Annotated in this window: 50 protein-coding genes, 2 pseudogenes and 1 riboswitch (1 of these 53 cut by a window edge); of the genes and pseudogenes, 22 read left to right on the top strand and 30 right to left on the bottom strand. The window is 63.4% G+C overall.

Annotated elements, in window-relative coordinates; genetic code table 11:
• Positions 1-1,010, top strand: a 1,010-nt coding sequence (locus ACROSR_RS10405; protein WP_432684720.1) for an efflux RND transporter permease subunit, incomplete at its 5' end; no start/stop codon positions are given.
• A 258-nt stretch (positions 1,011-1,268) separates the two neighbouring features.
• Here the strand turns inward: ACROSR_RS10405 and ACROSR_RS10400 are convergent.
• From ACROSR_RS10400 to ACROSR_RS10345, 12 genes and pseudogenes are all read right to left on the bottom strand, one after another.
• Positions 1,269-1,568: pseudogene (locus tag ACROSR_RS10400) on the bottom strand (LbetaH domain-containing protein); the annotation flags it as partial.
• Positions 1,569-1,673: 105 nt separating this feature from the next.
• The gene (phnE, locus tag ACROSR_RS10395; protein ID WP_432684718.1) at positions 1,674-3,020 is read right to left on the bottom strand and encodes a phosphonate ABC transporter, permease protein PhnE; all 1,347 of its coding nucleotides are present in this window, start codon (positions 3,018-3,020) and stop codon (positions 1,674-1,676) included.
• A gap of 4 nt (positions 3,021-3,024) precedes the next feature.
• The gene (gene phnE, locus ACROSR_RS10390; protein WP_432684716.1) at positions 3,025-3,897 is read right to left on the bottom strand and encodes a phosphonate ABC transporter, permease protein PhnE; all 873 of its coding nucleotides are present in this window, start codon (positions 3,895-3,897) and stop codon (positions 3,025-3,027) included.
• 69 nt (positions 3,898-3,966) lie between these two features.
• A complete protein-coding gene (gene phnD / locus ACROSR_RS10385; protein WP_432684714.1) occupies positions 3,967-4,869 on the bottom strand; it encodes a phosphonate ABC transporter substrate-binding protein in 903 nt (300 codons plus the stop codon).
• Positions 4,870-4,937: 68 nt separating this feature from the next.
• Positions 4,938-5,762, bottom strand: coding sequence for a phosphonate ABC transporter ATP-binding protein (phnC, locus tag ACROSR_RS10380; RefSeq protein WP_432684712.1), 825 nt, complete (start codon positions 5,760-5,762; stop codon positions 4,938-4,940).
• 280 nt (positions 5,763-6,042) lie between these two features.
• Positions 6,043-6,297, bottom strand: coding sequence for a metallophosphoesterase family protein (locus ACROSR_RS10375; protein WP_432684710.1), 255 nt, complete (start codon positions 6,295-6,297; stop codon positions 6,043-6,045).
• Positions 6,298-6,304: 7 nt separating this feature from the next.
• Positions 6,305-7,105 (bottom strand): carbohydrate ABC transporter permease, encoded by an 801-nt coding sequence (locus ACROSR_RS10370; protein ID WP_432684708.1) that lies wholly within the window; start codon positions 7,103-7,105, stop codon positions 6,305-6,307.
• Entirely contained in the window at positions 7,102-7,995 is an 894-nt protein-coding gene (locus ACROSR_RS10365; RefSeq protein ID WP_432684706.1) for a carbohydrate ABC transporter permease, read from the bottom strand. Before ACROSR_RS10365 ends, ACROSR_RS10370 begins: the two co-directional genes overlap by 4 nt.
• 60 nt (positions 7,996-8,055) lie before the next feature.
• Positions 8,056-9,309: an ABC transporter substrate-binding protein gene (locus ACROSR_RS10360; protein WP_432684724.1), complete on the bottom strand. Its 1,254-nt coding sequence runs from the start codon at positions 9,307-9,309 to the stop codon at positions 8,056-8,058.
• A 5-nt stretch (positions 9,310-9,314) separates the two neighbouring features.
• Positions 9,315-10,427, bottom strand: a complete 1,113-nt coding sequence (locus ACROSR_RS10355) for an ABC transporter ATP-binding protein (RefSeq protein WP_432684704.1) — start codon at positions 10,425-10,427, stop codon at positions 9,315-9,317.
• Positions 10,424-11,185, bottom strand: coding sequence for a DeoR/GlpR family DNA-binding transcription regulator (locus ACROSR_RS10350; protein ID WP_432684702.1), 762 nt, complete (start codon positions 11,183-11,185; stop codon positions 10,424-10,426). Before ACROSR_RS10350 ends, ACROSR_RS10355 begins: the two co-directional genes overlap by 4 nt.
• Positions 11,186-11,741: 556 nt before the next feature.
• Positions 11,742-12,815, bottom strand: coding sequence for an NAD(P)-dependent alcohol dehydrogenase (locus tag ACROSR_RS10345; protein WP_432684700.1), 1,074 nt, complete (start codon positions 12,813-12,815; stop codon positions 11,742-11,744).
• Positions 12,816-13,498: 683 nt separating this feature from the next.
• On the opposite strand from ACROSR_RS10345, the gene ACROSR_RS10340 reads away from it, so the two are divergent.
• Genes ACROSR_RS10340 through ACROSR_RS10330 form a run of 3 tightly spaced genes read left to right on the top strand, consistent with a single transcriptional unit; the run spans position 13,499 to position 16,321 of the window.
• On the top strand, positions 13,499-14,668 hold the full coding sequence (locus ACROSR_RS10340; RefSeq protein ID WP_432684698.1) for an ABC transporter substrate-binding protein: 1,170 nt from the start codon (positions 13,499-13,501) through the stop codon (positions 14,666-14,668).
• A gap of 4 nt (positions 14,669-14,672) precedes the next feature.
• Positions 14,673-15,551 carry an ABC transporter permease gene (locus ACROSR_RS10335; RefSeq protein WP_432684696.1) on the top strand — a complete coding sequence of 293 codons (879 nt, stop codon included), beginning with the start codon at positions 14,673-14,675 and terminating at the stop codon, positions 15,549-15,551.
• Positions 15,552-15,553: 2 nt separating this feature from the next.
• Positions 15,554-16,321, top strand: a complete 768-nt coding sequence (locus ACROSR_RS10330; protein WP_432684694.1) for an ABC transporter permease — start codon at positions 15,554-15,556, stop codon at positions 16,319-16,321.
• Positions 16,322-16,342: 21 nt separating this feature from the next.
• On the opposite strand, the gene ACROSR_RS10325 is transcribed toward ACROSR_RS10330, so the two are convergent.
• Both ACROSR_RS10325 and ACROSR_RS10320 read right to left on the bottom strand, forming a co-directional pair.
• Positions 16,343-17,410 carry an ABC transporter ATP-binding protein gene (locus ACROSR_RS10325; RefSeq protein WP_432684693.1) on the bottom strand — a complete coding sequence of 356 codons (1,068 nt, stop codon included), beginning with the start codon at positions 17,408-17,410 and terminating at the stop codon, positions 16,343-16,345.
• Positions 17,407-18,057 carry a pyroglutamyl-peptidase I gene (locus ACROSR_RS10320; protein WP_432684691.1) on the bottom strand — a complete coding sequence of 217 codons (651 nt, stop codon included), beginning with the start codon at positions 18,055-18,057 and terminating at the stop codon, positions 17,407-17,409. The genes ACROSR_RS10325 and ACROSR_RS10320 overlap by 4 nt, the downstream gene beginning before the upstream one ends.
• A 334-nt stretch (positions 18,058-18,391) precedes the next feature.
• On the opposite strand from ACROSR_RS10320, the pseudogene ACROSR_RS10315 reads away from it, so the two are divergent.
• Positions 18,392-18,505: pseudogene (locus tag ACROSR_RS10315) on the top strand (ATP-binding protein); the annotation flags it as partial.
• A 302-nt stretch (positions 18,506-18,807) separates the two neighbouring features.
• Entirely contained in the window at positions 18,808-19,815 is a 1,008-nt protein-coding gene (gene dusA, locus ACROSR_RS10310) for a tRNA dihydrouridine(20/20a) synthase DusA (RefSeq protein WP_432684689.1), read from the top strand.
• 11 nt (positions 19,816-19,826) lie between these two features.
• On the opposite strand, the gene ACROSR_RS10305 is transcribed toward dusA, so the two are convergent.
• From ACROSR_RS10305 to pyrC, 3 genes are all read right to left on the bottom strand, one after another.
• Complete coding sequence (locus ACROSR_RS10305; protein WP_432684687.1) at positions 19,827-21,314, bottom strand: replicative DNA helicase; 1,488 nt, start codon at positions 21,312-21,314, stop codon at positions 19,827-19,829.
• 228 nt (positions 21,315-21,542) lie between these two features.
• The gene (locus ACROSR_RS10300) at positions 21,543-22,220 is read right to left on the bottom strand and encodes an orotate phosphoribosyltransferase (RefSeq protein WP_432684685.1); all 678 of its coding nucleotides are present in this window, start codon (positions 22,218-22,220) and stop codon (positions 21,543-21,545) included.
• Between the two features lie 75 nt (positions 22,221-22,295).
• Positions 22,296-23,333 (bottom strand): dihydroorotase, encoded by a 1,038-nt coding sequence (pyrC, locus tag ACROSR_RS10295; RefSeq protein ID WP_432684683.1) that lies wholly within the window; start codon positions 23,331-23,333, stop codon positions 22,296-22,298.
• Between the two features lie 122 nt (positions 23,334-23,455).
• Here pyrC and ACROSR_RS10290 point away from each other — a divergent pair, with 122 nt between their 5' ends.
• The 4 genes from ACROSR_RS10290 to ACROSR_RS10275 all read left to right on the top strand — a co-directional run bounded on the left by ACROSR_RS10290 (position 23,456) and on the right by ACROSR_RS10275 (position 29,466).
• Entirely contained in the window at positions 23,456-24,361 is a 906-nt protein-coding gene (locus ACROSR_RS10290) for an AAA family ATPase (protein WP_432684681.1), read from the top strand.
• A 163-nt stretch (positions 24,362-24,524) separates the two neighbouring features.
• The gene (locus ACROSR_RS10285; protein ID WP_432684680.1) at positions 24,525-26,804 is read left to right on the top strand and encodes an NADP-dependent malic enzyme; all 2,280 of its coding nucleotides are present in this window, start codon (positions 24,525-24,527) and stop codon (positions 26,802-26,804) included.
• A gap of 214 nt (positions 26,805-27,018) precedes the next feature.
• Positions 27,019-28,908 (top strand): propionyl-CoA synthetase, encoded by a 1,890-nt coding sequence (locus ACROSR_RS10280; protein WP_432684678.1) that lies wholly within the window; start codon positions 27,019-27,021, stop codon positions 28,906-28,908.
• Positions 28,909-29,466 carry a CIA30 family protein gene (locus tag ACROSR_RS10275; RefSeq protein WP_432684676.1) on the top strand — a complete coding sequence of 186 codons (558 nt, stop codon included), beginning with the start codon at positions 28,909-28,911 and terminating at the stop codon, positions 29,464-29,466.
• A gap of 48 nt (positions 29,467-29,514) precedes the next feature.
• On the opposite strand, the gene ACROSR_RS10270 is transcribed toward ACROSR_RS10275, so the two are convergent.
• Positions 29,515-30,276: an NAD kinase gene (locus ACROSR_RS10270; RefSeq protein WP_432684674.1), complete on the bottom strand. Its 762-nt coding sequence runs from the start codon at positions 30,274-30,276 to the stop codon at positions 29,515-29,517.
• 170 nt (positions 30,277-30,446) lie between these two features.
• Between ACROSR_RS10270 and glyA the strand changes: the two genes are divergently transcribed.
• Positions 30,447-31,754: a serine hydroxymethyltransferase gene (gene glyA / locus ACROSR_RS10265; protein WP_432684672.1), complete on the top strand. Its 1,308-nt coding sequence runs from the start codon at positions 30,447-30,449 to the stop codon at positions 31,752-31,754.
• Between the two features lie 454 nt (positions 31,755-32,208).
• A complete protein-coding gene (locus ACROSR_RS10260; protein WP_432684670.1) occupies positions 32,209-32,841 on the top strand; it encodes a Crp/Fnr family transcriptional regulator in 633 nt (210 codons plus the stop codon).
• Here the strand turns inward: ACROSR_RS10260 and ACROSR_RS10255 are convergent, their stop codons facing one another.
• Complete coding sequence (locus tag ACROSR_RS10255; protein WP_432684668.1) at positions 32,842-33,264, bottom strand: CBS domain-containing protein; 423 nt, start codon at positions 33,262-33,264, stop codon at positions 32,842-32,844.
• A gap of 460 nt (positions 33,265-33,724) precedes the next feature.
• Here ACROSR_RS10255 and ACROSR_RS10250 point away from each other — a divergent pair, with 460 nt between their 5' ends.
• From ACROSR_RS10250 to ACROSR_RS10240, 3 genes are all read left to right on the top strand, one after another.
• Entirely contained in the window at positions 33,725-34,396 is a 672-nt protein-coding gene (locus ACROSR_RS10250; RefSeq protein ID WP_432684666.1) for a hypothetical protein, read from the top strand.
• A 188-nt stretch (positions 34,397-34,584) separates the two neighbouring features.
• Entirely contained in the window at positions 34,585-35,853 is a 1,269-nt protein-coding gene (locus ACROSR_RS10245) for an MgtC/SapB family protein (RefSeq protein WP_432684664.1), read from the top strand.
• 245 nt (positions 35,854-36,098) lie between these two features.
• Positions 36,099-36,656: a sll1863 family stress response protein gene (locus ACROSR_RS10240; RefSeq protein ID WP_432684662.1), complete on the top strand. Its 558-nt coding sequence runs from the start codon at positions 36,099-36,101 to the stop codon at positions 36,654-36,656.
• Positions 36,657-36,885: 229 nt separating this feature from the next.
• On the opposite strand, the gene ACROSR_RS10235 is transcribed toward ACROSR_RS10240, so the two are convergent.
• A complete protein-coding gene (locus tag ACROSR_RS10235) occupies positions 36,886-37,260 on the bottom strand; it encodes a hypothetical protein (protein WP_432684661.1) in 375 nt (124 codons plus the stop codon).
• 80 nt (positions 37,261-37,340) lie between these two features.
• On the opposite strand from ACROSR_RS10235, the gene ACROSR_RS10230 reads away from it, so the two are divergent.
• A complete protein-coding gene (locus tag ACROSR_RS10230) occupies positions 37,341-38,099 on the top strand; it encodes an alpha/beta fold hydrolase (RefSeq protein ID WP_432684659.1) in 759 nt (252 codons plus the stop codon).
• A 9-nt stretch (positions 38,100-38,108) separates the two neighbouring features.
• Here ACROSR_RS10230 and ACROSR_RS10225 read toward each other — a convergent pair whose 3' ends face one another.
• The gene (locus ACROSR_RS10225) at positions 38,109-38,294 is read right to left on the bottom strand and encodes a CTP synthetase (protein WP_432684657.1); all 186 of its coding nucleotides are present in this window, start codon (positions 38,292-38,294) and stop codon (positions 38,109-38,111) included.
• Between the two features lie 185 nt (positions 38,295-38,479).
• Here ACROSR_RS10225 and ACROSR_RS10220 point away from each other — a divergent pair, with 185 nt between their 5' ends.
• Positions 38,480-39,715, top strand: coding sequence for an acyl-CoA dehydrogenase family protein (locus ACROSR_RS10220; RefSeq protein WP_432684655.1), 1,236 nt, complete (start codon positions 38,480-38,482; stop codon positions 39,713-39,715).
• 75 nt (positions 39,716-39,790) lie between these two features.
• Here the strand turns inward: ACROSR_RS10220 and ACROSR_RS10215 are convergent, their stop codons facing one another.
• The 6 genes from ACROSR_RS10215 to metZ form a co-directional block, all read right to left on the bottom strand.
• Positions 39,791-41,239 carry a TrkH family potassium uptake protein gene (locus ACROSR_RS10215; RefSeq protein WP_432684654.1) on the bottom strand — a complete coding sequence of 483 codons (1,449 nt, stop codon included), beginning with the start codon at positions 41,237-41,239 and terminating at the stop codon, positions 39,791-39,793.
• 65 nt (positions 41,240-41,304) lie between these two features.
• Positions 41,305-41,532, bottom strand: a complete 228-nt coding sequence (locus ACROSR_RS10210; protein ID WP_432684653.1) for a DUF1127 domain-containing protein — start codon at positions 41,530-41,532, stop codon at positions 41,305-41,307.
• A gap of 176 nt (positions 41,533-41,708) precedes the next feature.
• Positions 41,709-41,930 carry a hypothetical protein gene (locus ACROSR_RS10205; RefSeq protein ID WP_432684652.1) on the bottom strand — a complete coding sequence of 74 codons (222 nt, stop codon included), beginning with the start codon at positions 41,928-41,930 and terminating at the stop codon, positions 41,709-41,711.
• A 125-nt stretch (positions 41,931-42,055) separates the two neighbouring features.
• Entirely contained in the window at positions 42,056-42,937 is an 882-nt protein-coding gene (locus tag ACROSR_RS10200) for a hypothetical protein (RefSeq protein WP_432684651.1), read from the bottom strand.
• Positions 42,938-43,102: 165 nt separating this feature from the next.
• Complete coding sequence (folE2, locus tag ACROSR_RS10195) at positions 43,103-44,197, bottom strand: GTP cyclohydrolase FolE2 (protein WP_432684650.1); 1,095 nt, start codon at positions 44,195-44,197, stop codon at positions 43,103-43,105.
• 95 nt (positions 44,198-44,292) lie between these two features.
• Positions 44,293-45,492: an O-succinylhomoserine sulfhydrylase gene (gene metZ / locus ACROSR_RS10190; RefSeq protein WP_432684648.1), complete on the bottom strand. Its 1,200-nt coding sequence runs from the start codon at positions 45,490-45,492 to the stop codon at positions 44,293-44,295.
• 56 nt (positions 45,493-45,548) lie between these two features.
• A riboswitch (SAM riboswitch) is annotated at positions 45,549-45,627 on the bottom strand.
• Positions 45,628-45,740: 113 nt separating this feature from the next.
• Between metZ and ACROSR_RS10185 the strand changes: the two genes are divergently transcribed.
• From ACROSR_RS10185 to ACROSR_RS10165, 5 genes are all read left to right on the top strand, one after another.
• Positions 45,741-46,682, top strand: a complete 942-nt coding sequence (locus ACROSR_RS10185; protein WP_432684646.1) for a hypothetical protein — start codon at positions 45,741-45,743, stop codon at positions 46,680-46,682.
• Between the two features lie 155 nt (positions 46,683-46,837).
• Positions 46,838-47,881 carry a patatin-like phospholipase family protein gene (locus tag ACROSR_RS10180; protein ID WP_432684644.1) on the top strand — a complete coding sequence of 348 codons (1,044 nt, stop codon included), beginning with the start codon at positions 46,838-46,840 and terminating at the stop codon, positions 47,879-47,881.
• A gap of 130 nt (positions 47,882-48,011) precedes the next feature.
• On the top strand, positions 48,012-48,719 hold the full coding sequence (locus ACROSR_RS10175; RefSeq protein ID WP_432684642.1) for a DUF484 family protein: 708 nt from the start codon (positions 48,012-48,014) through the stop codon (positions 48,717-48,719).
• Complete coding sequence (locus tag ACROSR_RS10170) at positions 48,716-49,636, top strand: tyrosine recombinase XerC (protein WP_432684641.1); 921 nt, start codon at positions 48,716-48,718, stop codon at positions 49,634-49,636. The genes ACROSR_RS10175 and ACROSR_RS10170 overlap by 4 nt, the downstream gene beginning before the upstream one ends.
• A 155-nt stretch (positions 49,637-49,791) precedes the next feature.
• Positions 49,792-50,292 (top strand): Lrp/AsnC family transcriptional regulator, encoded by a 501-nt coding sequence (locus ACROSR_RS10165; RefSeq protein WP_432684639.1) that lies wholly within the window; start codon positions 49,792-49,794, stop codon positions 50,290-50,292.
• 394 nt (positions 50,293-50,686) lie between these two features.
• On the opposite strand, the gene ACROSR_RS10160 is transcribed toward ACROSR_RS10165, so the two are convergent.
• The 3 genes from ACROSR_RS10160 to ACROSR_RS10150 form a co-directional block, all read right to left on the bottom strand.
• Positions 50,687-51,616, bottom strand: a complete 930-nt coding sequence (locus tag ACROSR_RS10160; protein WP_432684637.1) for a hypothetical protein — start codon at positions 51,614-51,616, stop codon at positions 50,687-50,689.
• A gap of 524 nt (positions 51,617-52,140) precedes the next feature.
• On the bottom strand, positions 52,141-53,205 hold the full coding sequence (locus ACROSR_RS10155) for a dihydropteroate synthase (protein ID WP_432684635.1): 1,065 nt from the start codon (positions 53,203-53,205) through the stop codon (positions 52,141-52,143).
• On the bottom strand, positions 53,202-53,704 hold the 3' portion of the coding sequence (locus tag ACROSR_RS10150) for a methylenetetrahydrofolate reductase (protein ID WP_432684633.1). It continues 442 nt past the right edge of the window; only the last 503 of its 945 coding nucleotides appear in the window; its start codon lies beyond the right edge, outside the window — the gene reads right to left on this strand; its stop codon occupies positions 53,202-53,204. Before ACROSR_RS10150 ends, ACROSR_RS10155 begins: the two co-directional genes overlap by 4 nt.

Here is a 53,704-nt window from a genome sequence, read left to right as displayed (position 1 = left end):
TCGAGACCTATGACGGTGTCTACAATGCCATGCACGATCTGCGCCCGGGGCGCCCCGAATTGCGCCTGACACTGGCCCGTGGCGCCACCGGTCTGGGGCTGACGGGGCGCGATCTTGCCGATCAGATCAGCGCGGCCTTTCTGGGCCGGATCGTCATGACGGTGCAGGACGGCGACATCGCCCATGAGATCGAGATCGAACAGGCCCTGACGGATCGCAGCACGCTGGAAGATCTGACCGCCTTCGAGATACGTCTGCCCGACGGCACGCGCACACCGCTCGCCACGATCGCGCGGATCGACGAGGGCCGGGGCTGGGGCAGCATCACCCATGTCGATGGCAGGCGCACCGTCACGATCGCCGCCGATGTGGACGGGCGCATCGGCAATGCCGATGCCATCGTCGGCGACGTGACCACCGGGTTTCTGCCGGATCTTGCCCGCGAATTTCCGGATGTCTCCGTCACCATCGAGGGGCAGAACGCGAATTCCGCCGAAACCATGGGCTCGATCTTCCGCGGGTTCCTGATCGGGCTGGTGGGGATCTATGTCGTCCTGTCTTTCCAGTTCCGCAGCTATGTCGAGCCGGTCATCGTCATGTTGACGATTCCGCTGGCTCTGGTGGGTGTGGTTCTCGGGCATATGCTGATGGGCTACAACATCTCGATGCCGTCGATCATGGGGGCGGCCTCGCTGGCCGGGATCGTGGTCAACAACGCCATTCTTCTGGTGCAGGTGATCAAGCGCCGCACCGGCGAGGGAACCCTTGCGGCCGAGGCCGCCGGACTGGCCAGCCGCGACCGCTTTCGGCCCATCCTCGTCTCGGTCTCGACCACGCTGATGGGCCTCGCGCCCTTGCTGCTGGAAACCAGCACGCAGGCGCAGACGGTAAAACCGTTGGTGATCTCGGTGGTCTTCGGTCTGTTCAGCGCGACCGTGCTGGTCCTGCTGGTCCTGCCCGCCTTCTACGCAATCCTCGATGATCTGCGGGGCGACCTCTCTTCATCTTGAGACTTTACGGATCCCGAAGTCGGGCCCCGGACAGAACCGGGACCCGATTGCCGTGCTAAGTCCGGAAACCGGCGCAGTGTTGCGAGAATGTCCTGCAGCCGCGCCCCGGCCCACCGGCCGCGGGCGTCGAAATCCGGAATGCCGGGGGCACAGATATTCGCGTCGCCCGGGCGCGTCCGGACATCCGCGAGTACGTCGCGCACCACGTCCCGGCTACCCTGCAGCAGGTCGCGAATATCGCGCTCGCAGCTGTCAGGTCCAATGCGCGTCATCCTCCGCATCGTCCCGATACGACGCTGACCGGTAGACGAAGTGATGCAGGCTTGCGCGATCCAGGGGATGATCCGTGGCGCCCACCCGCACGAAGACTGCGATATTGGCGAATTTGCCGATCCGGGCGTTGGCCAGGTCGCAGGTCCGGTCGCAACAAGAACAATCCCCCAGCGTCACTTGCGCAAGACGGTTACCGCGGCCCACCTCGGTAAAGGCCTCGAAGGTACAATCGGTGATCTCGCATTCGGGATGGATCATCGCGCGGTCGGGGTGCAATCTTGGCATGGCGCGCTCCTCAAGAGATGACTGCCTGCGGCGCGGGCATTCCCGCCAAAAAGACAGGCAAGACCCCTCGTTTCTTCTTGGATGAAATACCCCAAATCCGACGCTTCAATGCCCGCTGTCATCCGGTGCGATGAGCCGCCGCCGCAACCACCCTGAAACGGTGTCCATGACCATGACCATGAGCAGGATCAGGAGGATGTAGTAGCTGACCTCTTCCCAGTCCTTCTGCGTGATCATCGCCTGGGTCAGCAAAAGCCCGATGCCGCCACCGGTGATCGCGCCGATGATGGTGGCGCTGCGGGTGTTGGATTCGAGGTAATAGAGCAGCTGGCTCAGCAGGATCGGCGTGATCTGCGGAATGACCCCGAAACGGTAGCGTTGCAGCGGTTTGGCCCCGGTGGACTGCACGCCCTCGATCTCGCGCTTGTCCACGTTTTCCAGCGCTTCGGAGAACAGCTTGCCGAAGGTGCCGGTGTCGGTCAGCAGGATGGCCAGCGTTCCGGTCAACGGCCCGGGCCCGAAGGCGCGCGCCAGGATGATCGTCCAGATCAGCGCATCCACCCCGCGGACGAAATCGAAGATGCGCCGCACAACCGCGCGTACCGCCATAACCGGCGAGAAGTTTCGCGCGGCGGCGAAGGCCAGCGGCAGCGCCACGAGCCCCGCCCCCATGGTGCCCAGAAAGGCCATGAGGATGGTCTCGAAGATCGCCCACATGACATCCTTGTGCTGCCACATCTTGTTGTTCCAGATGTCATGCGTGATGGCGGCGATGTTGCTCTTGTCCTCGACCACGCGATCGCCCGACAGCGCGAGACCGGCGAGCTCGAAAAAGCTCTTGCCGTAGAACGGGCTGTCGAGCGTGAACCAGAACAACTCCCAGCCGAAGTGATAGCGCATGACCTCGGTGCGCGCCTTGGTCAGCGTCACGCGCCCGGCCTCGGTGGTGATGTCGACACGCGTGTTCGTGGCGCTGATCCAGTCGGGCACATCGGCCGTCGGCAGATCGAGCTGAACGCCCTCGCGGCGCGACACCTCTGCGGTGATGCGGCCGTAACCGGGCACGTCGTAGCGCATCGTGTTGCCGTCGATCAGCACCTGCTGCCCGCCCTTGAGGGTCACGAGGGCGCGATCGTCGCCCTCGACCGAGACCCAATCGGGACTGCGCCCCTCGGGCCAGGTTCCCTTGCGCTCGCCCTCGACCGCGATGGTTAGATCTGCGGTCCTGTTATCGCGCGTGACATGCGTCTTGTAGCTGTAGCTGTCGGCGACGAGGATGCGTGCATTGTCCAGCCGCGCGCGCTCGGCCAGACCGGGGATGTCGAAGGCGAAGAAGATATAGACGAAATAGGCAAGGATCACGGCCGGCACGGCCAGCGCGATGCGCCTCTTGCGCTTGAGATGCCCCGGGGCGTCGAAGCTGTCGGGAGTCGTTGCGTTGATCATGGTCATCGTCTCAGCCCTCGCCGATAAGCTTGTTGCGGTAGCGGCCCGATAGCTGATCGAAGAAGACGATCGTGCCGAACAGTAGCAGAAAGATCGCGGCAACCTCGTCATACCGGCCCTGACCCCAGCTGAACGCGTTCTTGAGGTTGTAGCCGATCCCGCCGGACCCCACGAAGCCGAGGATTGCCGAGGCGCGGATGTTGATCTCGAATCGCAGGAGCGCATAGCTGAGGTAATTGGGTGCCACCTGCGGGATCACGCCCAGCCACATGCGCTGTGCCCAGCTCGCCCCGACCGAGTGCAGCCCCTCGATAGGCTTGAGGCTGGCATTCTCGTTGACCTCCGAGAACAGCTTGCCGAGCGCGCCGACGGTATGCAGGGCGATGGCGATCATCGCCGGCACCGGACCACCGCCGAGGATAAAGATCAGGATGAGCGCGATCACGATTTCCGGCACGGCGCGCAGGATATCCATCAGCCGCCGGAACACCCCGATGAGACGCGGCCACCTTGCCAGTCCGCGCGTGGCCAGAAGCGAAATCAGAACGCCGAAGATGGCCCCCAGAAGCGTCGCGGCCGCCGCGATATTCACGGTTTCGATCAAAGAGGGCAGGAATTTCCACATCAAGCCGGGCAGATTGGTAATCTTTTCGCCCGCCTCTGACAGAACCTCGCCGGGAAACTGGAAGATATTGCCGATCCCGTCCCAGAAACCGCCCGCGTTGCGACTGTCGGCCACGCGAAAGCCCGACACCATCAGCGCGATGAACACGATGAGCATCACCGATCCGTAAAGCCGCTTGCGCCGCGTCATTTCCATGTAGGCCGATTGCACGTCCCGCACTCGCCCCGTACCAGTGTGTCCTGCGGTGAAATCGCTCATCTTAGTCTCCGGTGAAATGCGATCGGGCCCGCGCGCATGGCGGGCCCGGCCGGTGTCAGCCCTCGGGGCTCACATCTTGGATTTGCGCGCCTCGATGATCGAGGTGTAGGCGCCATGATCGATCGGCTGGAAGCCGAGCGCCTCGCCGGCCATGAAGTTGTAGGCACAATCCGCGTCCATGTAGGGCAGCGACGCGGTCAGCGTGGCGATATCGACCTTGACACGCTCCGGCAGGGCGGTGCGCAGCACGATCGGACCTTCGGGGATGGGCTTCGACTTCCAGATCTCGACCATCTGGTTCATGTCCACGAGGCCCGCATCAGAGGCTTTGCGCAGCGCGCCTGAATTGTAGCCGTCTTCCCACGCGCCCATACCGTCGGCCCAGGTCACGCCGGCATCGACGTCGCCATTGGCGACCGCGACGATGGTCTGCTCATGGCCGCCGACGAATTTCACCTCTTCGAAGTAGTCGCCCGATTCCACGCTGGCGCCGATTTCCGCGGGGATCTCGATCGACGGGATCAGGTAGCCGGAGGTCGAGTTGGGATCGCCGAAGGCGAAGACCTTGCCCTGCATGTCCTCCAGCGAGGTGATGCCGCTATCCTTGCGCGCAAAGCCGATGGAGTAATAGCCATAGGACTTGTCCACGTTGGTCTTGACCATGATCGGCTCGACCGCCTCGGGATCGGTCAGGTAGGTCTTGGCATAGGCCGAGGCGCCCAGCCATGCCATGTCGATGGTGCCGCCCAGCAGGCCCTGGATCACACCGTCGTAATCGGCGGGCGTGAACAGCTTGACCGGCACGCCGAGCAGCTCTTCGGCCTTGGCGCGGTAGCACTCGTTCGAGGCCATTCGGTCCTGCGCGTTTTCGCCGCCAAGGATTCCGATGCGGAATTCTTCGATCTGATCCTGCGCCAGCGCGGGGCTGACGAGGGCGGTGGTGGCCACAATGGCCGCAAACAGTTTGGTCATGTGTCTCTCTCCGATTGGATTGGACTTGGGTTGACGGCCCGCCATCCCCCGGCAGGCCAGGGGGGTCGTCAGAGCGCGGCCTCGGCCTCGCGCAGCGCGCGCGCCGTCCCGCGATCCAGCGTTTCGATGGCGGTCGATGTGCTATCTTCGGAAAAGCTTGCATCGGCGCCGTAGATGTCGCGCGCGACACCCGTGGTCAGTTGTTCTGGCGTGCCGTCGAACACGACGCGCCCGTGCAGCATCCCGATCACCCGGTCGCAATAGCGCCGGGCGGTATCGAGCGTATGGAGGTTGGCGATCACCGTGCGTCCGTCCTCGTCATGGATGCGGCGCAGGTCGTCCATGACCATCTGCGCGTTCATCGGGTCGAGGCTGGCGATGGGTTCGTCGGCCAGCACGATTTTCGGGTCCTGCATAAGAGCCCGGGCAATCGCAACCCGCTGCTGCTGCCCGCCAGACAGGGATTCGGCCCGCTTGGCCGCGTGATCGGCGATGCCGAGGCGATCGAGAATCTCGATGGCGCGGATGATGTCCGCCGCCGGGTAGAAGTTGAACATCGTGGTCAGCGTCGAGCGTGCATTGAGCGTGCCATGCAACACGTTGCTGACGACATCCATGCGGGGCACGAGGTTGAACTGCTGAAAGATCATCGCGCATTGCGACTGCCATGCGCGTTTGGAGACCCCGGACAAGGCCGTGACATCCCGACCGTCGAACAGGACGCGCCCCGATGAGGCGTCGGTCAGCCGGTTGATCATGCGCAGGAACGTCGACTTGCCGGCCCCCGACCGCCCGATGATCCCGACGAATGCGGCCTCCGGGACAGTGAAAGACACGTTATCGACGGCCGTGTTCTGACCAAAACGTTTTACGAGATTTTCGATCTGCAGCATCAAGACGCCCCCCTTTGAACAAGAGCGTGGTAGCAATCCTGCACGTAAGTTTTGTGACGGTCCCGAAATGGCGGCAGGTCGATCTGGATGGGGCGCGGCTTTGCAACAAGCCGCCAGGGCGCTCGTGGGGGTGGCTTGGCTGTGTCGTTTCAGGCCAGCGATGACGCGCGCTCATGTCCCTGCGGATCGGGACACAGTGCTCCGCCAGATCCGGAAAACGGCCTGCGGTTCGGGGCGCGCAAACGGTCGTTTCAATGCGAATCGAACACCATTCCCGAAATTATCGGGCCAGATCCTCGCGCCAGGGCAGCGGGGCCTCGGCCATGAGCGCGCGCAGCCGTTCGCAGGCTCCTGCGCGTCCCGTTTCGGTCAGGTCGCCCGAAATCACCAGCCGCTCCACCGGTCCGAAGAGGGGGGACAGGCCTGTCAGCCCGGACAGCATGTCTTGCAGCGCCGCGGCGGTGTCGATGGTGTCCTGGAATAGTCGGCCCTCGGGCATGATATGCAGATCGGAGATGTGCAGGATGCGGGTCATGGCTGTCTCACTTCACACCGGCGGTCAGGAAGGCCTGGACGAATTGACGCTGGAAGATCAGAAAGCCGATCAGCAGCGGCGCGATCACCATGACGGTGGCCGCCGAGATCACCGAGATGTCCACGCCGCTCTCGGGGGCCGCAAAGAGCGACAGGCCCACGGTCAGCGGTCGGGTCGAGGGCGAATTGGTCACGATCAGCGGCCAGAGAAAGTTGTTCCAGTGCGTCGCCACCGAGACGAGCGCATAGGCAAGGTAGGTGGGCCGCGCCGCTGGCACGTAGACCCGCCAGAGCACGCCCAGCGTGCCGCACCCCTCGACGCGCGCGGCCTCGTCCAGCTCCTTGGGCACGGATTTGAACGCCTGCCGCATCAGGAAAATGCCGAAGGCCGAGGCCATGTAGGGCGCCCCGATGCCCGGCAGGCTGTCGAGAAGACCCAGTGAGGCGGCAACGCGGTAATTCTCCACGATCAGCACCTCGGGCAGGATGAAAAGCTGCAACAGCACCACCATGAAGAGCGCGTCGCGCCCCCGGAACTCGGTCTGGGCAAAGGCGAAGCCGGCCAGAGTGCACAGCAGGAATTGCCCCGCGAGGATCAGGGTGACCAGCAGGAAGGTGTTGAGGAAATAGCCCAGCCAGGGGGCACCGGCCCAGGCGGTGCGGAAATTGTCGAGGGTCAACGGCGCCCCAACGCGGAAGTTCACGGCGTCGCTCACGTCGTGGAACGCCGCCCAGAAGGCGAAAACCAGCGGCGAGATCCACAGGATCGCCAGAAGGATGGCGGCGGCGGGCTCCAGATAGCGGATCATCGGTAATGGGTCCTTCGATCCAGGAGCAGGAACTGCAACGCGGCGACCGCACCCAGCAGGGCCAGCACCAGCACCGTCATCGCCGCCGCGGTGGGTCGGTCGAAATAGGCGAATGCGTTTTCCCAGATGTAGTAGAGGATCAGCTTGGAGCTGTCCGACGGCCCGCCCTTGGTCAGGATGAAGAGATGGTCGATCAGCTTGACCGAATTGATCATCGCGTTGACGAGAATGAACAGCGTCGTCGGCATCAGCAGCGGCAGCACGATGCGACGGGTGTAGGTCCAGCGGCTCGCCCCCTCGATCTCGGCGGCCTCCTTGAGGTCGGGCGGGATGGTCTGCAAGGCGGCGAGATAGAAGATCATGAAGAACCCCGCCTCCTTCCAGATCGTCACGACGCAGATCGCCCAGAGCGCGGTCTCTGGCCGGCCCAGCCAATTGACCGGGGGTGCGCCGAAGAGGGCCCCGATCTGGTTGAGGATGCCGAAACTGGGCGTGTAGAAGAAAAGCCACAAATTGGCGGCCGCAATCATCGGCAGGACCGTCGGGGTGAAATAGGCGGTGCGGATGAAACTGCGCGCCGGGATCTTCGCATTGGCCCAGAGCGCCATGATCAGCGCCAGCACCATGGAGGCGGGGATCGTGACGAGGGCATACAAGAGGTTGTTGCCAGCCACCTGCCAGAAGGTCGGATCGTCGAACAGGTAGCGGTAGTTCTCGAGCCCGACGAATTCCGCCGGGTTGCGCCGCGTGCCGCGCGACCAGAGCGAGGTCACCAGCGTCGCGATCGACGGGTAGAAGGCAAACGCCGTCAACATGACAAGCGCGGGGGACAGCAACAGCCAGCCGTGGATGGCACGGCGGTGGCGCTCGATGTTGGCGGCGTCGGTCATGGGAGGCTCCGATGCGGAGCCGGTCACACGAACCGGCCCCGAAGATGATGGTCTGCGCGCTTACCTGTAGGCGCGCAGTTGACGCTCGGCGGCGGCCTGTGCCTCGGCCAGCGCCGCCTCGGGCGTCTTGTCGCCGGTCAGCGCCGACTGGATCGCGGCGTTGAGTCCGTCACGCACCCGCGCGGTCTCGAAGGTCGAGAATTCGGCCACCGCGTGTTCGAGCTGATCGCGCGCGACCAGCGCCGGCGGGAAGTCTGCGGTGTAGTCTTGCAGCGCCTCGGTCTCGTAGGCGGCGGGGGAGACGCCCATGTAGCCCGTCTCGATCGACCATTCGGCGGCCTGCTCGGGCGCGGTCATGAACTTGATCAACTCGAGCGCGGCCTGTTTCTCCGCGTCGGTCGAGTCCTTGAAGAGGTAGAAATTGCCGCCCCCCGTCGGCGACCCGAGCCGCTCGTTCGCGGGCAGCATGGCGACGCCGAAATCGAACCCGGCGTTATTCTTGACCGCCGTCAGGTTGCCGGTCGAATGCCACATCATCGCGGTCTCGCCTTCGAGGAAGGCCTGGCGCAGCGTGCCCCACTCCACGGTGCCCTCGGGCATGATCCCATGCTCGGTCGAGAGCGATTTCCAGAATTCGAGCGCGGCGACGGTGTCCGGGTCGTCGAAGTAGGTGGTCAGCCCGTCATTCGACATGAGCTCTTGTCCGTTCTGGATGGCCAGAGCCTGGAACATCCAGTAGGGATACCCCGTCGAGGGGATCATCAGGCCGTGATGGTCCTCGGTGGTGAGGTCCTTGCCCATCGACACGAGCTCGTCCCAGGTCGCCGGAGGATTCTGCGGGTCGAGGCCCGCCTCGCGGAACATGTCCTTGTTGTAGTAGGCAACGATGGTCGACCGCTGAAACGGCACACCCCAGGTCTGGCCCTCGATCCGGCCATTGGCCATCAGCGCCGGGTAGAAGCTGTCGAGCCAGGCCCGTTCCTCTTCGGTCTCGATCACCGACTCGAAGGGCACGATCAGGTCCTGTTCGATCAGGTCGTAGGCGTCGATCGAGAACATCACGGCAAGCTGCGCGGGCTCGCCCGAGTCGAGCGCCGCCAGCGCCTTGATGCGGGTGTCGTCGTAGTTGCCGGCATAGATCGCGTTGACGGTGACGTCGGGGTTCTGCTCCTCGAACCGGGCGACGATCCCGTCGACCACCTCGGTGAGCGCTCCGCCGACGGCGATGGGGTAATACATGGTCAGCTCGGTTTCGGCCGCGGCCGAATTGACGAGGGAGGTGGACGCCGCCAATATGGCGGATACAGCAGTCATACGGGTCATCTCGAGAGGTCCTCTTTGACAGATTGCGTTGACGTGGGGGCCTTTCGGCCATCCTCGGGCGCGGGATTTTGGCGAATGCGCGCCTCGGGATTCTGCTGCGGCTCCTTTTCCAGACCCCCGGTGACGGGGTCGAAAAGGAGCCGGTTATTCTCGGGAACGATCACACCGACCGTCTGGCCGGGTTCGAGATGCGCCGGACCGGGAAGAATCGTGGCGAGTCCTCTCGCCGCCGGATGGCGCAGTGCCAGCCGTGTTTCGCCGCCCAGAAACTCGATGTCGTCGATCACCGCGTCGAGATCGCAACGCCCCGCATCACCGACTGTCATGTTCTCGGGCCGAACGCCGATGGTGACGGCCCGATCATGCCCGAGCGCCGGCCCGTCGATCAGCGCCATTGGCGGCTCGCCGATGAACTGCGCGGCAAAGGTCGTGGCCGGGCGCGCGTAGAGATCCGAGGGCGTGCCTATCTGTTCGACGTGCCCGTCCCGCATCAGAACGATGGTGTCCGAAAGGCTCATCGCCTCGCCCTGATCATGGGTGACATAGACGACAGTCAGCGCCAGCTTGCGCGCCAGCATGCGGATATCGCGGCGCACGGAATGACGCAGCTTGGCATCAAGATTCGACAGCGGCTCGTCCATCAGGCAAAGCGGCCGTTCGGCGACCGCCGCGCGGGCGAGCGCCACGCGCTGCCGCTGCCCGCCCGACAGCTCCGACGGTTTGCGCCGCTCCAGCCCCTCGAGGCCCGTCATCGCAAGCACCTCTGCGAGCCGCCGGTCGCGATCCGCGCGGGGGATGCGCTGCACCTTGAGGCCGAATATGACGTTTTCCGCGACGCTGAGATGCGGGAATAGCGCGTAGGACTGGAACACCATCGACAGGTTGCGCTTTGATGCCGGCAGCGCCGTCACATCGTGCCCGTTGATCTCGACACGGCCGGCCTGCGGTTTCTCCAGACCCGCGATCAGGCGCAACAGGGTGGACTTGCCACAGCCCGACGGGCCGAGGATCGACAGAAAGGCGCCTTGAGGAAGGGCGAGGCTTATGTCGCGGACACCGCCCTGTCCGTCCCATTGACGGGTGAGTCCCGTCAGCCGCAGAAAGCTCATGGCTCTTCTCCCTCGATGATCAGCCTGTCACCAAGCGACTCGAGCAGGTCGGTGAACGGCGCGGCGGGACGGGCTTCGGTCACGACATGATCAGCCTCGCCGAGCTGGCCGCCGACCGCCGGTGCACGCCGCCCGAACTTGGAACTGTCCGCAACGAAGATGGCGTGCCGGGCGTTTTCCTGCGCCGTACGCCGGATGCGAACCTCGGACGCGTGGAAGTCCAGCAACGACCCGTCACGGTCGATCCCGGCGGCGCCATAGATGGCGAAGTCGGCGCGATAGGCCCCGAAGAGGTCTTGCGCCAGGGTGCCCAGAACATCCCGATCGGGCAGGCGCAGCTCTCCGCCGGGGATGACGATCCGCGCGCCCGGTGCGTCCGACAGCGCCATCGCCGCATTCAGATTGTTGGTGATGACCGTCAGCCCCTCACGCTCGGACAACGCGGCGGCCACCACCGCCGGGGTCGTGCCGATGGAAAAGAACAGCGTCGCCCCGTCCGGGATCAAACCTGCGACATGTGCAGCGATTCTCTGCTTGGCCGCGACATTGAGAGATGTGCGTGCCGCGTAGGGCAGGTTCGAGCTGCCCTCGATGAATTCGGCGCCACCGTGCAGGCGCCGCAATTTTCCCTGCGCGCACAGCGCATTGATATCGCGGCGCACGGTGTGGGCCGAAACGTGCAGGACCTTGGCCAACTCGTCGACCATGACGCGTCCGCGGAACTGTGCCGTTTCGAGAATTGCCGACTGTCTGTTCACTTGGGGCCTCCTGCTTGCTCTAATGAGCAAACAGTGTGACAGCCGCATGAAACCAGTGCTCATGAAAGCACAATTCGGCCAATTTATCGGTGTCTCCGGGCCCTCAGTCAAGGCAGCTCGGGTGACGAAACTTTTCGAGAGACAGGTCCCGGCCCTGCCGATATCGACAAGGCCACGGTGAACATGAACGCCCGATCCGGGCAGGGTCACCGGGACGGATCATCATTGCGATCGATGGCAACGATCCGCGCCGGGCTGCCGGTCGTGATCTGGACGAGCGCACCCATGCGATCGGTTGGGCCGTGTCTCTACTGCCCGCGCCGCATGGCCGGGACCCGTGCGACGTGCTTGACGGAAAGGCGGTGGCGGCATGACCGAGATCCGCGAAATTCCCTTTGCGCCCGACTGGCCTGCGCCTGGTGCGAAATTCCTGCTCCCGGAAACCAGGTCCGTGCCGAACCTGCCGATTGACGATCTCGTGCGTCCTCGTTGCTTTGCTGCCAATCCGCTTGAGCTTGCCCCGGCCGCCACGGGCGACCGGGGCAGGTGCCATGGTTCAGGCGTCGCCCTTCAGGCTCGCCATGTCGATCACGAAGCGGTACTTCACGTCGGCGGCCTGAACACGTTTCCAGGCCTCGTTGATGTCTTGCATGCCGATCATCTCGACATCGCAGACGATGTCGTGCTTGGCGCAGAAATCGAGCATCTCCTGGGTCTCGGCGATGCCGCCGATCAGCGAGCCGCCGACCGTGCGGCGTCCGAAGATCAGGTTGAAGCCCTGAACCGGCTCGATCGCGTCTATGGCGCCGACGATGGCCATGGCGGCATCTGTCTTCAGCAGTTGCAGATAGGGGTTGATGTCGTGGCCCACGGGAATGGTATCGAGCAGGAAGTCGAAGCTACCCGCCTCGGCGGCCATCGCGTCAGCGTCGCTTGACAGAAGCACCCTGTGCGCGCCGAGGGCCCTGGCATCCTCGCCCTTGGCTGCCGAGCGTGTGATCATGGTGACCTCCGCGCCCATGGCGGCGGCGAGTTTGACGCCCATGTGCCCCAGCCCGCCAAGGCCGATGACGCCGACCTTCTGACCTGGCTGCACGTTCCAGTGGCGCAGCGGCGAATACGTCGTGATCCCGGCGCAGAGGAGCGGCGCGACGGCCTTGGTGTCGAGGGTTTCGGGCACGCGCAGGACAAAGTGTTCATCCACGACGATGGCGGCCGAATACCCGCCATGCGTGGTGCCGCCAAGATGCGGGTCGGGCGACCCGTAGGTCTGTGTCGCACCAGCCTGACAATACTGCTCGTCGCCCTTCGCACAGGAGGGACAGGTGCGGCAGCTATCCACGAGGCACCCCACGCCAACCAGGTCGCCGACGTTGTGCGCGGTGACCTCGGCCCCGACAGAGGTGACGCGGCCGACGATCTCGTGGCCCGGCACCAATGGGTATGTTGTCATGCCCCAATCGTCGTGCCCGAAATGGATGTCGGTATGGCAGACCCCGCAATAGGCGATGTCGATGGCGACATCCTTGGGCCCGATGTCGCGGCGCTGGATGGTGAGCGGTTCGAGATTTCGGTCCGGACCTTGCGTTCCAAAGGCCGCCGTATCGTGACCGGGTGTATCGAAAGCCATGCGATCTCCTTGTGTTTTCTGCAGTGCGGAAAGTCACCGCCATTCTGGCCGAGCTATTCAGATGATCCCCGATTTCAAGCGGGGCCATCCTGCACGCGCAACGACGGGGCCGGTAATGAGTGGAAAAGATATCAAGAGTTGCGGGAAGATTGCCGAGGGTGCCAGCAGGATATCGCCCGCGGAACGTCAAGCAATCCGAATATTACAACCTGATGCTGCTCCGGATAGCCGGGCAGTGATTTGACCTCGAAACCAATCCCGTCGAGGGACGGACGCCGGAGCAGCACATCTCGTTGTTCGAAAAGGTCCGGAACCGAGGATAAGAGCGGCCACGCTTGGCAGATAAAATCGATCCAGAGACCGCCGCGCGCGGCAGGTGAGAGATCGGATAGGCCGCCGGCGCGAGATCATCACCGCCCGTGGTGGCAGGCAAGGCCATCATCTATGCTGCAGTCCACGGGTCGCCTGCTGCGAGTGCCGCAAAACTTGGCAGGTGATGGTGCCTTCGGCGGGCAGCGGCTCGGGCTTCTGCGGTCGCGTGAAGTCTCCTGTTGCAATGCGATCGGATTACTGGGTAGCTTGGTATGAAACCGACATTTCCGGGGGCAGCTGGCACCGGCAACTTGATCCATTTGCATCTGCGGCCGGACGTAAAAAATTGTCCATGACAGGGGGATAATCGCGTGATCAAATTGGCAAACCTCAATCGTCGTGAGGCGTTGAAACTGGCGGCAGCAAGTTCCGGCCTCGCCGCACTCTCCTCGACATACGCGACACGGGCCTGGGCCTCCAGCGCGCTGACATTGGCTGATATCGGCGTTGGCGACACCGGCGACTGGTCACGCTTCACCGAGGCGACCGGGCATAGCGTGAACGTCGTCTCCATGGGCAACGCGCCAGCGGCGGTGGTCAACCAGCTTCTTGCTGGTGGCGGTCGTACGAGCTTCAACATCGTCAACATCGTCGGCGGCATGCAGGAGCCTCTCGTGGAGAACGCGTTGATCCGCGAACTCGACACCGCGCGAATGCCCAACTGGAAAACCAACGACTACATCTCGGACTATCTCTCCGAAGGCACGCCCGGCTTCGACTTCGTCGGCCTCGATGGCCGGTTCTATGGCGTGCCGACCGTCTTGCAGGGCGACTCATTCGCGTATCTTCCCGAAGAGACGGGCGAACTGGACAGCTATGGCGCGCTTTTCGATCCCAAGTTTCGCGGTTTCGTCTCGCTCGAGGACAATTACACCACCGCCGGACAGAAGACCGCGCTGTTTCTCAACGCAAGCGGCCAGGCGCAGATCGTCGATCCGGCCGACATGACACCCGAGGAGATGCGCACCGTTGTCGATTTCCTGATCGAGCAAAAGCGCGCCGGGCAGTTCCGGGTGATCTGGTCGAGCTTCGAGCAGGCAGTCAACCTGCTGACCTCGCGCGAGGTCCACGTGATCGACTGCTGGGAGCCGATGGTCTTCGCCGCGCGCGACCAGGGCACCGAGGCCGTCTACGCACGGCCCCGCGAAGGTTACCTGCTCTGGGCGATGGCGGCCTACATCGTCAACAATCCCGACATGAGCGAGGAAGATCTGGAGGCCAGCTACCAGCTCCTCGATTTCATGCTCGGCGGCTGGTACGGGGCGAAGATCACGCTCATGCGCGGGTACCTGACCAATCCGCTGGCCGCGCAATACGCCGCCGAAAATCCCGACCAGTTCAGCGCCGAAGAGGCCGCGCGCGTGCGCGAGATCTCCGAAGGTGTCCAGGCCAAGTTCGAGAAGGGCGGGACCTGGCAAAACCGCTGGCCCACGCATGTCGATGCGTATGAAGAGGAATGGCAGCGCTTCAAGTCGGCCTGACCGCATGCGGTCGACGCTGAATTCGCCGCGGCTGGCACGGGCGGTCGTCCTGGGGGCGCCGCTCGCACTCATATTTATCCTGAACCTCGGGCCCCTGGCGATCACGCTGGTGGTCAGCTTCTGGCAGAAGGTCGGCTTCAGCATGCGGCCGGCGACGAGCCTGGAGAATTACGCCGTGTTCTTTTCAGGCACGCGGCTGGACGTTTTCCTCCGCAGCCTCTGGGTCGGCGTCAGTTCCGCCACCGTGATGTTGCTGCTGGCCTATCCGATCGCCTACATGATCGCCACACGGCTGCGGGCGGCGCTGGTGCGACCGGTCTTGTTCCTGTTCGCCGTTCCGTTCCTGGTGAACTACGTGGTGCGCACATTCTCCTGGTCGGAGCTGCTGTCGCGAACCGGACCGATCAATACGAGCCTCGTGGCGCTTGGCATCACCGAGCGGCCGCTCGACTGGCTTCTGTATTCCGATTTCGCGGTCTACCTGGGGCTGATCACGGCCTACATGCCGTTCATGGTGTTTCCGATCTGGCTGTCGCTGTCGGGCATCGACCGCCGGCTTGTGGAGGCGAGCTGGATGCTGGGGGAGGGGCCGTTGACCACCTTCCGCCGCGTGGTGCTGCCGCTCTCGATGCCGGGTGTCATGGCGGCGGCGATCTTCGGCTTCGTCGGCGCCTTCGGCGAGGTCGCGGTGTCGCTGATCCTTGGCGGGACCGGGTACCAGTTGCTTGGCAACACGATCCAGAGCGCCCTCAACACGCTGGACTATCCGCTCGCCGCGGCGATCTCGTCGGTCGCCACCCTGCTCATGTTGGCACTCATCATGCTCTGGGCCCGGGTCTTTGACCTGCGGCTTCTGCTGGGCAAGATCATGGGTGGGACATGACCATGAGGCATCGCAAATTTGCCAAGGTACTAAGCTGGAGCCTGGTGGCGCTGGTGTTGGTCTTTCTCTACGCGCCGCTGGTTCCGCCGGCCGTCAATTCCTTCCGCGACATCGGCGACGGCGGGATCTTTGCCAATTATGCGGCGATCCTTGGTGATGGTCGCTTGCTGGCGGCGGGCCGGACATCGCTGATCGTGGGCCTTCTGGTCGCGCTGATCTCGCCGTTACTGGCATTGCTGGCCGCAGAAGCGGTCCGGGTCTGGCGCATTCCCCGACTGGTGCTCGGGGTGATCCTGATCCCGCTCTTCGTGCCGGGTATTTCCATGGGTGTTGCGACGGCGTTGTTTTTCCAGACGCTCGGGATCAGCCCGTCGCTTCTGACGATCACGGCGGTGCAGGTCATCTGGGCGCTGCCCTTCGCGTTTCTCATCATCCTGACGGTGATGGCCAATTTCGACCCGATCTACCGCGAGGCCGCCTACATGTCAGGCGCCAACAGGATGCAGGCCTTCTTCGAGGTCGAGCTGCCGCAGATCCATCCCGGTATCCTCGGCGCGGCGATCTTCTCGCTGATCCTGTCGTTCAACGAGACGATCCGCACCTCGCTGGTGCAGGGCGGTCAGAACACCGTGCAGACCTATCTGTGGTCGCAATATCAGCAGGTCGGCTTGTCGCCCAATCTCCACGCACTCATGACGATCCTGATCGTCGTGACGCTGCTGCTTCTTGGTCTTCTTGCGCTGCTCGACGCGCGTCAGACCCGTCGATAGGGCGGGCTGTCTGCGCGCAAGTCAGTCGTCCGCCAGCGGCGTCAAGGTGTCGGCGGCGCACCCGACACGAATTGTGTTTCCGGGCGACACGTCCTGCCGCCGACCGATCATCGCCGACAACCCTTGTCCGTCCGGCAGCTCCAGCCGGTAATCGGTATAAAGGCCACGATACACCTGCTCGCGCAAGCGGCCCTCGAGCACCAGGTCGCACCCGTCCGCATCCGTGCCCAAAAGAATGTCCTCGCCGCGGATGGCGATGCCCACCTTGCCCTCGGGCGCAGTGGACCGCCCCGGCAGCGCCACGTCGGTCCCGGCGATGCGCAGCCGCGACTGGCCATTCTCTACCATGTGCTCGCCGTCCACGACGTTGCAGCCGCGGAAGAACCGCGCGACGAACCGGGTGCGCGGACGGCGGAAGATCGCCTCGGGCGCGTCGCATTGCACGCAATGGCCAAGGTTGAGCACCGCGATCCGGTCGCTCATCGTCAGCGCCTCCTCCTGGTCGTGGGTGACATAGATGAAGGTGGTGCCGGTGGTCTGCTGGATGCGCCGCAGTTCGTCCTGCATTTCGCGACGGATCTTCTCGTCGAGCGCCGACAGCGGCTCATCCAACAGGAGGATCTTGGGGCGTGGGGCCAGTGCGCGCGCGATGGCGATGCGTTGCTGCTCACCGCCGGAAAGGTTGGTCACCCGGCGGTCCCCGAACCCCGATAGTCCGACGAGAGCCAGCAACTCCTCCACACGGTCGGCGCGCTCAGCCCGGGTGACGCGCTGACGGCGCAATCCATAACCGACGTTCTCTGCCACCGACATGTGCGGGAAGTTGGCGTATTGCTGGAACACCATCCCAAGTCCGCGCTGCCAGGGCTGCTTTTGGGTGATGTCAGCCCCCTCCAGCAGGACGCGACCCGCGTCGGGCGTTTCGAGCCCGGCGATCATGCGCAGGATTGTGGACTTTCCCGAACCGGATGGACCCAGAAGGGTGAAAAACTCTCCGTGCTGCAAGGTTAGCGAAATTCCGTCGGCGGTGACTGTTTCACCGAACCGCTTGGTCACGCCTTCAAGGGCAAGAATCGCGATGTCGGTCATGCGCCATGGTCCAGCGTGGTCTCGATCGCCATGCGGACAGCCCGGGCCGACAGATCCAGCGGCATCGAGGCCAGATCCGCGCGCTGATGTAATTCGAGGCTTTGTCCGTCGCGCAATTCCGTGAGCAGGCCGGCTACCTGCTCTGGCATATAGGGCAGGTGGATGAAACCGCAGGGCAGGGCGGCACCACGCCGCTCGAGTAGGCCGAGCGCACTGTAGAGGATCGCGTTGCACAGGAAGTTCCCCGCGCTGCTGGACAGGCGCGCCGGGATGCCTGCCGCGAGGAGCGTCTCGCGGATCTGTTCCAGCGGTAGAGTGGCGCAGCGCGCCGTGGGCCCCTCGGGTTCGATCGGGCCGCGTTCGATGGCTCCGTCGTTGTCCGGGATCTCGAAATCATTGAGGTTCACACCGAACCGTTCCAATCGGATCATCGCTTCGCCCGGCCATAGCCCGACGCAGATCAGGGCCGACGGGGAATGCTGGTCGATCAAGGTGTCGAGTCTTGCGATCATGCCGTCAAAGCGCACCGGAAGCACGACACTTCGTATCTTTGTGCCTGCAACCGTTTTGCCATCCAGCGACCGGCAGATTTCCGCGGCCGGATTGATACCCCGCCCTCCATAGGCGTCGAACCCCACGAGCAGCATGATATGTCTCCAGTCACAGAGTAGCTTGAAATTTAGCCTATCCAATGCCCAAACGAACAACAAGGCCCCGGCCAGCGACGTGACTCGGGCACGTGGTACGCGTGGCGACCGCGACGTCAGGCGTGCCGAACCGGGGATCGTGGAGGGGGCTTGCCAGATGGCACAGGGTACGGCGCGATCCCTTTCGCGTTGCGAAGCCGGGCAAAAGTCGCGCAATAAAAGTATTTATAATCAGCTTTTTGAGCTAAAGGCTCCGGCCCCGATCGCCAGAGGAACATTGTCATAAAATCACGCATCGCAGCCCGCAACAGCTGCCCCCGCGGACAAGGCGGGATTCCACCTCGTCAGCAAGCTCTACGAGAGGACCTCGATCATCGTGATAACCAACCTCGCATTTGGCGGACGGCCCACCGTCCTCGGCGACGCCAAGATGAAAGCGGCGAGCCTCTGCGATGGGCAGGTTTTCGAGGGCGCGGGGCTTGGCGACGTCCTTCTCGCGCTTCTCGATCGAGGCCGCGGCGGTCTAGCGCAGCTAAAAGGTCCGGTTCTCGCGCCGGACGGTTTTTCCAGCCCGCCGAACGGTGGTCTGGTCGAGTCAGGGTGCAGTGCTGTCTTCGGGCTTTCGCTTGATGATGGTATCCATGGGGCCTCAATATTTGGCCCAGTTTACAATATTTGCTGTAAATCTTACTGAAGGGCATGCGATTTACAACAAATGAGACAGAAACGGTTTAGGCGTTTGAACGATAAATGACTGATAAAAATAAAAAATCTAACAGTTTCAATATGCCCCGTTTGGCGGTCGCACCCATGATGGACTGGACGGATCGGCATTGCCGGTATCTGCATCGGCTTCTGTCTCGTCATGCGTTGCTTTATACCGAGATGGTGACGGCGCCGGCGCTTGTGCGGGGCGGGGCGCTGCATTTGCTGGATCACAGCCCCGAGGAGCATCCCGTCGCGTTGCAGCTTGGCGGGTCGGAGCCTGCGGAACTGGCGCAGGCGGCTTGGATGGGGGCGCAGGCGGGATATGACGAGATCAACCTCAATTGCGGCTGCCCGTCGGACCGGGTGCAGTCTGGCACCTTCGGCGCGATCCTGATGACGCAACCGGGTCTGGTCGCTGACTGTGTGGCGGCCATGCGTGAGGCGGTCGATGTCGATGTCACCGTGAAATGCCGAATCGGGGTCGACGACCAGGACCCCGAGGTCGTGCTGCCGGAGTTTCTGACCGGGATCTACCATGCGGGGTGCACACGCGTCATCATCCATGCGCGCAAGGCATGGCTGCAAGGCCTGAGCCCGAAGGAAAACCGGGACGTGCCGCCGCTCGATCCCGATCTCGTTCTGCGGATGAAGCGGATGTTTCCGGAAATGCACGTGTCGATCAATGGCGGGATCGCGTCGCTGGACGCGGCACGCTCGTTCCTAGACGCGGGGCTGGACGGTGTCATGGTCGGGCGCGCCGCCTATCACCAGCCGGCGGATATCCTGTGCGCCGCCGATCGGCTGATCTTTGGCGGGTCCGGACCCGATACCACCCCGGAAGGCGCGGTGCGTGCCATGCTGCCCTATATCGAGGATCACATGGGACGCGGTGGAAAGCTGCACCAGGTCACGCGTCACATGTTGGGATTGTTCGCCGGGCGACCCGGCGCGCGCGGCTGGCGGCGCACCCTGTCGGAAGGCGCGACGCGACCCGGTGCGGGGTCGGATCTTGTCGAGGCGGCGCTGGACGAGCTTGCCGTCTTCGCCTGAGTGTCGCGAGATCAGAAGTCCTTTATTCCGCCCTGTTGCCACGGTTTCACGAGGTTGCCGAAGCGGGTGAACTGATCCTCGAAGCTCAACTCGACCGTGCCGATGGGGCCGTGGCGCTGCTTGCCGATGATCACCTCGGCCTTGCCGTGCAGGCGGGCCATCGCCTCTTGCCATTCGGCCATCTTGTCCATCTCGTGATCGCCCGGTTTCTCGCGTTCCTTGTAGTATTCTTCGCGGAAGACGAACATCACCGCGTCCGCGTCCTGCTCGATCGAGCCGGATTCGCGCAGGTCCGACAGTTGCGGGCGCTTGTCCTCGCGATTCTCGACCTGGCGGCTGAGCTGCGACAGCGCGATGACGGGGATGTTGAGTTCCTTGGCGATTGCCTTGAGGCCCATCGAGATCTCGCCGATCTCCTGCACGCGATTCTCGGCCGAGCCGCGCACAAGTTGCAGGTAATCGACGATCAGCACGTCGAGCCCGTGGGTGCGCTTGAGACGCCGCGCCCGCGCCGCGATCTGCGCGATCGGGATCGCGGCGGTGTCGTCGATATAGAGCGGGCAGGATTCGAGGGTCTTGGCGGCCTCGACGAAGCGGCGGAATTCCTCTTCGTCCATGTCGCCCTGGCGGATCTTGTGCGACGAGATTTCCGCGGCCTCCGACAGCACCCGACTGGCCAGCTGCTCGGCGCTCATTTCCAGCGAGAAGAAGCCGACGACACCGCCATCCACGGCCCCCTCGGTGCCGTCCGGACGCTGGCCGCGGCGGTAGGACTTGGCGATGTTGAAGGCGATGTTCGTGGCCAGCGAGGTCTTGCCCATCGACGGGCGCCCGGCAAGGATCAGAAGGTCGGAATTGTGAAGACCGCCCAGCTTGTGGTCGAGATCCGCCAGCCCGGTCGAGATGCCGGCCATGCCGCCTTCGCGCTGATAGGCGGCGTTGGCGACGTTGACCGCGTCCGTGACCGCCTTGAGAAAGCTTTGGAACCCCGAATCGGATTTGCCCTGTTCGGCGAGGGTGTAGAGCTTCTGCTCGGCCTCGACGATCTGGTCGCTTGGTTCGCTGTCGACATTGACGCGCGCGGCCTTGCCGGCGATATCGTGGCCGAGGACGATCAGCTCGCGCCGGATCGCGAGGTCATAGATCATCTGCGCGTAATCGCGCGCGGCATAGGTAGAGATCGCCGCGCCGGCGAGGGTGACGAGATAATTGGCGCCGCCCAGTTCCTTGAGCCCTTCGTCATCCTCGAGAAAGGCGCGCAGCGTGACCGGCGAGGCCAGCGTGTTGCGGCTGATCCGGGCCGCGGCGGTCTCGAAGATGCGGGCATGCACGGGGTCGTAGAAATGCTGCGGCCCGATGATCTGCGCAATGCGGTCGTAGATCTCGTTATTGGTCAGGATCGCGCCAAGGATCTGTTGTTCGGCCTCGATCGAATGCGGCACCGTCTCGGCCGACTGGATCTCGGTTCCGGTGGCGTTGAAGACGCTGACCTCGTTCATCCCTGCTGTCCCTGTTCTGATGTCTTGCCTGTGGTGTCGTGTCTTAGGTCAGATCGTGCCGCGGCGCCACGTGGATGGACCTGTGCGCGAGGCTGGGGATAACTGACGTACAAGTCGCGTATCGATCAGGTCGAGTCTGCATCCTGTGCAGGTCTTTCTCGAAAATACCATATCTTGGGTCGATTATCGATTCGTATCTGACGATATCCACAGCCCAGGAACCGGAGTTTATTTTCCGTTTGTTTCCTGCCACTTGCGCGGATCGTTCAGGAATACCTCGACCGTGTCGAGCGTCTTGGGGTCGAAGGCGCCTTGCGTGCGGGCCTCGGCCAGCACGTCCCACCAGGTGCACAGGTGATGCAGCCGCACGCCGTGGTCGCCGAGCCGCGCCTCGGTCTCGGGAAAGATGCCGTAATAGAAGATCACCGCCGTGTGGCCGCAATGCGCGCCGGTTTCCCGGATGGCGTCGACGAAGCTGAGCTTCGAGCCGCCATCGGTCGTCAGATCCTCGATCAGAAGCACGCGGTCGCCCTCGGTCATGACCCCCTCGATGCGGGCGTTGCGCCCGTAGCCCTTGGCCTTCTTGCGCACGTAGGTCATCGGCAGGGCCATACGTTCGGCCACAAGGGCCGCGAAGGGAATGCCCGCCGTCTCGCCGCCCGCGACGGTGTCGAAGGCCTCGAACCCGGCCTCGCGCATCACGGTGATGGTCAGGAAATTCATCAGGGTCGCGCGAATGCGGGGAAACGAGATCAGCTTGCGACAATCGATATAGGTCGGCGAGGGCAGGCCGGAGGCCAGCGTGAACGGCGTATCCGCGTTGAAATGCACCGCCTCTATTTCCAGCAGCATGCGGGCGGAGAGGCGGGCGATCTCGGCGCGATCAGGGTAGGTGGCAGGGATCATGGGACGTCCTTGTCATGGGCGCTGCGCCGAAGAGTGTTCATGCCTCCGGCGGGAGTATTTGTGGAAAGATGAAGTTCAGGTGACGTGCCAGTGCAGCGGAAAGCCGGGGTCGAAGACGGTGACGGGGCCGTCGCCCGTCTCGATCTTGTCTGGATAGCTTACCGGGGCGCCGCGCGTGAGGGTCACGGTCGCGTTATTGGGCGCAAGCCCGTAGAAGGCGGGGCCGTGAAGCGAGATGAACCCCTCCAGTCGGTCGAGCGCGCCCACCTCCTCGAAGACATGCGCGAGGATCGACAATGTATTCGTCGCGGTGAAACAGCCCGCGCAACCGCAGCCGCTTTCCTTGGCGGGATCGGCATGCGGCGCGCTGTCGGTGCCGAGGAAGAACCGCAGGTCGCCGGAGGTGGCCGCGGCGCGCAAGGCAAGGCGGTGTTCCTCGCGCTTGGCCACGGGCAGGCAGTAGTAATGCGGCTTGATCCCGCCCACGAGGATGTGGTTGCGATTGATCACGAGGTGATGCGTGGTGATCGTGGCCGCCAGATCGCTGGGCTGGGACGTGACATATGCCACGGCGTCGCTTGTGGTCACATGTTCCATCACCACGCGCAGGCCCGGGGTGGCGCGGCGCATGGGATCGAGCACGCGGTCAATGAACATCGCCTCGCGATCGAAAATGTCGATATCCGGATCGGTGACCTCGCCATGCACACAGAGCGGCAAGCCCGTTTCGGCCATCTTTTCCAGTACGCCGCGCACGCGGTCGAAATCGCGCACGCCGGAGGCAGAGTTGGTGGTGGCGCCGGCCGGATAGAGCTTGACCGCCGATATCAGGCCTTGGGCATGGGCCTCGGCCACATCCCGCGGATCGGTTTCTTCGGTCAGGTAGAGTGTCATCAGCGGGGCGAAATCCGCCCCATCGGGCAGCGCGGCGATGATCCGGTCACGATAGGCGCGGGCGTCTTTGGCGGTGACGACCGGCGGCACGAGGTTGGGCATGATGATGGCGCGGGCGAAATGCCGCGCGGTCTCGGGCAGGACGGCGCGCAGCATCGCGCCATCGCGCAGGTGCAAGTGCCAGTCGTCGGGGCGGCGCAGGGTCAGGGACGTGGTCATGCGTGCGCTGATACACAATCGCGCGTGCCAAGGCCAGAGGGATGCGCCGCCGCCGCGACCTTGACCGCAGCCCTCGTCACATGCACTTCTGGGTGCCTTGGACACATCGCGGAGGTCTCGGCGTGCAACATCCCTCATCCATCGGCGCCGCGCAGGATATGTTGGCCGGGCAGGACTATATCTGCGGGCGCGCACTTGGAACGGTGACGTTTCTTGCGCTGACGCTTGGTCGGCCCTTGTTTCTGGAGGGCGAGGCGGGCACCGGCAAGACCGAGATCGCCAAGGCTCTTGCCAAGGGGTTGGGCCGCCGGCTGATCCGGTTGCAATGCTATGAGGGGCTGGATACCGCGAGTGCCGTCTACGAGTGGAACTTCGCCGAACAGATGATCGCCATCCGTACCGCCGAAGCCGCGGGCGGCGTGGATCGCGGGCATCTCAAGGATGAGCTGTTCACCGAGGAGTACCTGGTCGAGCGGCCTTTGCTGCAAGCGATGCGGCCGCAATCGGGTGGGGCGCCGGTGGTGTTGATCGACGAGATCGACCGCACGGATGCCCCGTTCGAGGCGTTCCTGCTGGAAGCGCTGTCGGATTACCAGGTGACAATCCCCGAGCTTGGCACGATCCACGCCCCCGAACCGCCGATCGTGATCCTGACGTCCAACCGCACGCGCGAGGTGCATGACGCGTTGAAACGGCGGTGTCTTTATCATTGGGTCGACTACCCGGATTTCGACCGCGAGATCGAGATCCTGCACGCCCGCGTGCCGGAGGCTGCCGAGACATTGAGCCGCGAGGTGGTGGCTTTCGTGCAGGCGCTGCGCACCGAGGATCTGTTCAAGAAACCCGGCGTCGCCGAGACCATCGACTGGGCCAAGTGCCTGCTTGCGCTTGACGTGATCAGCCTCAGCCCGGAGGTGATCGCGGACACATTGGGGGCCATCCTGAAATACCAGGACGATATCGCGCGCATGCAGGGGTCCGAGGCCAAGCGGCTTCTTGACGAGGTGCGCGCGGGGCTCGATCGGTGACGGCACCCGGCAGACCGTTTTCGATGTCCGCTATCATCGCGGGGGCCGCGGCCGGATCGGGAGAGATCGCCATTGCAGGCAGTCGCGCCGGCGTGCAAGCTGATGGCAGAAAAAAGACGCGCAGCGTGCGGATCTGCATCAGGCGCCAGCGGGGAGGGTGACGATGACCGACGAACCAACCGAAACACAACGTCAGGCGGCGCTTGATTATCACGAGTTTCCAAAGCCCGGCAAACTGGAGATCCGCGCGACCAAGCCGATGGCCAATGGCCGCGATCTGGCGCGCGCCTACAGTCCCGGCGTTGCCGAAGCCTGCATGGAGATCAAGACCGATCCCAAGGTCGCCAGCCGCTACACCGCGCGCGGCAACCTCGTGGCGGTGGTCACCAATGGCAGTGCGGTGCTCGGGCTTGGCAATATCGGGCCGCTCGCCTCCAAGCCGGTCATGGAAGGCAAGGCGGTCCTCTTCAAGAAATTCGCGGGGATCGATTGCTTCGATATCGAACTGGACGAGACCGACCCCGAGAAGCTGGCCGGCATCGTCTGTGCGCTCGGGCCGACTTTCGGGGCGATCAACCTCGAAGATATCAAGGCCCCCGATTGCTTTACCGTCGAGCGGATCTGCCGCGAGCGCATGGACATCCCCGTCTTTCATGATGATCAGCACGGCACGGCGATCGTCGTGGGGGCCGCGGCGACCAATGCGCTGCATGTCGCGGGCAAGCGCTTCGAGGACATCAAGATCGCCTCGGCGGGTGGTGGCGCGGCGGGGATCGCCTGTCTCAACATGCTGGTCAAGCTGGGGGTGAAGCGCGAGAATATCTGGCTGTGCGACATTCACGGGCTGGTTTATGAGGGCCGCACCACGGACATGAACCCCGAAAAGGCGGCCTTCGCGCAGGACAGCGAACTGCGCGGGCTTGACGAGGTGATCGCGGGCGCGGACCTGTTCCTGGGCCTGTCGGGGCCGAACGTGGTGACGCCGGACATGGTGCGCAGCATGGCGGCGTCGCCGATCATCTTCGCCCTCGCCAATCCAAGCCCCGAGATCATGCCCGATGTCGCGCGGGCCGCCGTTCCGGATGCGATCATCGCCACGGGGCGGTCGGATTTTCCCAACCAGGTCAACAACGTGCTGTGCTTTCCGTTCATATTCCGCGGCGCACTGGATGTGGGCGCGACAGAGATCAACGACGCCATGCAGATCGCCTGCGTGCAGGGCATCGCCGATCTGGCGCGTGCGTCGACCAGTGCCGAGGCCGCGGCCGCCTACCGAGGCGAGCAAATGACGTTTGGCCGGGATTACCTGATCCCCAAACCGTTCGATCCGCGCCTGTCGGGCATCGTGTCCTCGGCCGTGGCGCGCGCCGCGATGGAGACCGGGGTCGCCGCGCGCCCGCTGGCCGATCTGGAGCAGTACAAGGCCGACCTCGACGCGAGCGTGTTCAAGTCGGCCCTTCTCATGCGTCCGGTGTTCGAGGCCGCGCGCTCGGCAGAGCGGCGCATCGTGTTTGCCGAAGGCGAGGACGAGCGCGTGTTGCGCGCCGCGCAGGCCATCATCGAGGACACCACCGAACAGCCCATCCTGATCGGTCGTCCCGATGTGATCGAGCGGCGCTGCGAGCGGGCCGGGCTTCTGATCCGGCCCGAGCGGGATTTCAACGTCGTGAACCCCGAAAACGATCCGCGCTATCGCGATTACTGGGAGACCTATCACCGCATCATGGCGCGGCGCGGGGTGACGCCCGATCTGGCCCGGGCCATCATGCGCACCAACACCACCGCCATCGGCGCGGTCATGGTGCATCGCGACGAGGCCGATTGCCTGATCTGCGGCACGTTCGGCGAATTCCGCTGGCATCTGAACTATGTCGATCAGGTCCTTGCAAACGACCATTATCACCCGCACGGGGCGTTGAGCATGATGATCCTCGAGGATGGCCCGCTGTTCATCGCCGACACGCATGTGCGCACGCGGCCCTCGGCCGAGGATCTGGCGGAAACGGCGATCGGCGCGGCGCGGCATGTACGGCGCTTCGGGATCGAGCCCAAGGTGGCCTTCTGTTCGCAGTCGCAGTTCGGAAACCGGACCGATGACGGGGCGCTGCGCCTGCGCGACGCGCTCGAACTGCTTGATGCGGGACGCCACGACTTCAGTTACGAGGGGGAGATGACGATCGACGCCGCCCTCGATTCCGATCTGCGCGCGCGGCTATTGCCCGACAACCGGATGGAGGGGGCGGCCAACGTGCTGATCTTCGCGCATGCGGATGCGGCCTCGGGCGTGCGCAACATCCTCAAGATGAAGGCCGGCGGGCTCGAGGTCGGGCCGATCCTGATGGGCATGGGCAACCGCGCGCATATCGTGACGCCCTCGATCACCGCGCGGGGTCTCTTGAACATGTCCGCCATCGCGGGCACGCCGGTGGCGCATTACGGCTAGAATCAGGTCTTTGCAGGGTGAGGTTTGCGAATTTGCGGATGTCGCGCGAGTTTTCAGGAAACCGCCACGCGAACGCGCCTTTGCAAAAATTTGCAACACGGGATTCGGTATTTCTGCAAAATTCCGGTCGATCTGTCGCGCATCAGCGGCCGTGACGCTTGCCTGCTGGCGGGGCCATGCCGTAACACTCTGTGTAACATCGGAGGAGGATCCCATGGGATACAAGGATATTTACGAGCGTTCGCTTGCAGACCCCGAAGCATTCTGGATGGAGCAGGCCGAAAAGATCGACTGGGTGCAAAAGCCGTCGAAGGCGTTGTTCGACGAAAAGGCGCCGATCTATGAATGGTTCAGCGACGGGCTGGTGAATACGTGCTGGAACGCGGTGGACCGCCATGTCGAGGCCGGGCGCGGCGCGCAGGCCGCGATCATCCATGACAGCCCCGTCACCGGCACCAAGCACAGGATCAGCTACGCGCAACTGCGCTCGCGCGTGGCACGTCTTGCGGGGGCGTTGCGCGCGCGGGGTGTCGAAAAGGGCGACCGGGTGATCATCTACATGCCGATGGTGCCCGAGGCGGTCGAGGCGATGCTGGCCTGCGCGCGGATCGGTGCCGTGCATTCGGTGGTGTTCGGCGGCTTTGCCGCGCATGAGCTGGCGGTGCGCATCGACGACTGTGCGCCCAAGGCAATCATTGCCGCCTCTTGCGGGATCGAGCCGGGGCGCGTCGTGCATTACAAGCCGCTGATCGATGGCGCGATCGAGCAGGCCGCCCACAAGCCGGATTTCTGCGTGATCTTTCAGCGCGAGGACGAGGTGGCCCATCTGATCGAGGGCCGCGATGTCGACTGGCATGCCTGCCAGTATGGCGTGGAGCCCGCCGAATGTGTCCCGGTCGAGGGCAATCACCCGGTCTATATCCTCTATACGTCAGGAACCACCGGATCGCCCAAGGGCGTAGTGCGTCACACCGCCGGGCATCTGGTGGCGCTCAACTGGTCGATGAAGAACATCTACGACGTCGATCCCGGCGACGTGTTCTGGGCCGCCTCAGACGTGGGCTGGGTCGTCGGCCACAGCTATATCTGCTACGGCCCGCTTATCCACGGCAACACAACCGTGGTGTTCGAGGGCAAGCCCGTCGGCACGCCCGACGCGGGTACCTTCTGGCGCGTGATCGCGGAACACAACGTGCGCAGCTTCTTCACCGCGCCGACGGCGATGCGCGCCATCAAGCGCGAGGATCCCGAGGCAAAGGAGCTGGCGAAATACGACATCTCGAACCTGCGCGCGCTTTACCTCGCGGGCGAGCGCGCCGACCCGGATACGATCAACTGGTGCGCCGAGAAGATGGGCGTGCCGGTCTACGACCATTGGTGGCAGACCGAAACGGGCTGGACCATTGCGGGCAATCCTGCGGGCATCGAGCCGATGCCGGTCAAGGTCGGCTCTCCCACCGTTGCGATGCCCGGCTACGATGTGCAAATTCTCGATGATGGCGGACAAGAGGTGCCGGCCGGCACGCTCGGGGCGATCGCGGTCAAGCTGCCCTTGCCGCCCGGTACCCTGCCGACGCTCTGGAATGCCGAAGACAGGTTCCGCAAATCCTACCTCGATACCTTTCCCGGCTACTACCAGACCGGTGATGCCGGCATGAAAGACGAGGACGGGTACCTGTGGATCATGGCGCGCACGGACGACGTGATCAACGTCGCCGGCCACCGCCTGTCGACCGGCGCGATGGAAGAGGTGCTGGCCTCGCATCCTGATGTGGCCGAATGCGCCGTGATCGGGGTCAGCGACGCGCTCAAGGGGCAGGCGCCCGTGGGCTTCGTGTGCCTGACCAAGGGCGTCAATCGCCCGAACGAAGAGATCACCAGCGAATGCGTGCGCCTTGTCCGGGACCAGATCGGACCGGTTGCGGCGTTCAAGCTGGCAGTCGTGGTCGACCGGCTGCCCAAGACCCGCTCCGGCAAGATCCTGCGCGCGATCATGGTCAAGGTGGCGGATGGCGAGGACGTCACGACACCGGCGACCATCGACGATCCCGCGATCCTCGACGAGATCAGAACCGCGTTGCAAACCGTTGGATGGGCAAGATAAATGTGGGCTGCAACCTGGTTCCGCCGGCTGCTTGCCGCGCTCTGGCTTGTGCCGGGCGCGGCCTTTGCCCAGGGGGATGGCATGCTTGACTACGACCTTCCACCCTTGTCCGACTGGACATATTTCAGCGATCAGGTGATGGGCGGCGTATCACAGGGCAGGGCCCGTATCGAAGGGCCCGACGGGGCGCGGTACCTGCGACTGACAGGCGATGTCAGCACCGAGAATCGCGGTGGTTTCATCCAGGTCCGGGCCGAGCTGGACCAACCTTTCCCGAAAGAGGCCCAAGGCGTTATCGTGGTACTGCGCGGCAATGGCGAGGGCTACTTCATTCATCTGCGCACACGCGGCACGATCTTGCCGTGGCAGTACTACCAGGCACCGATCCCCAGCGGGGCCGAGTGGCAGGAAGTGCGCGTGCCGTTCTCGGCCTTCGAGCGGTCAGGCGCGTTGCTGCGCGCGATGCCGCGACCGGAAACGGTCACAAGCCTTGCCGCGGTTGCCTATGGCCGCGATCATTCCGCCGATCTGTCCTTTCGCTGGATCGGCATTTACTGATCACGAACAGCGGGTTGCAGGCTTGAAGGACGGCGGCCTGATGTCGTGTCAGGTGAATTGCTCGCGCAACAAGCGTTCTTCAAGACCGTGGCCCGGATCGAACAGGATGCGGTGCGCGATGCTGGTCTCGGACCGGACTTCGAGCCACAGAACGCTTTCGACCCATCGGCTGTCGGCATCGGCCATGACCGGGCGCTTGTCCGGCTCGATCACGTCAAACCGAACCGTGGCCGCTTTCGGGACGAGCGCCCCGCGCCATCGCCGGGGCCGGAACGCGGCGACCGCCGTAATGGCCAGAACGTCCGAGCCGATGGGCAGGATCGGCCCGTGCGCGCTGTAGTTATAGGCGGTTGATCCGGCGGGCGTGGCGACCAGGGCGCCGTCGCAGACAAGTTCCTCAAGGCGCGGACGTCCGTCGATGCTGATCCGAAGCTTGGCGGCCTGCGGTCCCGCGCGCAGCAGCGAGACTTCGTTGATGGCAAGCGCCTCGTGCACGTAGCCATCGCGAGATTGTGCATGCATCTTCAACGGGTTGATGACTTCTTCCTTCGCGAGGGCCAGCCGTTGGGGCAGGTCGGTCTCGCTGTATTCGTTCATCAGGAACCCGACCGTCCCGCGGTTCATCCCGTAGACCGGCGTGTCGAGCGTTTGCGTGCGGTGCATCGTATGCAGCATGAACCCGTCGCCTCCGAGCGCCACGATCACGTCCGCCTCGTCCTCGGGCACCTCGCCGAAGCGGGCCACAAGGGCGGCGCGGGCGGTTTGCGCGACGCTCATGTCGCTCGCGGCAAAGGCGATCTTTCGCGTCATTCGGGTGGTCCTGTTGCCAATCTCGGATGCATTCGCCGTGACCGAAGCACAATTCCCGCCTCGAGACCAGCCGTGCCGGTCGCGTGGATGCAATCGTCGCTTTACAATCTTTCCCAACGAACGATTTTCCTGTATGCACCGCCCAATCCGAAAAACGCAGGAGTTGTCTCATGCCTCACGACGGAAATCAGGCCATCGGGTCCGAGGATTTTTTCACCGAGGATCTCACGTCACGCGATCCGGAAATCGCCGGCGCGATCCGCAAGGAACTCGGCCGTCAGCGAAACGAGATCGAGCTGATTGCCAGCGAGAACATCACGTCGGCGGCTGTCATGCAGGCGCAAGGCAGCGTGATGACCAACAAATATGCCGAGGGTTATCCCGGTCGGCGCTATTATGGCGGGTGCCAGTTTGTTGATATCGCGGAAAACGTCGCGATCGAGCGGGCCTGTCAGTTGTTCGACTGCGGCTTTGCCAATGTCCAGCCCAATTCCGGATCGCAGGCCAATCAGGGGGTGTTCACGGCTCTTTTGAAACCCGGCGACACCATCCTCGGGATGAGCCTCGATGCCGGGGGGCACCTGACCCACGGCGCCGCGCCCAACCAGTCGGGCAAATGGTTCAACGCGGTGCAATACGGCGTGCGGCGCGAAGACAACCTGATCGACTACGACCAGGTTCAGTCGCTGGCGACCGAGCATCAGCCGAAGATGATCATCGCCGGGGGATCGGCCATTCCGCGCCAGATCGATTTCGCAAGGATGCGCGAAATCGCCGACAGCGTCGGGGCGTATCTTCTTGTCGATATGGCGCATTTTGCCGGGCTGGTGGCGGCGGACGAATATCCGTCGCCGTTCCCGCACGCGCATGTGGCAACGACCACGACGCACAAGACCCTGCGCGGGCCGCGTGGCGGCATGATCCTGACCAATGACGAGGCTCTGGCCAAGAAGTTCAATTCGGCGATTTTCCCCGGTATCCAGGGTGGCCCGCTGATGCACGTGATCGCGGCCAAGGCCGTGGCGTTTGGCGAGGCCCTGCGACCGGAATTCAAGGCGTATACCCAACAGGTCATCAGGAACGCGCAAGCCCTTTCGGATCAGTTGATCAAGGGCGGGCTCGACACGATCACGCATGGAACTGACACCCACGTGCTGCTCGTCGATCTGCGACCCAAGGGCGTGAAGGGGAACGCCACCGAAAAGGCGCTGGAACGCGCGCATATCACCTGTAACAAGAACGGCGTGCCGTTCGACCCGGAAAAACCCACTGTTACCAGCGGGATACGGCTGGGATCTCCGGCGGCGACGACACGCGGCTTCGCCGAGGCCGAGTTCCGTCAAATCGCTGACTGGATCATCGAGGTCGTCGATGGTCTTGCTGCGAATGGCGAAGATGGCAACGAGGCGGTCGAGACCAAGGTCAAGCAAGAAGTCGAGGCCTTGTGCGCCCGGTTTCCGATCTACCCGAACCTCTGATCCGCACCCAAGCATGAAAGACCCTGTGTGCTCCGCACAGGGTCTTTCATAGCCCCGTCGCGTCGCTCGTGGCCGCCTTCGGCCACGTGATCCTCTCCGAGATACCGGGACGCAAACCGCGTGAAATGTATGACACGGCATGTGCAGCAATGCGGGTCTGTGTGACGCAGACCCTCCGGCGTTGATCGAATGTCTTTACGTGTGACGATCCTGCACGTCGATCCGCTATTGTTTCGATCTTCAGCTTGCGACGGATCTCGCTACCAAAGATTCCGGGAAAGTGATATGTTGATATTCACCATATGACACTCCGCCTTTCACAGGGCGGAAACGGAACATGGCCGCGACGTTGAGATGATCGGAAAATGCTTTGAAGGCAAATAGTAACGAGACACTTGAACCGCATCGGCCACGCTCTGCCCTTGAAGACCTCTTCGGGTATGAGGGCCGGGGCGTGACCAAGGGACAAACCCTCAAAGGCGAAGGCGACGAATCGCATGCGCGGTTTTACGTCTGCAAGGGCTGGCTGGCCGTCTCGAAATCCCTGCAGGACGGCGAGCAGCAGATCCTAGAATTCATCCTTCCCGGTGAGACCTACGATCCGACCGGGGCCGACGGCAAGACAAGCTTTGTCGAGGTGGAGGCCCTGTGCGATGCGACGGTCATCACCATCGACCGGTCCGCCTGGGCCCGCCTGCTGCAAGAGCACCCGGACCTCTGGGAGGCCGAGAACCTTAGAGATATCGCGGCGCAGGCGCGGCAATCGGAACGGATGCTGCGTTTGGGCAAGTCGAGCGCAGAGACCCGGATCGCCTATGTGTTGATCGAGTTGTGTCTGCGGCTGTCAAACTGTTCGACGCCGCTCGATTGCGCGTTCCACGTGCCCCTTGGGCAGCAGCAGCTTGGGGATTTCATTGGTTTGTCCTCGGTCCATGTCTGCCGGACGCTGCGACGCCTGTCCCGGCGGGGTATCATCACGACCGGTGATCACATGGATATCGTGATCCATGACGTGGCTGCGCTGGCGGATCTGGCGGGGGTGGATCTTGCCGTGCTTCGCAACGAGATCATCCCCGGCGTTGCATGATCACCGCTGCGCATCGTGCGCGCGGGCTTCGCTGATCTCGCCAAGGGCCTGCCCGGCCAGTTCTTCCGAGACATGCTCGGCGATATCACCGAGTGACAGGATGCCGACGGAGACGCCGGAACGATCCATGACCAGAAGACGCCGCACGCGCCGCTCGCCCATCACCGCCGCGGCCTCGGCGACATCCTGATCCTCGTAACAGGTGATCACGTCGCAGGACATGATATCAGTGACGCGGGTATCGGGGCCAAGCGCGAAGCCTGTGGCGGCCAGGGCGCGGATGATGATGTCACGGTCGGTCACGATGCCCACAACCTCGCAGTCCCGGAACACGGGCAGCGCGCCCACCCGCTGCCGGCGCATCTGTTCGGCGGCCTCGCGGATCGTGGTCCCGGCGGTTGCGCGTATCACCGGGGATGACATGACTTTTTTGACAAACATGGTTATTCTGCGGCCCTTGACCTGCCCGAATATGCCAGATGCGGTAACTGTTGGCAGAATAGAGCCCGCGCGAACGAAAGCCATTAATCCCGATCAATATGGGGATGACAAACCGCAGCGCGTGACCGTCGAGTGCGCGATCGTCCAAGGCGTGCGATAGCCCTGACGCCGACCCTTGTGGCGCGTCGATGGATAACCCGGTTCTGCATCTTTGGCTGACGGGCAGCGCGCCACGACGGCGCATGGATCGGCCGCCGGGCCAGTATGTTTAACACGGGTTAATGTGGCGGCGCACAATGTCGGATATCGTGACGATTATACGGTGTTCTGTACACGCTCATTCGACGTGGGGGCGCTGAGCCCGGACATATTCAACGTGCCGGATAGACGCGCGTGATGTCCAAGGGCGCTGCGTCCCAAGACTTGTCACAAGGGCAAATCCATGATGGCCGCTACATGTTTCGTGATCCTTGCCGACACCGACCCTGCGCCGACGGCGACGAGACCTCCGGCACAAGAGACCACGACGGGGCGCTACGAATTCCGCGTCTGGCCGCGCGAGATGCCTCAGGCGGCTGGGATTCTACAAAAATCCTGGTCGCTCGTCGGCGGCGAACGGCGCTCCGATATCTACCTGTTGACGGGGCACAGCCCCGAGCGGCTGGTCAAATTGCGGGCGGGCAACCGTCTTGAGGTAAAGCGGCGAGAGCATGATGCCGGCCTGCTTCAATACTGGGTCCATGACGCCTATCCGCTGTTTCCGCTTTCGCGCCCGGCCTTGCGGGTGCTGGCAGGGGAACTGGGCCTGCCGGGTCTGGACACCGAGGCTGCACGCTCGCCCGGTCATCTGCTGGCCCGGCTTGGCGCCTTTTCCGCCACCGTCCTGCCGATGACGGTCCGCAAGTCGCGCCTGCTTTTCCGCAAGGATAATACCCGCGCAGAGATCTGTCATGTCGCCGTCGATGGCTGGACCCGCCTCACGCTTGCCATCGAGGATCCCGATCCCGAGCGGGCGTTGGCGACTGTCGAGGCGCTGGCCTTGGCTGATCTGCCCAATCGCTCTTACGGGGACATGCTCGGCCCCCGGCGGATCCCGGCAGGGGCCGCATCCTGAAGGGACGGTCGTTTGAGACGCGCCTGTGAATGCTTGGCCCTGACAGTTCGACAAGACGTGCAGCCAAGACGGGCAGGGGGTTGCCAACAGGGCAGGGAGATCGGCCACATGTCCACGGCGTGCCGCGTCCCAAGCGTGGAAGGATCGCGCGTGGAATCGGATCGCTTTATCGCGTATGACGCGACCTGATGGATGAGCTTGAGATCTTCAGACGCCTCGGCCTTGCGTTGGCGATTGCGTTGCTTTTCGGATTGGAGCGCGGCTGGAACGAACGCGAAGCCTCCGAAGGGCGCCGGATCGCGGGCATTCGCACCTTTGCACTGACAGGGCTTACAGGCGCCATGACCGGGTGGATCACGTCGGTCACGTCGCCTGTGGTGCTGGGGCTGGCATTCCTTGCCGTGGCCGGTCTTGTCGCGGTCAGTTACTGGATGCGGCTGCGCGATGAACGTGACCTCGGGCTGACGACGGAAATCGCGCTGTTGCTGGCCTTCATGCTTGGCGCGGCGGCGGTCCTGGCCGACATGGGTCCGGTCGCTGCCACGGGCGTGATTGCGACCGGTCTTTTGTCGCTCAAACGGACGCTTCATAGTTGGATCGCGCAGATCCATCGATTCGAGCTGGTGGCCCTCGTTCAGCTCGCCCTGATGTCCGTGGTGATCCTGCCGATCGTGCCGAACGCGGGTTTCGGGCCGGGCGCGGTGCTGAACCCCTACGAATTGTGGTGGGCCGTGGTCATCGTGGCGGGCCTGTCATTTTTCGGATATGCCGCGATACGACTGGCCGGTGCGGAACTGGGGATCATCATCACCGGGCTGTTTGGCGGTCTGGCCTCGTCCACCTCGACCACACTGGCCCTGTCGCGCCTCGTGCGGGACGATCGCGCGCTTGGGCCGCCGGCGGCGATCGGTACGATCGCGGCGGGGTCGGTGACCTTTCTGCGCGTTCTGATTGTCGCGACGATCTTTCAGCCCACCCTTTTCGGTCTGCTCGCCCCCTCGATGGTGGCAATGGCCCTCACCGGTCTGGGTGGGGCTTTGGTGCTGCACATGATACGCGTGCGCGACACGGAAGGGCCGTCCGACATCGGGGCGGTGTCCAACCCGCTTGCACTGGGGACCGCGCTGTCGTTTGGCGCGATCCTCGCGCTGGTGGTGCTGGGGACGCATTACCTGGAAACCTGGTTCGGCGATGCCGGTGTTTATGCCGCTGCTGCGCTGTCGGGCAGCAACGATGTCGATGCGCTGACGATTTCCGTGGCACGCATGACGGGAACGGATCTGACCGGTGCCGTTGCCGTGAACGCCATATTCATCGCCGTCAGCGTCAACACTGCCGTGAAGGCGGGCATCGCCGCGCTTGTTGGCGGCATCGGCCTTGGCCTGCGCGTGATTGGCGTTTACGCCGTGGTTCTGTCGGCGGGGGCTGTGGCCCTACAACTGCTGCCGACCTTTTGAAACGACATGGGGTTTGGGCGCCAGTCACTCCCGATCATCTTGCATGCGACATTCTGCAATGAAACCGGACCGATATCACGCTTGCCCGAGGTTAATGCAGCCACGGCGTGCCCAAGACATGGTCGGCTTACAGAAGGTGCGGTTGAATGATGCGCCTGTAATCACCATCGCGGGCCGTCCGCGGAGGTCTGGTCGATATTACCAGGCACAACCCGCGTGCCGTGGCCCCGATAACGGAGTTAACGATGACTGACACAGAAACCATGCATGATCAGACCCCCTCGGCGCAGGCCGGTGCGGATCGCATGACACCCGATGGATCGACGTTCATGCGTGTCCTCAGCGCCGGCATGCTCGCGCTTGCCCTAGGGCTCGCAATTCCGGCCTTGGCCCAAGAGGATCAAGACCAAGCGGCTCAGGACAGCCTGGATGTTGAAGAGGTTCAATCCGAGATAGACGAGGCGTTCGAGACGATTTCCGAGTATTCGGCGGATCAGCGTGACGAGGCGCTTGTGGCGGTGCGTGAGAGCCTGAACGACATCGACACGGAGATCGCGCGGCTGGAGCAGCGCGCCAGAGAGAACTGGGCCGACATGTCGGAGGCCACCCAGACACGGACCCGCAACGCGTTGGACGACTTGCGCGAGCGCAGAAATGAACTCAGCGAAGCGTTCGGTGCCCTGGGTCAGGGCGCAGATTCGGCGTGGGATGAGCTTCAGGACGGGTTGGCCGATGCCTGGTCCGGGGTCAAAGGCGCGTGGACCGCGGTCTTTGACGGATCGGACGAGGCATCGCGCGAGTAAGCCGGCACGAGGTCGCGACCACCGCTCAGACCATCCGTGATGGGAGGACAACGTCTTGTGGAATCGTCCGGGCCGCATGTGTCCGGACGGTGTGACGCCGATGCGGTGGACCATCGGTCAACCCGAACCCGTGCGGCGCATGACCGGCGTGAACCTGCCATGCCCCACGATATATGCCGCGCGGACAGGGGGTGGTGGCGATGTCGCCCCGCCGACACACGCAGCCGCACTACCCCAGTCCGCGCCAGCGGATCAGAACGTGGATCAACACGGCCAACCCCAACAGATTGAGAACGATGCTCGCAAGCACACGCAAAAGGGCCGTCTTGCGGTCTTCCGCGGGATCGACGCGGTCGAGATGGGCATGCAGGTCGGAAAATGCCGCGTCGACCTCGGAAAAGTCCAGTATTCGCGCAAGCTTCGGGTGCGCCATCCAATCCTGCGCCCCCAGGATCGTGGTTGCGGCGCGGCGTTGACGGCGCGGCAGGCGGCGCCCTGCCCGGCGTACCTGCTGCTCGAAGGTTCGTCCGCGCACGCGCAACTTTTCCGAAAACGCGGTTTGTACCTGCAAAAGGCGGTTATGAAAGCCATTTGGATCAATCATGTGCAAGCCCTTCTTCATGCGCGCAGCTGCCCCGGTAACGGGGCTGGTCTTGGTCCCCGTCTCACGGTATACCCTGAACCATGTTGAATTGCATCCATCATGGTGAGGCGACCGACAGTCCGGGGCTGCTGATCGTGCACGGCCTGTACGGATCGGCGCGGAACTGGGGTGTGCTTGCCAAACGGTTGTCGGACACCCGCCACGTGGTGGCCGTCGACCTGCGAAACCACGGTGCAAGCCCTTGGTATGATACGCATTCCTACGCAGATCTCGCGGGCGATCTTGCCGAGGTGATCGAAGGCCTCGACGGTCCGTATGACGTGCTGGGACATTCGATGGGCGGCAAGGCGGCGATGGTTCTGGCGCTCACGCGGCCGGATCTGGTGAACCGTCTGGTGGTCGCGGATATTGCGCCGGTGCCGTATGACAACAACCAGATCCAGTATGTCGAGGCGCTGCGATCTGTGGATCTGGGACATGTGACCAAACGCTCGGATGCGGGTGACCAATTGCTGGACAAGATCGACAATCCCGATCTGGTGCCGTTCTTCCTGCAATCGCTGGATATCAAGCGCAAGTGCTGGTCTCTCAATCTCGACACGCTGGCGCGCGACATGCCCAAGATCCTCGGATTTCCGGACATTTCAGGGGTTTATGACGGAAAGGTGATGTTTCTTTCCGGCGCGGAATCGGACTATGTCCAGCCCGAGCATCGCGCGCGGATCAAGGCACTTTTCCCGCGCGCACAGTTCGCCAAGATCCCCGGCGCGGGTCACTGGCTGCATGCCGAGAAACCCCGCGAGTTCGAGGCGGCGGTACGCCACTGTCTGGATCGGTAGCGCGTCCGATCAGCGATCGCGAAACAGCCGCTTCGTAATCAGGTATGTCACCGGAAGGGCCGCGGCGAAGCCGAGACCGGCGGCAACGAGGATCGGCACCAGCGTGTCCTGACCCGAGACGAGGGCCACGACGACGCCCGACCCGGCGAGGGTCGAGCCGATGAACAGATGCAGGATGAAGCCGAGGCGTAGCATAAATCTCTCCGGGTGCGATTTTGGTGATCGCAAGCTATGTGGCATCGCATGCCGTTGCATTGATCTGGGTCAGATGTACGCGCAACAAAGACGGTGCTTGAACGCATGTCGGCCTCATGGTCAGGTACACTCCAAAAGGACCGACCCTGTCCGGTGCGGTCGGGGTGTCACAAACGGAGGTCGCGATGGAGATGAACCTGGGGATGCGCGACGAGACGCGCGCGCTGCTGGATCGGGTCGCGGCCATGGTGCGCGACGAGATCATGCCGATGGAGGCCGCCTATCACGCCGAGATCGGCAAGGGCGATCGGTGGCAATACACGGCGCGGCAGGCCGAGATCCTTGACGGGTTGAAGACACGCGCCAAGGCCGAGGGTCTGTGGAATTTCTGGCTGACCGGCAGCGACAAGGGCTTCGGCCTCAGCACGGTCGAATATGCCTACCTGGCCGAGGAAATGGGCCGCACGCCGATGGCCGCCGAGGTGTTCAACTGCAACGCGCCCGATACCGGCAACATGGAGGTGTTCGAGCGCTACGGCACGCCCGCGATGAAAGAGCGTTGGCTGGCGCCGCTGCTGGAGGGCGAGATTCGGTCGGCGTATCTGATGACCGAGCCGGACGTGGCGTCTTCGGACGCCACCAACATCGCCATGTCCTGCGCGCACGATGGCGACGCATACGTGCTGAACGGCGAAAAATGGTGGGCGACCGGGGCCGGCGACCCGCGCTGTGCGGTCTATATCGCGATGGTGAAGACGGCCGGTGACGATGCGCCCAAACATCAGCGCCACTCGATGATCGTTGTGCCCGCCGACACGCCCGGTATCGAGAAACTGCGCCCGATGCAGGTCTACGGCCATGACGACGCGCCGCACGGCCATATGCATATCCGGTTCACGGATGTGCGGGTGCCTGCGGACAACCTGCTTCTGGGCGAGGGGCGTGGATTCGAGATCGCGCAAGGCCGGCTTGGACCGGGGCGCATCCATCATTGCATGCGCGCCATCGGACAGGCCGAGGCGGCGCTGGAGATGATGTGCACCCGCAGCCTTGCGCGCGAGGCCTTCGGCAAGCCGCTGGCGCAGTTGGGTGCGAATTATGACATCATCGCCGGGTGCCGCATGGAGATCGAACAGGCGCGGCTGCTATGCCTCAAGGCGGCGTGGATGATGGATCAGGGCGATCCACGCGCGGCAGCGCCCTGGATCAGCCAGGTCAAGGTCGTGGCCCCGCGCGTGGCGCTCAAGGTTGTCGACGAGGCAGTGCAGATGTTCGGTGCGCAGGGTATTTCGCAGGACGTGCCGCTGGCCGCCATGTGGACGCATTTGCGGACCCTGCGACTGGCTGACGGGCCGGATGCGGTGCATCGGCGGCAGGTCGCGCGCGCCGAGTTGCGCAAGCACACGCAGGAAAAGGTCTGATCCGCGAGGGCTGCCCCCGGCCTGGACGGGCCGCGATGCCGGTCTGTTACGCGCGGGCATCGTCCGCGTCCGGTCTCAGGCCCGCCAGAAGGACGGCACTAGAAGGACGATGACGGCAAGAACCTCGAGCCGCCCCAGAAGCATCGCGAAGATCATGAGCGCCTTGGCCGCGTCCGGAAACTCTGTCAGCGCCCCTGTCGCGCCGACCCGTTCGCCGAAGGCGGGGCCGACATTGAAGATCGCCGTCCACGCCCCGGTGATCGATTCCATCAGCGTAAGGCCGGTCATTTCGAGGGCGACAGAGAAAAATCCGAGCGATAGCACGTAACAGGTGAAGAGCAGCATCACCGATTGCAGAACCTCGTCCTCGACGCGTCGTCCCTCGTGACGCAGCACCATGACGCTGGACGGGTGAAATATTCGCCGCGTCTGCCGGGCTATGGCGCGCAGCATCAACTGATAGCGGAAGATCTTGATCGAACAGCCCGTCGATCCGGTGCAGCCGCCGATGGCCCCGACCGCGATCAACACGACGAACGGAAACGACCCCCACGCGGTCACATCGCCCGTGCCGTATCCCGTGCCCGAGAAGAACGACACCATGTTGAAGACCCGCTCGCGCACGCTTTGCCCGTCAAGCCGGCCAAAGGCAACGAAATCATAGACCACAGCGAGGGCGATCGCGTAGAATATCCATCGCAGGTAGGTCTGCACCTGTGTGTCATGCAGCAGGGGGCGCATGTTGCCCTGCACCCCTTGCATCATCCGCACGAAAGGCAGCGAGGCAAGGATCATGAACACCACGCACGCATATTGCGGGGCGCCGGGAAACGCGCCGAACGATTTGTCCGAACTGGAAAACCCACCCGTGGAAACCGTCGTGAGCGCATGCACGGTCGAATCGAACGCGCCCATGCCCAACAAAAGATACGAGAGCGTGCAGGTCACGGTCAGCCCGAGATAGACGTTGAGCACGCCTTTCGAGATGTCGATGGTGCGCGGCAGCGCCTTGCCGAAGGTATCGAACCCCTCGGACCTGAAAAACTGCATGCCGCCGACGCGCATCTCGGGCAGAAACACCAGCGCCACGATGACGATCCCCAGACCGCCCAGCCATTGCAGGATGCCGCGCCACAGCAATAGCCCCTTTGGCAGCGCGTCGAGCCCTTCGATGACGGTCGTACCGGTGGTCGTCACGCCGGACATCGACTCGAAAAACGCATCGATGAACCCCAGCTGCGTCGCCCCCAGCATGAACGGCAGCGTACCGAACAGCGGCAGAACGATCCAGGTCAGGCTTGTCACCAGGAATGTCTGCTGGATGGTCAGCCCCGCACCGCCCGAATTCCGGCATGTCACCGCCACAAGGGTGCCGATGAGGCAGGTGATGATCATGCTTTCCGCGAAAGCGGGCCAGTGCCCGCGCCCCTCGGCGAGATCCACGACAAGCGGCAGCACCATGGTGGCGCCCATGGCGGTGAGCATCAGCCCTACCAGATATCCGACGGGTCGCACATCAAACATGGCGTGCAGCGTTGGTCTGCCGTCACGAGAGTGTCAAGCGTGTTGATGCATCCGCACGCGCCCGCTCAATCGGTCAGGAGATCCTCGAACACGAAGGCCGGGATATCGGCGCGGGTCAATCCCATGCCGGCCAGTTGCCGATCGGTCATCGCATGAAGCCGGACCACGCTGGAAAGCCGGTGTCGGGTCAGCATGTAGGCGTTCATCCCCGGCGCATGTTCGGCCATGAACAGGTCCAGATCGCGGCGCCATGCCGGGGTTAGAAGTTGAATTTGCAGATCGGGCTCAGTCATCGGGTCGCCTTTCCTGTCGGTTAGCGTGCCCCTCCCAACTGGAAACCTAACGCGCCGGTCCCGAATGACACCATGGGTGTCGCAACTCCGTGCCGATCTGTTGCTGCAATGCAGCATAAAGATCGGCCCCGTCGGATCATCTCCGACGAGGCCGATATGCCAGACGGTGGACCGGGTCAGGTGTAGAACAGGTCCCTGAACACGTGACCGGCGATCTGGTCGCGGCGCAGACCCAGGCGGGCCAGTTCCGCATCCGTTTTCGCCTCTAGCGCCTCGATCTCGTCGCGGCGGGACCGGACGTGCATCCGCTCTTCGATCCGTCGCCCGAGGTTCGCGGTAAAGCGCGCCCACGCGTCACGCAGCGGCGTCGCGTTGCTATCTGTGATTATATTCGCCATTTGGAAACCTCACGTTCGTTGTGACTGTTTCCTCCCTTGGCGATAAATGCGCCTGTGGCGCCGATCTGACCAGCCTCAATCGGGCAAGGCCGGGTTGCGCGGGGCGCATCCCGGCCCATCAGGGCTTATTCTGTGGATTTCTTGCTGTCGGATCTGGGCATCGCGGGCGGGTTTGACGGGGCGCGCGTACGCTTGACCGTTTCGGACGATGCCGCCGTGTCCGATGTGGCCTTTGCAGTGTCTTTCCTGTCTGCCGGCTGGGCAGGCACGTCTTGTTGCTGAGCGGCGGCACTTTGGGCCGGTTTGGTTGTGGCGGTCACGGCAGCGGTATCCGACTTGGCCGGGGCTGCGGGTGCGGCCGTCTTGGCCTCGGCTGTCTTCGCGTCGGGCTTCGCCGCAGCAGCGGGTGCTTTTGCGGGTGGCGTTGACGCGGTTGCGTCTGCCTTGGCGGCAGGTTTGGATGTCGGCGCCGCGGCCTTGGGCTGTGCCGGCTTTGCCTCGGATGGCGACGTCGCTTTTGTCTGCGACGCGGCTTTTGTCTGTGCCGCAGGTGCGGTCGCGACGTCGGGCTTTGCCGAGGCGTTCGCAGACGCCTTTTTCGCGGGCGCCTCGGCCTTGGGCTCGGCGGATTTGGCAGGGGCCTTTGTGGCAGTCTTGGCAGCCGGCGCCGGTTTCGGGGCAGGTTGGGCCGCTGTTTTTGGCGCGGGCTTGGCCGCTTCGGCCTTGGCCCGTGTGGGTGCGTCGGCCGTGGTGGTCTGATCCTTGCCGGGCGTCTTGGCTTTCGGCTGCGCGGCCGCCTTGGGCTGCGTGATGGCGTGCGGCGCCTTCGTCACGGGCTGCGACGCCTCTGTGCCGGCGAATTCCGACTTCAGCGACGTGGGCAGGGGGCTGGCCCGGAGAGCCGCGATCCCGAACACGCGCGCGACGCGCATGTTGGTTTCGATCATGTATCCGGTAAACCGAAGTCCGGCAGCAGACAGTTTGAGAGGCAGGTCAGGTGTGAGCATCCTCGATATCCTTTTCAGACGCGATAGCCGCCCCGGCAAATGCCCGGAGCACACTCATAAAATGTCATATGCTGCATCGCAGCAAAGCGCGCCGAAGTCAAATCACGTTTGCTTCGACGCGCTGCTTTCCGCCTGAATTTTGCCCGCGTTGCCTGTTTGCCCCGCTCAACGCCCGTGCATCAGTGTCTGGAACATCCGCGGGTCGAGACTTTGGGACGCGAACGTGTCGCCTTCGGTCAGAACGCTCACGGCGTCATGGCTGTGCAGGCTTTCCTGATGGCTGGCCACGACACGGAAATCCCCGATGCGCGGATCGGCCAGCAATTCCGCGCAGAACAGCCGCGCCGCATCCTCGACAAAGATCGGATTTGCGGCGTTCAGCTCGGCAAAGGCCTGCTCGTCCTCGCGCTTGACCATCACCTGCGTCTCGGTGGGCACCGCGCGCCGTGACAGTTCGATCAGATCCTCGAACCACAGACAGTCCTGTCCGACCAGCTCGACCGAGATCCGGGCGACCGAACGCTGCGAATGCGGCGTGGCAAGCTGTCCGCGTGCGGCGCGGGCATGTTCGCTGAGCTCCAGCGAGCAGGGGCAGGTCGAGGAATAGACGTAATCGAGATGCATGAACCTGCGGGTCACGCCGTCCTGCCGGACCAGTTCGAGGGCTATGTCGTAATACTGGTACCCTTCGAGATCCGAGCGCAGCGAGCGCACCTTGGCGGGATAGGACAGCCGCATCTGCAGGCGCGCATCGACGGATTCAAGATCGGTGATGTAATCGGCAAGCGCGGCCTCCATCACGTCAAGGCTGAAGGTCTTTTGCGCATGCTTGTAAAAGCTGCGCATGATCCGTGACATGTTGATGCCCTTCTTGCCGGCCTCCAGGCTGACCGTTCCGGTCACCGAGGTTTCCAGCGTCAGGTCGCCGTTATCGCGGGTATGATAGGCAATCGGCAGGCGGAAATTCGAGATGCCGACATGCTGCAGGTGCTGGCGCGTCCCGCGGATCAGCGAGGCCGGACCGTTCTGCAGATCTGGCAACGTCGCGCGATACGCGTCCGTGACCGCGAAATCCTCGGGATAGTCGCGCGAGAGGGCCGGGTAGTTCGACATCTCGCGCCCTGGCAGAAGCCGTGCGATGGACGGGTCCAGATCGGCTACCTCCTCTGGGGTGGCGGTACGGGCCCAGTTGCGCAGCACGCCAAGCGCCTCTTCGGCGGCGTCTCGGTCTGGTGTCATTTCGGACGGATGCAGGTTCATCTCGGTGTCCCCTTCAATTCGCTACCCCTGCATACATAAGTCGGTTGCCGGAAATTTCCCAATCTAGAATTAATTCTGGTACGGGCGGCACGGGATCAGGGCCCATCGTGTCCGAGCGCCGCGCCGAGCGCATTGGTGAGATCCGCGATCAGATCCCCGGCATCTTCAAGCCCGACGCTGAGCCGCACCAGTCCGGGCGTGATCCCGAGGGCGGCCTGCCGGTCGGCCGGCAGGCGTTGATGCGTGGTGGTCGCGGGATGCGTCGCGATGGATTTCGCATCACCGAGATTGTTCGATATGATCACGATCTCCAGCGCGTTGAGAAACCGGAACGCCGCGTCCTGCCCGCCGGCAATGTCCAGGGCAAGGATCGTGCCGCCCGGTCCCATCTGGCGCACGACCAGATCGTGCTGCGGATGCGTGGGGCTGCCGGGGTAGATCAGCCTTGCAAGGGCCGCATGCCCCTGCAGCGCCTCGGCAATCGCGGCTGCGCTTTCCGTCTGGGCGCGCACGCGCAGGTCGATGGTTTCCAGCCCCTTGAGCATCACCCACGCGTTGAACGGCGACAGCGACCCGCCGGTATGCTTCATGTAGGGTTCGACCGTGCCGCGTATGAAGTCGCGGGTGCCCAGGATCACCCCGCCAAGGGTGCGGCCCTGACCGTCGATATGCTTGGTCGCGGAATAGACGACCACGTCGGCGCCCTGGTCGGTGGCGCGCGAAAAGACCGGGGTGGCAAAGACGTTGTCCACGATCACCGTCGCACCCGCATCATGCGCAAGCTCGGCCACGGCGGCGATATCGACCACCTCCAGCGTGGGGTTCGAGATCGTCTCGAAGAACACGGCCTTGGTGTCGGGGCGGATCGCGGCACGCCACTGGTCAAGGTCGGTTCCGTCGACGAAGCTGACCTCGACGCCGAACCGCGTCAGCACCTCTTCGAGCACGTAGAGGCACGACCCGAACAGCGCGCGCGCCGAGACCACATGATCGCCCGCGCGCAGCATCGCCGTCAGCGCGCCCGATACCGCCGCCATTCCGCTGGCCGTGGCAAAGGCATCCTCTGTGCCTTCCAGCGACGCGATGCGGTCCTCGAACATGGCCACCGTCGGGTTGCCGTAGCGGGCATAGATGTATTCGTTTTCGCCCGCCTTCTCGAAGCGGGCCTGCGCCGCCTCGGCGGTGTCGTACACAAAGCCCTGGGTCAGGAACAGCGCCTCGCTGACCTCGCCCCACTGACTGCGCCGCGTGCCGCCATGAACCTGGCGCGTGCGGCTTTTCCAACTGTCGGTCATGATCGTCCTCCGGGCGGTAGAGCCCATGAAAAAAGCCCCGGTTCGGCCAAGCGAAAGGGGGCTTTCTCCTGACCTCTTTAGCGGATGTCTTTAACGTGGCCCGCAATCCGGCAACAAATCACCACGAAATACGGGGTATCCCCGCGCGCCGGGGCCGTCAACACCGTCACGCAGGTTTAACGGAACCGTCACCGCGCTGACGTAAGTCCCGTCTATTTCCAAACACAAGATGTAGTAGGGGATGTGACATGCCACTCATCCATGTCAATGCCGGTCCGAACGGACCCGAATTGCATGACCGACGTGACGGTTTGCCGGACCGTCTGCGCCATGTGCTGACCGGTGATGGACCGGTCATCGTCATGGTGCACGGGTACAAGTACGCCCCCCGACATCGCAGCGAATGCCCGCACCGCCATATCCTGTCGCTCGACCCGATGCGGGACTGCTTCAAGGTGGTCAGTTGGCCGCGTGGCCTCGGCTTTGGGCGTGATACGCCGGACGAGGGGCTTGGCATCGGGTTCGGCTGGTCCGCGCGGGGCACATTGCGGCAGGCCTACGCCGAGGCCGCGCGCGCCGGAGAAAAACTGGCGGAATTGATCGCGCTAGTCCGAGGGATCGCACCGGACCGGCCTGTGCACGCGGTCGCGCATTCGCTTGGCGCGCGTGTGGTGTTGTCGGCGCTGCCGCATCTGCCCGCGGGCGCCGTCGGGCGCCTGATCCTGCTGGCCGGAGCAGAGTTCGGGGGGCGTGCGGCGGCGGCGCTGGATACGCCTGCGGGGCGGGAGGCCGAGACAATCAATGTCACCAGCCGCGAGAATGATCTGTTCGACTTCCTGCTGGAGCGCCTGATCCCGCCACCTGCGCGGGGCAATCGCAGCCTGGGGTTGGCGCTGCCATCGGGGCCGAACGTGCTCAACCTGCAGATGGACCATCCCGGCACACTGGACGCGCTGCGCCGCGCGGGGTTCGAGATCGGCGCGCCCCTGACGCGGATCTGCCATTGGTCACCCTATACCCGGCCGGGTGCATTGGCGATGTATGACAGCCTGCTGAGAGAGGCGGACCGCCGGCCGCTGGCACGACTGCGCGCTGCCCTGCCGGATCGCCCGACGCCGCGCTGGTCGCGCCTTTGGCCTGCGCCCGTGGTATCGGCGGCGCCGCGCGCCAGCCTGCGGGGTGGCCTGTAACGCCCCGCAGGCCGGTGCACGATCGCGACCGTCTTTGCCCCGGCGTGATCCATGGGCATATCCGCAGCAGCCCGGCTGCGTATTTCCCCTACAGCTTTGGCCGGTTTTCCGCTATGACGCCGGGGATGCCGCAACGCAGCAAGGATCAAGACCGGATGACAAGCACAGCAAAGCCCGTCAACCTCGCCCTGCAGGGCGGGGGCGCGCATGGCGCCTTCACGTGGGGCGTGCTCGATTACCTGCTCGAGGATGGACGGACCCGCATCGCGGGCGTGTCGGGCACCTCGGCGGGGGCGATGAATGCCGTGGCGCTCGCGGATGGCTATACCCGCGCCGGTCCCGACGGGGCGCGCGAAGCACTGGCGAATTTCTGGAGCGCGATGAGCCGCAGCGCACAGCACACGCCCCTGCAGCGCACACCGATGGACCGGATCACCGGCAACTGGGGACTGGAAAACAACCCCTTTTATCACTTCATGAACGCGCTGACCGGTGTGGCGTCGCCGTACCAGTTGAACCCGATGGACATTAACCCGCTACGCGACCTGGTCGAGGACAGCATCGATTTCGAGATGGTGCGCAAATGCTCGGCGTTCGAACTGTTTGTCTCGGCCACCAATGTCGAGACCGGGCGCGTGCAGGTCTTTCCACGCGAAAATCTGACGGCCGACATGGTCATGGCCTCGGCCTGCCTTCCGCAACTGTATCGCGCGGTCGAGATCGACGGCGTGCCCTACTGGGATGGCGGCTACATGGGCAACCCGGCGCTGTTTCCGCTTTACGGCAAGACCGGCACCGATGACATCATCGTCGTTCAGATCAACCCGATCGAGCGCAAGGGCACGCCGCGCACCGCGCAGGATATCGAGAACAGGCTCAACGAGATTGCCTTCAATGGCAGCCTTCTGAAGGAACTGCGCGCCATAGATTTCGTCGACCGCCTGATCGCGCAGGGCAAGCTGTCGCCCGGGCACTATCGCCCCGTCAAGATCCACCTGATCGAGAACGAGGACGCGCTGAAGCCGATGGGCGTCTCGTCCAAGATGAACGTGGAATGGGCCTTCCTAACCCGGCTGCGCGATATCGGGCGTGACACGGCGGCGGCGTGGCTGTCGCAGCACCATGACCGGATCGGGGTGGAAAGCACCGTGGACGTGCGCTCCATGTTCCAGGGGATCGGCGCACAGCATCAGGGCTGATCCCGGCGCGCGCCCCCTCTCGACCCCCGCGGCGGCGTGGCCGAAAGACATCACCCGGCCGTGCGTCGGTAAATTTTCTTGCGGCCTGCCGGGGAAGTGCTGATAAACTCCACGCTAAAAAGGGAACCCCATGAGCAGCACACCCGAATTCACCGACAATCTGCGCGCACATATCATGGCGCAGCCTGACCTCATCCTCGAGGACCCCGATCTCATGCGCGCGCTGACGGCCGCGAACGAGCGCGCCATGGGCGAAAACATCGTCGATCTGCGCGGGATCGCGATGGACAGGCTGGAGGCGCGGCTCGACCGGCTGGAGGACACGCATCGCTCGGTCATCGGCGCGGCGCATGACAACCTCGCCGGCACGCACCAGGTGCATCGCGCCATCCTGCGCATGCTGGACCCGCTGGATTTCGGGACGTTCCTTCGCGATCTGGACGGTGACGTGGCGCATATCCTGCGCGTGGATCGCGTGCGGCTGGTGCTCGAATCCGCGCAGAAGGATGACGATGCGGCAATGCGTGGCGCGGGCGAGGTCCTGTCGGTGGCAGAGCCGGGATTTATCAGGTCTTACCTGACCGGCCGGCCCGATGTGGCGGCGCGCCATGTGACCCTGCGCCAGATCCACGGCGGCGACGCGCGGGTCCATGGTGGCGATGCCGCACGCCTGCGCTCCGAGGCGTGCCTGCTGCTCGATCTCGGCGAGAACCGTCTGCCCGGTCTGCTTGTCATGGGCTCCGAGGATGCCGATCAATTCAACCCCCAGCAGGGCACCGACCTGCTGGCCTTCTTCGCCGGCGTGTTCGAGCGCAGCATGCGCCGCTGGCTGGCATGATCTCGGCTGCGGCCCGCGACGCCCTGCAGGGCTGGCTTGCCGCGCAAAAGGCCCTGCACGGTGCGTCCGAGAACACGCTGGAGGCCTATACCCGTGATGTCGCCGGCTTCCTCGCCTTCATGACGGAACATCACGGCGGGATGCAGGGGCTCGGCGCGCTCGCCCGCGTCGGCACCGCCGACATGCGGGCCTGGATGGCTTTCACCCGCGCCCACGGGGTCGGCGCGCGCTCGCTGGCGCGCAAAGTGTCGGCGGTCAAGGGCTTCTACCGCTGGCTGGCCGAGCGTGAGGGATTCGAACCGACGGCGGTGCTGTCGATCCGCGCGCCGAAGTTCCAGCCCAAACTGCCGCGCCCGCTGACCCCGCAGGCCGCGCAAGAGGTGATCGACACCCTCGACATGCAATCCGCCAGCCCGTGGATCTGCGCGCGCGATCAGGCGGTCGTGACGCTGCTTTACGGCTGCGGGCTGCGTATTTCCGAGGCGCTTGGCCTGACCGGCGCGGTGCTGCCGATGGGCGACATGCTGCGCATCAGGGGCAAGGGCGACAAGGACCGCATGGTGCCGGTGATTGCCCCGGCGCGCGATGCGGTGGCGCGCTACGCCGACCTGTGCCCCTACGACATCACCCGCGACGGGCCGCTGTTTTTCGGCGTGCGGGGCGGGGCGCTCGGGGCGCGGGCGGTGCAGAAGGTGGTGGAGCGGACGCGCGCGCAGCTCGGGCTGCCGGCGACGGCCACGCCGCACGCGATGCGCCACAGCTTTGCCACGCATCTGCTGAACGCGGGCGGCGATCTGCGCACGATCCAGGATCTGCTGGGGCATGCCTCGCTGTCGACCACGCAGGCCTATACGGGCGTCGATACCGCCCGGCTGATGGAGGTCTACGCGCGCGCGCATCCGCAGGGCGGCGGCTGACGGCGCACGGTGCCGCAGCACGGCGTTAACCGGGATGCGTGTAATCCGGGCAGGACGCACCCGGATTTCAGAAAGAAAGTGTCCGAATGTTGAAATAATATTGCGGATCAGGCGGGCAGGGTATAACTTTTCCCCGATATGGAATCGGAGAGCCCATGCCCCTCACCCGTCTGGACGAAATTGACCGCAAGATCCTGGCCGAACTGCAGGCGGACGGCCGGATGACCAATGTCGAACTGGCCCGCCGGGTCGGTATCAGCGCGCCGCCCTGCCTGCGCCGTGTGCGCACGCTGGAGGAACAGGGCTATATCCGCGGGTATCACGCGGCGGTGGATGCGCGGGAGCTGGGATTCGAGGTGCAGGTGTTCGCCATGGTGGGGCTGCAAAGCCAGGCCGAGGCGGATCTTTCGGCGTTCGAGGCCCGCTGCCGCGCGTGGCCGCTGGTGCGCGAGTGCCACATGCTGAACGGCGAGGTGGACTTCATCCTCAAATGCGTGGCCCCTGACCTGTTGACGTTCCAGCGTTTTCTGACCGAGGAGCTGACCGCGGCCAAGAACGTGGGCAGCGTCAAGACCTCGCTGGTCATCCGCGCGGCCAAGGTCGAACCGGGCGTGCCCTTCGACGTTCTGGAGGCCCGCCTGAGCCAATCCGCGTGATCCGGGGGGCCAAGGCCGCCGGGCCGCGCGTACAGGGTGTACGTTGCGTACGCGGGTTGTGTACATGAAACACCGCGAAAGATTACGTTTTCGTTAATTCTGAAAGTGCGAGATCGTTCATCGTGGGCCAAAAAATATGGACGACATTCTATCCTGTTTATCAGGGTTATAGAGCGTCATACGTGTAGTGGATGTTAAATCCTAAAGTTGCCGTACTTTAATTACGAAGATTTTTAACCGAGCCAGCCCTTGCTTCAAGCAGTTCAAGTATGGACTTGTCAAGTTCCTGCTGTTGCTGCAATAACTTTTCGATACTCTGTAGTAGCGCTGTGTTCGTATTGCCCCGTGCGTCAAGGGCATTGGCGATTGTTTCAGATGCACCTTCCTGGACCATTTAAGAGTTCGCGAGTTCAGCGCTGAGTGCGGTTTTTAGTTCGTCAATGTCACCTCTTATACTGGCTAGCGCAGCTTTCATAGCTGCGGTGTCTTGTGGCACACGCCGATACTCTGTGTAGGCGATCTGGCCTAGTGAAATGATAACAGCTAGACCACCTACAATAATTGCTGCTTTGGCAGCCTTACTGTTTTTACTCGCCTCATCAGAGAATTGACCTAAGAATTCTGCTGCGGCAACTTCAAGCCCATGCATCTTTTGAAGTGCTTGCTCTCCAAATCCGATTAGATTGTCGAGACGGGCGTTCATGTTCGTCAGATGTTTATTAGTTTTTTCTGCCGGAGTTTCTGAGATCCTTGGAGCTTTTATAACATGCGCTCGCGGTGAAGAGATTGGAGAAACTGATCCATAGGCTCGTTCTAAGTTCTGATTCTGTTTTAGGAGGTCTCGTGTAACGCTTTGCAAAGCAAGATTTTCAGTTCCTAATATTCCTCCAAGTCTTGACTTGAGCCTTGAGAAGGTCTCGCCAAGGCGAGCGCTGTGTTTCCTGTTCTCTGCCGCCAAAACCTCGATGAGAAAATCCGCGTTTGTTTGATCTGGATGTTTAACAAGAGGTTCTTCTGAATCTTTAATCAGTTTCACACCATGCTCAAGGAATTCACGAGAAAATTTCTCGATATCTGCGTCGGTAAACTGTTCAAGCTCGTCTTCAGTAGGTTCAGCACTGACTTGTTCTTCACCATCGGGTATGTGGCGCTTGCAAACGCTGCCGATCAACGCACGAATACCCTCTTTGGAATGACTTTTATCTTCCTGGAGGTGTTCCTCAATTGCCTTCATGGCCTTAACGGAATAAGGATAAACGTCCCAGTTTCCGGCTGTCTCAGAGCGAAACACCCATTCTGGTTTGATTAGTTTCGAAAAATCCATCTCCCTGCTCTTCTCCCGCTTTTGATGCCTACCTACTGTGTACCATGAATCGCACTAATTTTGGCAGTCTAGAACAGCGATAAATACAATTTACCAAACAGTTATTTGGAGTTTAGACAAGCATGCGGCATCATAATTACCTAGATCGCGCGATCACGATTTGTCCACTTAAAGACTGAAAAGGCCAAGAAGCGATTATAAAACTTTTCCTAATAAACTTATCCACCGACTTATTACATCCTAGAATCGCTGTGCCTAGATTGAACTAGTCTCGACTGTGGCTAACGCAACACATCGTGACCATATAACCGCATATGCTGACCAAAAAAGATGCGAGCGCCGGATTCTATATTATAAGTGAGCGGCTTTTCCACAATTCGGTTAGGTCATTGAAAGCCTCTTTCTAAAAGCAACAGCGCCGTTTTTTTGCAGTGAGTTAATGCTTTCTTCCCGTCTGATACAATAAAATAAAAACACGAAAAGTCCCGCGGTGCAACGGGACTTCTCTCGCTCAATCAATCAGTTCACGCCCGCCGACGCCGGCTCCGGGAACCCGCGCGGCCGCCGGTCTGGATCTCTTCGCCGGGTTTGGGCGGGGCCTTGTTGAACTTGATCCAGTTGCCGCCATGGGGGTCGTTGTCGGTGAGGAAGTTGGCGGCGTGGATTGCCTCCATCTCTTTCCCCGCGCGGGGCTTGGTGCTGCCGAGGCGGAAGAGCTGGCAGAAGGTCTCGTCGTCCATGTCGGCGGGAAGCTCGATTCCGGCCGCGGCGACCTCGGCCTTCTTGGCGTCGATCTCGGCCTGTTTCACGGGCAGGGCGATCGGGTTCATGATGGCGCTGGTCATGCCTGCGCCCATGGCCATGGGCAGGAAGGCGTTGTTGATGCCGTGGCGGTTGGGCAGACCGAAGCTGATATTCGACGCGCCGCAGGTGGTGTTGACGCCCAGTTCCTCGCGCAGGCGGCGGACCAGCGTGAAGACCTGCAGGCCTGCCGTGCGCATCGCGCCGATGGGCATGACCAGCGGATCCACGACGATGTCATGTGCGGGGATGCCGAAATCCGCCGCCCGCTCTACGATGCGTTTGGCGACGGCGAAGCGCACGTCGGGATCCTCGGAAATGCCGGTATCGTCGTTGGAGATCGCCACGACGGGCACGTTGTATTTCTTGACCAGCGGCAGGACGTATTCGAGCCGCTCTTCCTCGCCCGTCACCGAGTTCAGCAGCGGGCGTCCATGCGCGGCCTCGAGCCCGGCCTCGAGCGCGGCCGGAACGGACGAATCGATGCAGAGCGGCAGATCGACGAGGCTTTGCACAAGCTCGACGATGCCGGTCATGAGCGGCGGCTCGGTCTCGTTCGGGTTGGGGTTGGAGTTGTAGACGACCCCTGCGTTGATATCGAGCACGGTGGCCCCGGCGGCGGCCTGTGCCAGTGCATCCGATTCCACGGTCGAGAAATCGCCCGCCTCAAGCTCGGCGGCGAGCTTCTTGCGCCCTGTCGGGTTGATGCGTTCCCCGATCACGCAGAACGGCTGGTCGAAGCCGATGATGGCGGTCCTTGTCTTGCTTTCGACGATGGTTCTGGTCATGCGATTTCCCTGGTGTTGGCGGGCACGCCCGCGGCGCCGCCATTGTCGATGGCCCATTGGGCGTTGGCCTTGATCCCGCCAAGCGGGAAGAAATGCACATGGGCGATGTTGCAATCGGGGTGGGCGGCCTTGTGCGCGGCGAGGTCCGAGAGCACCTCGGTCGGCTCGTAGGGCATGAGCAGCTTGGTGACGTCCATCGCGCGTTTCTGCAGCACCTTGAGCGAGGGACCCACACCGCAGGCGATGGCGAACTTGATCAGCGTCTGCAGCTTGGCTGGCCCGGCGATACCGATATGGATGGGCAGGGTGATGCCCGCCGCGTCGAGCCTGTGTGCCCATTCGATGATCGGTTTCGCATCGAAGGCGAATTGCGTGGCGATGGCCATTTCCGCGTCGGTGGTTTCCGAGAATTTCTGTTTCCAGCGCAGGGCGGCGTCGACATTGGTCCAACCACCATCGGGGTCGATGTCGCGGTTGCCTTCGGGGTGGCCGGCGACGT

The sequence above is a fragment of the Roseovarius tibetensis genome (genome assembly GCF_050896375.1).
In the GTDB taxonomy this organism is placed as follows: Bacteria; Pseudomonadota; Alphaproteobacteria; order Rhodobacterales; family Rhodobacteraceae; genus Roseovarius; species Roseovarius tibetensis.
Note: the sequence above shows the minus strand (reverse complement) of the source record. Positions and strands in the feature narration are given on the sequence as shown.

Coding starts and splice junctions, on each gene's coding strand:
- phnE (WP_432684718.1), bottom strand. CDS start 3,020: ATGACCATGATCAACGCAACGACTCCCGACAGCTTCGACGCCCCGGGG.
- phnE (WP_432684716.1), bottom strand. CDS start 3,897: ATGAGCGATTTCACCGCAGGACACACTGGTACGGGGCGAGTGCGGGAC.
- phnD (WP_432684714.1), bottom strand. CDS start 4,869: ATGACCAAACTGTTTGCGGCCATTGTGGCCACCACCGCCCTCGTCAGC.
- phnC (WP_432684712.1), bottom strand. CDS start 5,762: ATGCTGCAGATCGAAAATCTCGTAAAACGTTTTGGTCAGAACACGGCC.
- ACROSR_RS10375 (WP_432684710.1), bottom strand. CDS start 6,297: ATGACCCGCATCCTGCACATCTCCGATCTGCATATCATGCCCGAGGGC.
- ACROSR_RS10370 (WP_432684708.1), bottom strand. CDS start 7,105: ATGATCCGCTATCTGGAGCCCGCCGCCGCCATCCTTCTGGCGATCCTG.
- ACROSR_RS10365 (WP_432684706.1), bottom strand. CDS start 7,995: ATGACCGACGCCGCCAACATCGAGCGCCACCGCCGTGCCATCCACGGC.
- ACROSR_RS10360 (WP_432684724.1), bottom strand. CDS start 9,309: ATGACTGCTGTATCCGCCATATTGGCGGCGTCCACCTCCCTCGTCAAT.
- ACROSR_RS10355 (WP_432684704.1), bottom strand. CDS start 10,427: ATGAGCTTTCTGCGGCTGACGGGACTCACCCGTCAATGGGACGGACAG.
- ACROSR_RS10345 (WP_432684700.1), bottom strand. CDS start 12,815: ATGGCTTTCGATACACCCGGTCACGATACGGCGGCCTTTGGAACGCAA.
- ACROSR_RS10335 (WP_432684696.1), top strand. CDS start 14,673: ATGCGGTCGACGCTGAATTCGCCGCGGCTGGCACGGGCGGTCGTCCTG.
- ACROSR_RS10330 (WP_432684694.1), top strand. CDS start 15,554: ATGAGGCATCGCAAATTTGCCAAGGTACTAAGCTGGAGCCTGGTGGCG.
- ACROSR_RS10325 (WP_432684693.1), bottom strand. CDS start 17,410: ATGACCGACATCGCGATTCTTGCCCTTGAAGGCGTGACCAAGCGGTTC.
- ACROSR_RS10320 (WP_432684691.1), bottom strand. CDS start 18,057: ATGCTGCTCGTGGGGTTCGACGCCTATGGAGGGCGGGGTATCAATCCG.
- dusA (WP_432684689.1), top strand. CDS start 18,808: ATGACTGATAAAAATAAAAAATCTAACAGTTTCAATATGCCCCGTTTG.
- ACROSR_RS10305 (WP_432684687.1), bottom strand. CDS start 21,314: ATGAACGAGGTCAGCGTCTTCAACGCCACCGGAACCGAGATCCAGTCG.
- ACROSR_RS10300 (WP_432684685.1), bottom strand. CDS start 22,220: ATGATCCCTGCCACCTACCCTGATCGCGCCGAGATCGCCCGCCTCTCC.
- pyrC (WP_432684683.1), bottom strand. CDS start 23,333: ATGACCACGTCCCTGACCCTGCGCCGCCCCGACGACTGGCACTTGCAC.
- ACROSR_RS10285 (WP_432684680.1), top strand. CDS start 24,525: ATGACCGACGAACCAACCGAAACACAACGTCAGGCGGCGCTTGATTAT.
- ACROSR_RS10280 (WP_432684678.1), top strand. CDS start 27,019: ATGGGATACAAGGATATTTACGAGCGTTCGCTTGCAGACCCCGAAGCA.
- ACROSR_RS10275 (WP_432684676.1), top strand. CDS start 28,909: ATGTGGGCTGCAACCTGGTTCCGCCGGCTGCTTGCCGCGCTCTGGCTT.
- ACROSR_RS10270 (WP_432684674.1), bottom strand. CDS start 30,276: ATGACGCGAAAGATCGCCTTTGCCGCGAGCGACATGAGCGTCGCGCAA.
- glyA (WP_432684672.1), top strand. CDS start 30,447: ATGCCTCACGACGGAAATCAGGCCATCGGGTCCGAGGATTTTTTCACC.
- ACROSR_RS10255 (WP_432684668.1), bottom strand. CDS start 33,264: ATGTCATCCCCGGTGATACGCGCAACCGCCGGGACCACGATCCGCGAG.
- ACROSR_RS10250 (WP_432684666.1), top strand. CDS start 33,725: ATGATGGCCGCTACATGTTTCGTGATCCTTGCCGACACCGACCCTGCG.
- ACROSR_RS10245 (WP_432684664.1), top strand. CDS start 34,585: ATGGATGAGCTTGAGATCTTCAGACGCCTCGGCCTTGCGTTGGCGATT.
- ACROSR_RS10240 (WP_432684662.1), top strand. CDS start 36,099: ATGACTGACACAGAAACCATGCATGATCAGACCCCCTCGGCGCAGGCC.
- ACROSR_RS10235 (WP_432684661.1), bottom strand. CDS start 37,260: ATGATTGATCCAAATGGCTTTCATAACCGCCTTTTGCAGGTACAAACC.
- ACROSR_RS10230 (WP_432684659.1), top strand. CDS start 37,341: ATGTTGAATTGCATCCATCATGGTGAGGCGACCGACAGTCCGGGGCTG.
- ACROSR_RS10225 (WP_432684657.1), bottom strand. CDS start 38,294: ATGCTACGCCTCGGCTTCATCCTGCATCTGTTCATCGGCTCGACCCTC.
- ACROSR_RS10220 (WP_432684655.1), top strand. CDS start 38,480: ATGGAGATGAACCTGGGGATGCGCGACGAGACGCGCGCGCTGCTGGAT.
- ACROSR_RS10215 (WP_432684654.1), bottom strand. CDS start 41,239: ATGTTTGATGTGCGACCCGTCGGATATCTGGTAGGGCTGATGCTCACC.
- ACROSR_RS10210 (WP_432684653.1), bottom strand. CDS start 41,532: ATGACTGAGCCCGATCTGCAAATTCAACTTCTAACCCCGGCATGGCGC.
- ACROSR_RS10205 (WP_432684652.1), bottom strand. CDS start 41,930: ATGGCGAATATAATCACAGATAGCAACGCGACGCCGCTGCGTGACGCG.
- ACROSR_RS10200 (WP_432684651.1), bottom strand. CDS start 42,937: ATGCTCACACCTGACCTGCCTCTCAAACTGTCTGCTGCCGGACTTCGG.
- folE2 (WP_432684650.1), bottom strand. CDS start 44,197: ATGAACCTGCATCCGTCCGAAATGACACCAGACCGAGACGCCGCCGAA.
- metZ (WP_432684648.1), bottom strand. CDS start 45,492: ATGACCGACAGTTGGAAAAGCCGCACGCGCCAGGTTCATGGCGGCACG.
- ACROSR_RS10185 (WP_432684646.1), top strand. CDS start 45,741: ATGCCACTCATCCATGTCAATGCCGGTCCGAACGGACCCGAATTGCAT.
- ACROSR_RS10180 (WP_432684644.1), top strand. CDS start 46,838: ATGACAAGCACAGCAAAGCCCGTCAACCTCGCCCTGCAGGGCGGGGGC.
- ACROSR_RS10175 (WP_432684642.1), top strand. CDS start 48,012: ATGAGCAGCACACCCGAATTCACCGACAATCTGCGCGCACATATCATG.
- ACROSR_RS10170 (WP_432684641.1), top strand. CDS start 48,716: ATGATCTCGGCTGCGGCCCGCGACGCCCTGCAGGGCTGGCTTGCCGCG.
- ACROSR_RS10165 (WP_432684639.1), top strand. CDS start 49,792: ATGCCCCTCACCCGTCTGGACGAAATTGACCGCAAGATCCTGGCCGAA.
- ACROSR_RS10160 (WP_432684637.1), bottom strand. CDS start 51,616: ATGGATTTTTCGAAACTAATCAAACCAGAATGGGTGTTTCGCTCTGAG.
- ACROSR_RS10155 (WP_432684635.1), bottom strand. CDS start 53,205: ATGACCAGAACCATCGTCGAAAGCAAGACAAGGACCGCCATCATCGGC.